Annotated in this window: 52 protein-coding genes and 3 tRNA genes (2 of these 55 running past the window's edge); 43 read left to right on the top strand and 12 right to left on the bottom strand. The window is 72.6% G+C overall.

All coding sequences use genetic code 11. The features are described from left to right. From K4S16_RS07110 to K4S16_RS07100, 3 genes are all read right to left on the bottom strand, one after another. On the bottom strand, nt 1-25 hold the beginning of the coding sequence (locus tag K4S16_RS07110; RefSeq protein ID WP_149257908.1) for a serine/threonine-protein kinase. It extends 1,817 nt beyond the left edge of the window; 25 of the gene's 1,842 nt are visible here — the first part of the coding sequence; its start codon is at nt 23-25; its stop codon lies beyond the left edge, outside the window. A 49-nt stretch (nt 26-74) separates the two neighbouring features. Further along, a complete protein-coding gene (locus tag K4S16_RS07105; RefSeq protein ID WP_149257907.1) occupies nt 75-1,301 on the bottom strand; it encodes an MFS transporter in 1,227 nt (408 codons plus the stop codon). Nucleotides 1,302-1,471: 170 nt separating this feature from the next. Further along, nucleotides 1,472-1,993 (bottom strand): TetR/AcrR family transcriptional regulator, encoded by a 522-nt coding sequence (locus K4S16_RS07100; protein ID WP_149257906.1) that lies wholly within the window; start codon nt 1,991-1,993, stop codon nt 1,472-1,474. A gap of 143 nt (nt 1,994-2,136) precedes the next feature. On the opposite strand from K4S16_RS07100, the gene K4S16_RS07095 reads away from it, so the two are divergent. Then, entirely contained in the window at nt 2,137-3,312 is a 1,176-nt protein-coding gene (locus K4S16_RS07095; protein WP_149258089.1) for a cysteine desulfurase family protein, read from the top strand. A gap of 99 nt (nt 3,313-3,411) precedes the next feature. Further along, nucleotides 3,412-4,179: a DUF1206 domain-containing protein gene (locus K4S16_RS07090; RefSeq protein ID WP_149257905.1), complete on the top strand. Its 768-nt coding sequence runs from the start codon at nt 3,412-3,414 to the stop codon at nt 4,177-4,179. A 191-nt stretch (nt 4,180-4,370) separates the two neighbouring features. Here the strand turns inward: K4S16_RS07090 and K4S16_RS07085 are convergent, their stop codons facing one another. Then, the gene (locus K4S16_RS07085) at nt 4,371-5,456 is read right to left on the bottom strand and encodes a DUF695 domain-containing protein (protein ID WP_149257904.1); all 1,086 of its coding nucleotides are present in this window, start codon (nt 5,454-5,456) and stop codon (nt 4,371-4,373) included. A 67-nt stretch (nt 5,457-5,523) separates the two neighbouring features. Between K4S16_RS07085 and mnmA the strand changes: the two genes are divergently transcribed. The 4 genes from mnmA to K4S16_RS07065 all read left to right on the top strand — a co-directional run bounded on the left by mnmA (nt 5,524) and on the right by K4S16_RS07065 (nt 12,343). Continuing rightward, the gene (gene mnmA / locus K4S16_RS07080; RefSeq protein WP_149257903.1) at nt 5,524-6,600 is read left to right on the top strand and encodes a tRNA 2-thiouridine(34) synthase MnmA; all 1,077 of its coding nucleotides are present in this window, start codon (nt 5,524-5,526) and stop codon (nt 6,598-6,600) included. 148 nt (nt 6,601-6,748) lie between these two features. Further along, the gene (locus K4S16_RS07075; protein ID WP_149257902.1) at nt 6,749-7,750 is read left to right on the top strand and encodes a methionine synthase; all 1,002 of its coding nucleotides are present in this window, start codon (nt 6,749-6,751) and stop codon (nt 7,748-7,750) included. Between the two features lie 51 nt (nt 7,751-7,801). After that, nucleotides 7,802-9,970 carry an NAD-dependent DNA ligase LigA gene (gene ligA / locus K4S16_RS07070; protein ID WP_149257901.1) on the top strand — a complete coding sequence of 723 codons (2,169 nt, stop codon included), beginning with the start codon at nt 7,802-7,804 and terminating at the stop codon, nt 9,968-9,970. 258 nt (nt 9,971-10,228) lie between these two features. After that, a complete protein-coding gene (locus K4S16_RS07065; protein WP_149257900.1) occupies nt 10,229-12,343 on the top strand; it encodes a bifunctional diguanylate cyclase/phosphodiesterase in 2,115 nt (704 codons plus the stop codon). Between the two features lie 151 nt (nt 12,344-12,494). On the opposite strand, the gene K4S16_RS07060 is transcribed toward K4S16_RS07065, so the two are convergent. Then, complete coding sequence (locus tag K4S16_RS07060; RefSeq protein WP_149257899.1) at nt 12,495-12,743, bottom strand: DUF6458 family protein; 249 nt, start codon at nt 12,741-12,743, stop codon at nt 12,495-12,497. A gap of 197 nt (nt 12,744-12,940) precedes the next feature. On the opposite strand from K4S16_RS07060, the gene gatC reads away from it, so the two are divergent. Genes gatC through gatB form a run of 3 tightly spaced genes read left to right on the top strand, consistent with a single transcriptional unit; the run spans nt 12,941 to nt 16,242 of the window. Further along, nucleotides 12,941-13,240: an Asp-tRNA(Asn)/Glu-tRNA(Gln) amidotransferase subunit GatC gene (gatC, locus tag K4S16_RS07055; RefSeq protein WP_149257898.1), complete on the top strand. Its 300-nt coding sequence runs from the start codon at nt 12,941-12,943 to the stop codon at nt 13,238-13,240. Nucleotides 13,241-13,243: 3 nt separating this feature from the next. Next, nucleotides 13,244-14,743 carry an Asp-tRNA(Asn)/Glu-tRNA(Gln) amidotransferase subunit GatA gene (gatA, locus tag K4S16_RS07050; RefSeq protein WP_149257897.1) on the top strand — a complete coding sequence of 500 codons (1,500 nt, stop codon included), beginning with the start codon at nt 13,244-13,246 and terminating at the stop codon, nt 14,741-14,743. A 14-nt stretch (nt 14,744-14,757) separates the two neighbouring features. Continuing rightward, on the top strand, nt 14,758-16,242 hold the full coding sequence (gene gatB / locus K4S16_RS07045; protein ID WP_149258088.1) for an Asp-tRNA(Asn)/Glu-tRNA(Gln) amidotransferase subunit GatB: 1,485 nt from the start codon (nt 14,758-14,760) through the stop codon (nt 16,240-16,242). 24 nt (nt 16,243-16,266) lie between these two features. On the opposite strand, the gene K4S16_RS07040 is transcribed toward gatB, so the two are convergent. Next, a complete protein-coding gene (locus K4S16_RS07040; RefSeq protein ID WP_149257896.1) occupies nt 16,267-17,373 on the bottom strand; it encodes a sorbosone dehydrogenase family protein in 1,107 nt (368 codons plus the stop codon). A gap of 464 nt (nt 17,374-17,837) precedes the next feature. On the opposite strand from K4S16_RS07040, the gene K4S16_RS07035 reads away from it, so the two are divergent. The 25 genes from K4S16_RS07035 to K4S16_RS06910 all read left to right on the top strand — a co-directional run bounded on the left by K4S16_RS07035 (nt 17,838) and on the right by K4S16_RS06910 (nt 46,181). Next, entirely contained in the window at nt 17,838-20,669 is a 2,832-nt protein-coding gene (locus K4S16_RS07035; RefSeq protein WP_149257895.1) for a bifunctional diguanylate cyclase/phosphodiesterase, read from the top strand. Nucleotides 20,670-20,804: 135 nt separating this feature from the next. After that, the gene (locus K4S16_RS07030; RefSeq protein WP_268843212.1) at nt 20,805-22,676 is read left to right on the top strand and encodes an acetolactate synthase large subunit; all 1,872 of its coding nucleotides are present in this window, start codon (nt 20,805-20,807) and stop codon (nt 22,674-22,676) included. A 5-nt stretch (nt 22,677-22,681) separates the two neighbouring features. Next, nucleotides 22,682-23,206: an acetolactate synthase small subunit gene (gene ilvN, locus K4S16_RS07025; protein ID WP_141577682.1), complete on the top strand. Its 525-nt coding sequence runs from the start codon at nt 22,682-22,684 to the stop codon at nt 23,204-23,206. Between the two features lie 69 nt (nt 23,207-23,275). Further along, entirely contained in the window at nt 23,276-24,259 is a 984-nt protein-coding gene (gene ilvC, locus K4S16_RS07020) for a ketol-acid reductoisomerase (protein ID WP_149257893.1), read from the top strand. 203 nt (nt 24,260-24,462) lie between these two features. Further along, nucleotides 24,463-25,077 (top strand): PadR family transcriptional regulator, encoded by a 615-nt coding sequence (locus K4S16_RS07015; protein WP_149257892.1) that lies wholly within the window; start codon nt 24,463-24,465, stop codon nt 25,075-25,077. Then, nucleotides 25,074-25,790 carry an ABC transporter ATP-binding protein gene (locus tag K4S16_RS07010; protein ID WP_149257891.1) on the top strand — a complete coding sequence of 239 codons (717 nt, stop codon included), beginning with the start codon at nt 25,074-25,076 and terminating at the stop codon, nt 25,788-25,790. The genes K4S16_RS07015 and K4S16_RS07010 overlap by 4 nt, the downstream gene beginning before the upstream one ends. Next, a complete protein-coding gene (locus K4S16_RS07005; RefSeq protein WP_149257890.1) occupies nt 25,787-27,757 on the top strand; it encodes an FtsX-like permease family protein in 1,971 nt (656 codons plus the stop codon). Before K4S16_RS07010 ends, K4S16_RS07005 begins: the two co-directional genes overlap by 4 nt. Nucleotides 27,758-27,813: 56 nt before the next feature. Further along, a complete protein-coding gene (locus K4S16_RS07000; protein ID WP_149257889.1) occupies nt 27,814-29,445 on the top strand; it encodes a DUF2079 domain-containing protein in 1,632 nt (543 codons plus the stop codon). 406 nt (nt 29,446-29,851) lie between these two features. Beyond that, nucleotides 29,852-30,490, top strand: a complete 639-nt coding sequence (locus tag K4S16_RS06995; protein WP_235036615.1) for a hypothetical protein — start codon at nt 29,852-29,854, stop codon at nt 30,488-30,490. Nucleotides 30,491-30,663: 173 nt separating this feature from the next. Next, entirely contained in the window at nt 30,664-32,253 is a 1,590-nt protein-coding gene (gene serA, locus K4S16_RS06990; protein WP_149257888.1) for a phosphoglycerate dehydrogenase, read from the top strand. Between the two features lie 1,114 nt (nt 32,254-33,367). Beyond that, the gene (locus K4S16_RS06985; RefSeq protein ID WP_149257887.1) at nt 33,368-34,312 is read left to right on the top strand and encodes an NAD(P)-dependent oxidoreductase; all 945 of its coding nucleotides are present in this window, start codon (nt 33,368-33,370) and stop codon (nt 34,310-34,312) included. 6 nt (nt 34,313-34,318) lie between these two features. Next, nucleotides 34,319-35,308, top strand: coding sequence for an RNA polymerase sigma-70 factor (locus K4S16_RS06980; protein ID WP_149257886.1), 990 nt, complete (start codon nt 34,319-34,321; stop codon nt 35,306-35,308). 10 nt (nt 35,309-35,318) lie between these two features. Next, on the top strand, nt 35,319-35,957 hold the full coding sequence (locus K4S16_RS06975; protein WP_149257885.1) for a (2Fe-2S)-binding protein: 639 nt from the start codon (nt 35,319-35,321) through the stop codon (nt 35,955-35,957). Nucleotides 35,958-36,015: 58 nt separating this feature from the next. Then, a complete protein-coding gene (locus tag K4S16_RS06970) occupies nt 36,016-37,065 on the top strand; it encodes a 3-isopropylmalate dehydrogenase (RefSeq protein ID WP_149257884.1) in 1,050 nt (349 codons plus the stop codon). A gap of 175 nt (nt 37,066-37,240) precedes the next feature. Beyond that, nucleotides 37,241-38,344, top strand: a complete 1,104-nt coding sequence (locus K4S16_RS06965; RefSeq protein WP_149257883.1) for a branched-chain amino acid aminotransferase — start codon at nt 37,241-37,243, stop codon at nt 38,342-38,344. Between the two features lie 353 nt (nt 38,345-38,697). Beyond that, on the top strand, nt 38,698-40,275 hold the full coding sequence (cimA, locus tag K4S16_RS06955) for a citramalate synthase (protein ID WP_149257881.1): 1,578 nt from the start codon (nt 38,698-38,700) through the stop codon (nt 40,273-40,275). A 36-nt stretch (nt 40,276-40,311) separates the two neighbouring features. Beyond that, the gene (locus K4S16_RS06950) at nt 40,312-40,590 is read left to right on the top strand and encodes a GNAT family N-acetyltransferase (RefSeq protein ID WP_149257880.1); all 279 of its coding nucleotides are present in this window, start codon (nt 40,312-40,314) and stop codon (nt 40,588-40,590) included. A gap of 330 nt (nt 40,591-40,920) precedes the next feature. Continuing rightward, the gene (locus K4S16_RS06945) at nt 40,921-41,289 is read left to right on the top strand and encodes a tol-pal system YbgF family protein (RefSeq protein WP_149257879.1); all 369 of its coding nucleotides are present in this window, start codon (nt 40,921-40,923) and stop codon (nt 41,287-41,289) included. Nucleotides 41,290-41,373: 84 nt separating this feature from the next. Next, a complete protein-coding gene (locus tag K4S16_RS06940; RefSeq protein WP_149257878.1) occupies nt 41,374-42,996 on the top strand; it encodes a cellulose binding domain-containing protein in 1,623 nt (540 codons plus the stop codon). A gap of 57 nt (nt 42,997-43,053) precedes the next feature. Further along, nucleotides 43,054-43,821 (top strand): fumarylacetoacetate hydrolase family protein, encoded by a 768-nt coding sequence (locus tag K4S16_RS06935; protein ID WP_149257877.1) that lies wholly within the window; start codon nt 43,054-43,056, stop codon nt 43,819-43,821. A 9-nt stretch (nt 43,822-43,830) separates the two neighbouring features. After that, nucleotides 43,831-44,466: a DUF2461 domain-containing protein gene (locus tag K4S16_RS06930; RefSeq protein WP_149257876.1), complete on the top strand. Its 636-nt coding sequence runs from the start codon at nt 43,831-43,833 to the stop codon at nt 44,464-44,466. A gap of 101 nt (nt 44,467-44,567) precedes the next feature. Continuing rightward, a tRNA-Gln gene (locus K4S16_RS06925) sits at nt 44,568-44,639 on the top strand. A 23-nt stretch (nt 44,640-44,662) separates the two neighbouring features. Continuing rightward, a tRNA-Glu gene (locus K4S16_RS06920) sits at nt 44,663-44,735 on the top strand. 524 nt (nt 44,736-45,259) lie between these two features. Next, a tRNA-Glu gene (locus tag K4S16_RS06915) sits at nt 45,260-45,335 on the top strand. A 147-nt stretch (nt 45,336-45,482) separates the two neighbouring features. Continuing rightward, entirely contained in the window at nt 45,483-46,181 is a 699-nt protein-coding gene (locus K4S16_RS06910) for a phosphatase PAP2 family protein (protein ID WP_149257875.1), read from the top strand. Here the strand turns inward: K4S16_RS06910 and K4S16_RS06905 are convergent. Then, on the bottom strand, nt 46,084-46,812 hold the full coding sequence (locus tag K4S16_RS06905) for a TioE family transcriptional regulator (RefSeq protein ID WP_200841737.1): 729 nt from the start codon (nt 46,810-46,812) through the stop codon (nt 46,084-46,086). The genes K4S16_RS06910 and K4S16_RS06905 overlap by 98 nt on opposite strands. Nucleotides 46,813-46,902: 90 nt before the next feature. Between K4S16_RS06905 and K4S16_RS06900 the strand changes: the two genes are divergently transcribed. From K4S16_RS06900 to K4S16_RS06890, 3 genes are all read left to right on the top strand, one after another. Next, on the top strand, nt 46,903-48,042 hold the full coding sequence (locus K4S16_RS06900) for an erythromycin esterase family protein (protein ID WP_149257873.1): 1,140 nt from the start codon (nt 46,903-46,905) through the stop codon (nt 48,040-48,042). Between the two features lie 152 nt (nt 48,043-48,194). Next, nucleotides 48,195-48,695 (top strand): MerR family transcriptional regulator, encoded by a 501-nt coding sequence (locus K4S16_RS06895; RefSeq protein WP_149257872.1) that lies wholly within the window; start codon nt 48,195-48,197, stop codon nt 48,693-48,695. 13 nt (nt 48,696-48,708) lie between these two features. Next, entirely contained in the window at nt 48,709-49,041 is a 333-nt protein-coding gene (locus K4S16_RS06890; protein WP_149257871.1) for a YnfA family protein, read from the top strand. 2 nt (nt 49,042-49,043) lie between these two features. On the opposite strand, the gene K4S16_RS06885 is transcribed toward K4S16_RS06890, so the two are convergent. From K4S16_RS06885 to K4S16_RS06875, 3 genes are read right to left on the bottom strand one after another with little or no spacing between them, the layout of a single operon-like run. Further along, nucleotides 49,044-49,844 carry a MerR family transcriptional regulator gene (locus K4S16_RS06885; protein WP_149257870.1) on the bottom strand — a complete coding sequence of 267 codons (801 nt, stop codon included), beginning with the start codon at nt 49,842-49,844 and terminating at the stop codon, nt 49,044-49,046. After that, nucleotides 49,841-50,329, bottom strand: coding sequence for a VOC family protein (locus K4S16_RS06880; protein WP_149257869.1), 489 nt, complete (start codon nt 50,327-50,329; stop codon nt 49,841-49,843). Before K4S16_RS06880 ends, K4S16_RS06885 begins: the two co-directional genes overlap by 4 nt. 33 nt (nt 50,330-50,362) lie before the next feature. Beyond that, complete coding sequence (locus K4S16_RS06875; RefSeq protein WP_149257868.1) at nt 50,363-50,857, bottom strand: cupin domain-containing protein; 495 nt, start codon at nt 50,855-50,857, stop codon at nt 50,363-50,365. 58 nt (nt 50,858-50,915) lie between these two features. Here K4S16_RS06875 and K4S16_RS06870 point away from each other — a divergent pair, with 58 nt between their 5' ends. Beyond that, entirely contained in the window at nt 50,916-51,620 is a 705-nt protein-coding gene (locus K4S16_RS06870; RefSeq protein ID WP_149257867.1) for a TetR/AcrR family transcriptional regulator, read from the top strand. A 115-nt stretch (nt 51,621-51,735) separates the two neighbouring features. On the opposite strand, the gene K4S16_RS06865 is transcribed toward K4S16_RS06870, so the two are convergent. Together K4S16_RS06865 and K4S16_RS06860 are read right to left on the bottom strand one after the other, a co-directional pair. Then, a complete protein-coding gene (locus K4S16_RS06865) occupies nt 51,736-52,203 on the bottom strand; it encodes a RidA family protein (RefSeq protein ID WP_200841702.1) in 468 nt (155 codons plus the stop codon). Further along, the gene (locus K4S16_RS06860; RefSeq protein WP_149257865.1) at nt 52,200-52,901 is read right to left on the bottom strand and encodes an NADPH-dependent F420 reductase; all 702 of its coding nucleotides are present in this window, start codon (nt 52,899-52,901) and stop codon (nt 52,200-52,202) included. The genes K4S16_RS06865 and K4S16_RS06860 overlap by 4 nt, the downstream gene beginning before the upstream one ends. A 195-nt stretch (nt 52,902-53,096) precedes the next feature. On the opposite strand from K4S16_RS06860, the gene K4S16_RS06855 reads away from it, so the two are divergent. From K4S16_RS06855 to K4S16_RS06835, 5 genes are all read left to right on the top strand, one after another. Continuing rightward, nucleotides 53,097-53,417 carry a helix-turn-helix transcriptional regulator gene (locus K4S16_RS06855; protein ID WP_149257864.1) on the top strand — a complete coding sequence of 107 codons (321 nt, stop codon included), beginning with the start codon at nt 53,097-53,099 and terminating at the stop codon, nt 53,415-53,417. A 749-nt stretch (nt 53,418-54,166) separates the two neighbouring features. After that, nucleotides 54,167-54,613 carry a helix-turn-helix transcriptional regulator gene (locus K4S16_RS06850; RefSeq protein WP_141577646.1) on the top strand — a complete coding sequence of 149 codons (447 nt, stop codon included), beginning with the start codon at nt 54,167-54,169 and terminating at the stop codon, nt 54,611-54,613. Between the two features lie 110 nt (nt 54,614-54,723). Then, complete coding sequence (locus tag K4S16_RS06845; protein WP_149257863.1) at nt 54,724-55,068, top strand: NADH-quinone oxidoreductase subunit A; 345 nt, start codon at nt 54,724-54,726, stop codon at nt 55,066-55,068. Continuing rightward, nucleotides 55,059-55,937 (top strand): hypothetical protein, encoded by an 879-nt coding sequence (locus K4S16_RS06840; RefSeq protein WP_149257862.1) that lies wholly within the window; start codon nt 55,059-55,061, stop codon nt 55,935-55,937. The genes K4S16_RS06845 and K4S16_RS06840 overlap by 10 nt, the downstream gene beginning before the upstream one ends. Beyond that, nucleotides 55,930-56,546 carry the 5' portion of a complex I subunit 1 family protein gene (locus K4S16_RS06835; protein WP_149257861.1) on the top strand. 247 nt of this gene lie beyond the right edge of the window, so the window shows 617 of its 864 coding nt (coding positions 1-617); it begins with the start codon at nt 55,930-55,932; its stop codon lies off the right edge, out of view. Before K4S16_RS06840 ends, K4S16_RS06835 begins: the two co-directional genes overlap by 8 nt.

Here is a 56,546-nt window from a genome sequence, read left to right as displayed (position 1 = left end):
AGCCCGGAACCCGCCAGTCGCCCATACCGCCCCCTGTCCGCCCGTTCTGGAAGGGGTTATATCGGATGGCGGCCTCAGGCGGCGACGGGTTCCGGTCGAGCGTCGCCCGGCACCGGGGCCTCCGCGGCCGGCTCGGGGGCCGGGGCGGGGACGGTCACGTCCGCGGTCGCGCGCAGCGGCGCGTACCGGGCGCCCGCCGCGATCAGCAGCGCCAGGACGACGACCACGCCGACGCCGACCCGCAGGGACGTCGCCTCCGACAGGAAGCCGACCACGACGGGGCCGAGCAGCAGGCCGCCGTAGCCCATCGCGCCGACCTGGGCCACGGCTGCGGCGGGACGGTCCGGCGCGGCCGAGCCCGCCAGCGAGATCGTCGTCGGGACGACCGTGCAGACCACGAGGCCGGTCACGAAGAACCCGGCGATCGCCACCGCCGGGACGGGCGCCAGTACGACGACGGTCATGCCCGCCGCGGTGCCGAGGCCCGCGCCGACCAGCAGCCGGCGGGTGCCGACCCGCATCCGGACGCGGTCGCCGACGAGCCGCCCGAGCAGCATCGCCAGCTCGAACACCGGATAGCCGGCCGCGGCGACGGCCTCGGTGGCGCCGAGCTCCTCGTGCAGGAGCAGCCCGCTCCAGTCGGCGATCGACCCCTCGGTCATGAACGCGATGAACGCGAGGACGCCGATCAGGTAGACGGCGGACGGCAGCCGGCGCGCCTTGCGCCCCGTCCCGGACGCGGCCGGCGCGGCGGGGTCGGGCAGGTAGGTGCGGCCGAGCGCGAGGGCGGCGGGCAGCGACAGCAGCGCGGCGGTCAGCACGGTCTCGGTGAACCCGAAGCCGGCCGCGGCCGTCGCGACGCCGAACAGGCCGCCGCTCATCGCGCCGACGCACCAGCCGGCGTGCATGCCGCTCATGACGGACCGGCGGTACGCCTGCTCGACGACGCTGCCCTGCGCGTTCATCGCGATGTCGGTGATCCCGAACGTCATGCCGAACAGCGCGACCGCGCCGAGGAGCACGCCGTAGGTGGGGGCGAGCGCGACGGCCGCGTAGGACACCGCGGTCAGCGGCAGGGCGACCCGCAGGACGGTGCGGCTGCCGGCCCGCGCCATCACGCCGCGCAGCGCCTGCATGGCCGCGATCGCGCCCAGTCCCCAGACGAGGACGACGATGCCGATCTCACCCTCGTTCGTCCCGAACTTGCCGGCCAGCGCGGGCATGCGCGCCACCCACACTCCGGTCAGCAGACCGGCCAGTGCGAAGGTCAGGAACGTCCCCGAACGGGCACGGAACAGCATTGTTCACCTCTTTCTCGGCTGGGCGGGGCGCACCCCGGTGGTGCGGCGGGCGTCGGGGGACGTGCCGCGGCGTGTGACATGCGTCATGGAACGCTCCAAACCGCTGCGGGTCGGGAGCGTCCAGGTCCGGAGGTTCCGGAGGTTCGGGTGGGGCGCGCGGCGCCCCGGCGTCAGCGCTCCAGCAGCCCCAGGAGCCGCTGTTTCAGCGCGTCGAGCTGCGCGCCGTCGTACAGCGCGGGGTCATGGCTGACCACCTCCCAGAGGCCCTCGGCCGCCAGCCTGACGACCGCGGCGGTGCCGGGGTCGGGATCGTCCGCGGGATCGCGGCCGTGCCAGCGGCGCATCGCCTCGTTCAGCGGCTCGGCCTGCTCCGGATCGGCGGCGACGGCCGTGATGGCCGACCACCGCCGGTAGGCGCGGGCCTCGCCGGTGAGGATCTCGAACGTGGCCTCGACGTACGCGCGGGTGTAGGACCCGGGCGTGCCGTCGTCGTAGGCGGCGATCAGGGCGTCGAACTCCTCGATCACCCGCGCCACCATCGCCCGGACGAGCGCCTCCTTGGTGGGGAAGTGGTAGAGCAGCCCTCCCTTGCTGACGCCGGCGCGGTCGGCGACCGCGCTGAGCGTCAGCGCCTGCGTCCCCTGCTCGAAGAGCACGGACTCGGCGGCGTCCAAGAGGGCTTCCCGTTTCATGACGTCCTTACTGTACCGGCTGGACGGTATACGGGCCAACAGCGGGGGCCCCGCCGCTATTCCGGCCCGTCGCGGGCGTGTTCCGAGCGTTCCCCAGGGCCCCGGAAGGGAACACGAAGGGCGCGGATACTGTTGTCCGCGTGGTGACCTACCTCGACCATGCGGCGACCACCCCGATGCTGCCCGAGGCCATCGAGGCGATGACGGCGGAGCTGCGCGAGCTCGGCAACCCCTCCTCGCTGCACGCCGTGGGCCGGCGGGCCAGGCGCGTCGTCGAGGAGTCCCGCGAGGTCATCGCCGAGGCGTTCGGCGCCCGGCCGAGCGAGGTCGTGTTCACCTCCGGAGGCACCGAGGCCGACAACCTCGCCGTCAAGGGCGTCTACTGGGCGCGCCGCGCCGCCGACCCGTCCCGCACCCGCGTGCTCGTCGGCGCCGTCGAGCACCACGCCGTCCTGGACTCGGTCCAGTGGCTCGCCGACCACGAGGACGCCCGCGTCGACGTCGTCCCGGTGGACGGTCTGGGCCGCGTCACCCCCGAAGCGCTGCGCGAGGTGCTCGGCTCCGGCGACGACGTGGCGCTCGCCACCGTGATGTGGGCCAACAACGAGGTCGGCACCGTCCAGCCCGTCGCCGACCTGGCCGCCGCCGCGGGCGAGCGCGGCGTGCCGCTGCACACCGACGCCGTCCAGGCCGCGGGGCAGCTGCCCGTCGGCTTCGCGGCGAGCGGCGCGCAGGCGCTGACCATCACCGGCCACAAGCTCGGCGGCCCGATCGGCGTCGGCGCCCTGCTGCTGGCCAAGCCGAAGCCGCCGGTGTTCCTCGACCCGGTGCCGCTGCTGCACGGCGGCGGCCAGGAGCGCGACGTCCGCTCCGGGACGCTCGACACCCCCGCCATCGCCGGGTTCGCCGCCGCCGTCCAGGTCGCGGTCGCCCGCCGCGAGGCCGAGGCGCGCCGCCTCGCCGGGCTGCGCGACGAGCTGATCGCCGCCGTGCGCGCCGCCGTCCCCGAGGCGGTCCTGAACGGCGACCCCGACGACCGCCTCCCCGGCAACGCCCACTTCTCCTTCCCCGGCTGCGAGGGCGACGCCCTGCTCATGCTGCTGGACGCGCGCGGCATCGCCTGCTCCACCGGTTCGGCGTGCTCGGCGGGCGTCTCGCGGCCCAGCCACGTCCTCGTCGCCATGGACGCGGGCGCCGAGCGCGCCCGCGGCTCGCTGCGCTTCTCCCTCGGCCACACCAGCACCGAGGCCGACGTGAAGGCCCTCGCCGACGCCATCGGCCCGGTCGTCGAGCGCGCCAGGCGCGCCGGGCTCAGCTGACGCTTGTTTGACCTCCCCTTGAACGGGGACAGCGTGGCCGTGACGACGGACGTGAGCCACGGACTCAGGCAGGCTGCGGGACACCCCTGGTTCCACCACATGTCGCGGGTGGGACTGGTCGCGCGCGGCCTCCTCTACCTCCTCATCGGCTGGATGGCCCTCCAGGTCGCCTTCGGCGGCGGCGGGAAGGAGGCCGACCGCAAGGGCGCGCTGGAGGCCATCGCCGACAAACCGGGCGGCCTGGTCCTCATAGGGCTGATGGCGGCCGGTTTCGCCGCGCTCGTCCTCTGGCAGGTGGCGGAGGCCCTCTTCGGCCGTCCCGTCCCGGACGGCGACAAGGCGACCAAGCGCCTGGGCTCGGCCGGACGCGCGGTCGTCTACGCGTCCGCGTTCGCGGCGACCCTCGCGTTCCTGTTCGGCCACCACGGCTCGTCGAGCGACCAGCAGTCCAAGACCTACACCGCGCGCCTCATGGAGGCGCCCGGCGGCCGCTGGCTGGTCCTCGCGGTCGCGGCGGGCTTCGTCGTCGTGGGCGTGGTCATGGTCGTCAACGCCTTCCGGCACAAGTTCATGAAGGAACTGAAGTCCTGGGAGATGGGCAGGACCGCCCGCCGCGTCGTCAAGCCCCTCGCGATGGTCGGCAACACCGCCCGCGGCCTCGTCATCGCCGCCGTCGGCGCCTTCCTCGCCTACGCGGCCATCACCTTCCAGCCCGACAAGGCCCAAGGCCTGGACGGCACCCTCCGCGAATTCGCCTCCACCCCCGCCGGCCCCTGGGGCCTGGCAGCCATAGCCCTAGGCGTCCTCACATTCGGCCTCTACAGCTTCTGCGAAGCCCGCTACCGCAAGGTAGACGCTAGCAACTAGCCCGGCTTGAACCCCGGCCCCCGGTCACGGGCAGGCGCGTGGAGCGAGCGCAGCGAGCGGAACGCGCATGCCCGTCGACGCAGGCGACCGCAGCGACGCCACACAGGCCGTCACGGGCACGGCGACCGCAACGGCGGCGTGAGGATCGCCTGCGTCGCAACGGGGGTTCCAGGGGGTCGCCCCCCTGGGAATTACGGCTGGTACGGAGCTAGGGCCTTCCAGCCGGGGTCGTTGGTGGAGGCTACCTTCGCCTTGCCTTCCGGCCAGCCGGCGGCGAGCTGGTCGAGTTCGGAGATGACGCCGGAGTCGGGGTCGGCGTACAGGTGGAAGACGCGCAGGCCGTCGCCGGTCTCCTGGACGGCGAGGACGGCGCGGTCGCCGAGCTTGGCGAGCTTCTTCTCGAACGCGCGCAGGGCGCCCGACGACGGCTCGACGGGGAGCCGGTCGGGGTTGCTGTTGGCGTACGGGACGGTGATCGCCACGTGCAGGTCGCAGAGCGGGTAGTCCTGCCGGTGCAGCGGGAACCGGGCGCCGAGGCGGGCGGGGTGGCCGCGCGGGGTGCGGCCCTCGCCGGTCAGCCAGGCGGGCTCGGAGAACGGCTCGGAGATCTGCTCGACCACCGCGGACAGCATGGACGGCGGCAGCGCGTCGATCGGCGCCTCGGTCGCGATCGAGACCTCGCCGATCCAGCGGGCCACGTCGTCCTCGCCGAGAGCCCAGTGCAGCACGTTCAGCGCGACCTGGAGCTGCTGCTCCTCGGAGACGAACAGGAAGTCGGGGTGGTAGGCCGTGATGTGCACGCGGGCGCGGTCGGCGTCGGCGCGCATGCCGAGCCGGACGTACTCCAGGTCGAACTCGTGGTCGCCGAGGATGAGGTCCTGGCCGAGCATCTCCGGATCGGCCTGGCGGGACGGGTGGAAGCTCCAGCCGGCGGCCGCGGAGCCGGTCGGCGCGGAGCGCACCCACCGCTCGGTCAGCCCGCGCAGCTCGGGGTCGCCGCCGCCGGTCACGGTGAGCGAGGGGTTCCGGTCGTCGGCGCCGCCGATCTCCCACAGGAGCCGGGGGTGGATCTTGTGGACGCGGCGGGACAGCTCCTCCACCGCCTCGGCCGACAGGCCCTCGCCGGGCACGCCCGGTTCGGCCTCCTCGGACCGCTCGGGTGCGGCGGCCAGCGAGGCCTCGATCGTCGGGCGGGCCTGCGCCCACCACTCCCAGAACTCGCTGATGGCGGGCGGTGCGGCGGCGGACGCCTCGCGCGGGCGGCGGAAGATTCCCATAGCGGCCCCAATCGTACGCGGAAATGACGTCGGGAGACCGGGCCACGCCGCGTACGCTCGAAGGACTATGGCTCTTCGCGTACTAGCCGCCATGTCGGGCGGCGTCGACTCCGCCGTGGCCGCCGCCCGCGCCGCCGAGGCCGGGCACGACGTGACCGGCGTCCACATGGCCCTCTCCAGCAACCCGCAGTCCTACCGGACGGGGGCGCGCGGATGCTGCACCCTGGAGGACTCCCGGGACGCCCGCCGCGCCGCCGACGTGATCGGCATCCCGTTCTACGTGTGGGACCTCGCCGAGCGCTTCCACAAGGACGTGGTGGAGGACTTCGTCAGCGAGTACGCGGCGGGACGCACCCCGAACCCGTGCCTGCGCTGCAACGAGAAGATCAAGTTCGCGGCGCTGCTGGACCGCGCGATGGCGCTCGGGTTCGACGCCGTCTGCACCGGCCACTACGCGCGGCTGGACGGCGGCGTCCTGCGCCGCGGCGTCGACGAGGCCAAGGACCAGTCCTACGTGCTGGCCGTCTGCACGCCCGAGCAGCTCGCGCACGCGCTGTTCCCGCTCGGCGACACCTCCAAGGCCGACATCCGCCGGGAGGCCGAGCGGCGCGGCCTCCAGGTCGCCGACAAGCCCGACAGCCACGACATCTGCTTCATCGCCGACGGCGACACGCGCGGCTTCCTGGCCGAGCGGCTGGGGACGGCGCCCGGCCCGATCGTCGACACCGACGGCAACGAGGTCGGCGAGCACGACGGCGCCTACGCCTACACGATCGGCCAGCGCAGGGGCCTGCGGATCGGCACCCCGGCGCCGGACGGGCGGCCCCGCTATGTCCTGGACATCTCGCCGGTCACGAACACGGTGACGGTGGGGCCGCGCGAGTCGCTGGACGTCCACGAGATCACCGGTGAGCGCCCGGTGTGGCTAGCCGACGCCCGGGAGGGCCGGTTCGACTGCCAGGTCCAGCTCCGCGCGCACGGCGAGGTCTACGACTGCACGGCCGAGCAGGCCGGCGACGAGCTGCGCGTCCGGCTGGCCGCCCCCGCACGGGGCGTGGCGACCGGCCAGGCCGCCGTCCTGTACGACGGCGACCGCGTCCTCGCGTCGGCGACGATCGCCGACACCGCCCGCGTCCCCGCCTGACCGGGCTCCGGCGACACGACCCCGGAGCGGACGCATGCGGTTCGCGCCGATGTTCTCGCGGCCTTGAGCCGTCCGCGGCGCACCTGGGATCGCGGCGCGGCGGTGGTCGCGGCGCTTGACCGATCGCAGCGCGGATAGGGTTTCCAGGGTGACGAGCTATCCGTGGCAGGCCGGGACGGCGACCGGCGTCGGGTCCTATCCGGGGGACGATCCCGCCGAGGCGCTGCGGGTCGTCCTCGGCGAGCTGCCCGAGCTGCCGCACCTGCCCGAGCTGCCCGCGCGCGGGCCAGGCGCCGACCTCGCGGGGCGGACCGCCGGGCTGCTGGTCGACATGCCCGTGCACCTGGAGCCGTCCGGCTGGCGGTTCTCCGACCGCCCGGGACGCGACACGCTGCGCTCCCGCGACCACCTCGCCCGCGACCTGGACGTCCTGGAGGAGGTCGCGGGCGGCCACGACGGCCCGTTCAAGATCCAGGTGTGCGGTCCGTGGACGCTGGCCGCGTCGATCGAGCTGCGGCACGGCGACCGGGCGCTGAAGGACCCGGGCGCCGTCCGCGACCTGGTCGCCTCGCTGGCCGAGGGCGTGGCCGCGCACGTCGCGGACGTCCGGCGGCGGCTGCCCGCCGCGCAGGTCGTCCTCCAGCTGGACGAGCCCGGCCTGCCCGCCGCGCTCGCCGGGACGGTCCCGACCGCCAGCGGGTTCTCGCGGCTCCGGGCGATCGAGGAGCCGGTGGCCGAGGAGGCCCTGCGCACGGTGATCGAAGCGGCGGACGCCTACCCCGTCGTGCACTGCTGCGCCCGGAACGTCCCGTACGGGCTGCTGCGCGGCGCCGGGGCGAAGGCGCTCTCGGTCGACCTGCGGCTGGTGCCGAAGCGCGACGACGACGCGGTGGGAGAGGCGATCGACGCGGGGATCGGGCTGCTCCTCGGCGCGGTGCCCGCGACCGACGCGGCGCTGCCGTCCCTGAAGGAGACCGCCGAGCCGGTGCGGGACCTGTGGCGGCGGCTCGGGTTCCCGGCCGAGCGGCTGGCGGAGCAGGTCGTGGTCACTCCGGCGTGCGGGATGGCCGGCGCGTCGCCGCGCTACGTCCGCACGGCCCTCAAGCGCTGCCGCGACACGGCCCGGATGCTGTACGAAGCCGCCCTCTAGGAGGGCGCGCCGAGGGCTCATATTGTCGGTCCCGTTGGCGAGAATGGGGGCATGACCATGAGCGACGGCGTTCCGACCGAGGCGCGGCAGCGCCACAAGGAGCTGAGCGAGCGGCTCGACGAGGCCAACTACCGGTACTACGTCCTCGACCAGCCGACGCTCTCCGACGCCGACTACGACGGGATGATGCGGGAGATCCGCGAGCTGGAGGAGCGGCATCCCGAGCTGGTCACGCCCGACTCGCCGACGCAGAAGGTCGGCGCGCCCATCGTCACCGACTTCGCGACCGTCCAGCACCTGGAGCGGATGCAGAGCCTCGACAACGCGATGAGCGCCGACGAGCTGCTCGCCTGGGACGAGCGCGTCGTCAAGGAGGTCGGCGAGGTCGCCGGCTACCTGTGCGAGCTGAAGATCGACGGCCTGGCGATCGCGCTGACCTACGAGAAGGGGCGGCTCACGCGCGGGGTCACCCGCGGCGACGGGCGCACCGGCGAGGACGTCACCAACAACGTCCGCACCATCGCCGACATCCCGTCCCGGCTCGCGGGCGACGGCTGGCCGGACGTGCTGGAGGTCCGCGGCGAGGTCTTCCTGCCGGTCGAGGGGTTCGAGCAGGTCAACGCGGCCCAGCTGGAGGCGGGCAAGGAGCCCTTCGCCAACCCGCGCAACGCGGCGGCGGGCTCGCTGCGGCAGAAGGACCCGCGGGTCACCGCGCACCGGCCGCTCGGCATGCTCGTCCACGGGTTCGGCGCGTGGCGGGGCGGGAAGCAGCCCGACAGCCAGTCCGGCGCCTACGAGCTGATGCGCGGGTGGGGCCTGCCGGTCAGCGACCGCTACAAGGTCGTCGGCGGGCTCGACGCCGTCCGCGAGTACATCGCGGAGTACGGCGACGACCGGCACGGCACCGCGTACGAGATCGACGGCGTCGTGGTCAAGGTCGACCAGTTCGCGCTGCAGCGGCGGCTCGGGTCGACGAGCCGCGCGCCGCGCTGGGCGATCGCGTGGAAGTACCCGCCGGAGGAGGTCAACACCAAGCTCCTCGACATCAAGGTCGGCGTGGGCCGGACGGGGCGCGTCACCCCGTACGGGGTGATGGAGCCGATCAAGGTGGCGGGGTCCACGGTCGAGCGGGCGACGCTGCACAACGCGAGCGAGGTCAAGCGCAAGGGCGTCCTGATCGGCGACACGGTCGTGCTGCGGAAGGCGGGCGACGTCATCCCCGAGATCGTCGCGCCGGTGACGGGGCTGCGCGACGGCTCCGAGCGCGAGTTCACGATGCCCGAGACCTGCCCCGAGTGCGGGACGGAGCTGGCGTACGAGAAGGAGGGCGACGTCGACATCCGCTGCCCGAACGCCAGGAGCTGCCCCGGCCAGCTGCGCGAGCGCCTGTTCTACCTGGCGAGCCGCAAGGTGCTCGACATCGAGGCGCTCGGCTACGTCGCGGCTACCGCGCTCACCCAGCCGCTGGAGCCGAGCGACCCCCCGGTGAAGAACGAGGGCGACCTGTTCCACCTCACGGTCGACCGGCTGCTCCCGATCAGGAGCCTCGTCCTCGACCAGCGGACCGGGACGGTGAAGACCGACCCGAAGACCGGCGAGCCGAAGGTGGTGTCGTTCTTCGCCAACAAGGAGGGCGAGCCGAAGAAGACGGTCGAGATCCTCTTCGAGGAGCTGGAGAAGGCCAAGCGGCAGCCGCTGTGGCGGGTGCTGGTGGCGCTGTCGATCCGGCACGTGGGGCCGTCCGCCGCCCAGGACCTCGCGCGCGAGATGCGCTCGATGGACGCGATCGCCGGCGCGACGGAGGAGGAGCTCGCGGCGGTCGACGGCGTCGGGCCGACCATCGCCGCGTCGATCAAGAGGTGGTTCGAGGAGGACTGGCACCGCGAGATCGTCGACAAGTGGCGGGCCGCCGGGGTCCGGATGCAGGACGAGGGCGCCGAGGGCCCGCGCCCGCTGGAGGGCGTCACGGTGGTCATCACCGGGTCGCTGGAGGGGTTCAGCCGCGACTCGGCGACCGAGGCGGTGCAGCGGCTCGGCGGGAAGGTGTCCGGGTCGGTGTCGAAGAAGACGGGCTTCGTGGTCGTCGGCGACAGTCCCGGGTCGAAATACGACAAGGCGGTCAAGTTGGGCGTACCGGTCCTGGAGGAGGAGGGATTCCGGGTCCTGCTGTCCGATGGGCCAGATGCGGCCAAAAACGTAACTATGCGCGCCGAGGCCTAACACGGCGTGGTTACGGGGGTTTCGACCAGGGTTGCGTTACTCAGGGGTACACTTCCACTACCCAGCGACGAGGGACGGGTGCGGAAAGGAAATAACGGAACGTACCCAACCGGTTTCGCGAAGTTGAGCAAAGGCCGTACCCTCCCTCACATCACGACCCACACCTGAAATCTCCGGACGTAACACCCGGGGGGCGTCCCCCGAGGTCGGGGACGCCCGGTGCCGGGGGACGGCCCCCCGAAGCCCCCCGAGGATGTGATGAAGGACCCGAACAACACGCGGAACACGGCGCCACGCCGTGGCTCCCCGTTGTGGATCTACTTCGTCGTCGTCATCCTGCTCGGCCTCGCCGCCGGCGTCACCGCGTTCTCCGGGCTGAGCCGCGCCGACCTGGACGCGCTCGCCGGCAACCCGGTCTTCTGGATCCTCGGCTGCTTCATCATCTTCGGCGAGCTGCGCCCGATCATCACGCCCGGCTCCACCGAGAACAACGGCGCCACCACCTCGACCACGTTCTCGTTCGCCGCGCTGCTGTACGCGGGGCTGCCCATCGCCGCCGCCCTCCAGGCCGTCGCCGTGGTCACCTGCGGGATCTTCCGCGCCCGCTCCCCGCACCGCATCGCCTTCAACGTCGCCCAGTACACCCTCAGCCTCGCCGCCGCCCAGTTCGTCCTCGCGCTGTCCGGCGACGTCGCCACCCCGTCTCAGCTGTGGGTTCCGCACGGCTCCGACCTGCCGGCCATCGCGCTCGCCGGCGCCGTCTACTTCGCCTGCAACGACACCCTCGTCGGCGCCGCCGTCGCGCTGCACTCCCGCGTGTCGCTCCTCAAGGCGCTCCGCTGGGACCTCGCCTACCAGGTGCTCGTCCACCTGGCGCTGCTCGGCCTCGCCCCGCTGATGGTCATCGCGATGGACCGGTCCGCCGTCTTCGTGCCGCTCATCGTCCTGCCGTTCATCGCCGTCTACCTGAACGCCTCCGTCTCGGTCCGGCGCGAGCACCAGGCGCTGCACGACGGGCTGACCGGACTGCCCAACCGCAAGCTGCTGATCGTCCGCACCGAGGAGGCGCTCGCCGAGGCGCGCGGCGCGGAACGGCGGCGGCCGCGCGCGGCGGGCCTCGGGTCCCGGCGGCGCAAGGCGGCCGAGCCGCCCGACCAGCGCGCCGGGCTGTTCCTCCTCGACCTCGACCGGTTCAAGGAGGTCAACGACACCCTCGGGCACCCCACCGGCGACCGGCTGCTGCAGATCGTCGCGCACCGGCTCACCCACAGCGTCCGCCCCGGCGACCTCGTCGCGCGGCTCGGCGGCGACGAGTTCGCGGTGCTGCTGCCCACCGTGCGGGACGAGGCCGCCGCCCGCGAGGTCGCCGCCCGGCTGCGCGCCGCGCTCTCCGAACCCGTCCGGCTGGACGGCATGTCGTTCGACCTGGAGGCCAGCGTCGGCATCGCGCTGTTCCCCGACCACGCGCCCGACTTCGAGCTGCTGCTGCAACGCGCCGACGTGGCCATGTACAACGCCAAGGAGGCCCGGACCGGCGTCGAGACCTACTCGCCCGGCAAGGACCGCAACTCCCCGGCTCGGCTCAGCATGCTCGGCGACCTGCGCCGCGCCCTCGACCGCTCCGAACTGGAGCTGTTCTACCAGCCGAAGATCTCGCTGCGGGACGGCCACCTCGTCGGCATGGAGGCGCTGCTGCGCTGGCGCCACCCCGACAAGGGCCTCCTGGAGCCGGAGGCGTTCCTGTCGGTCGCCGAGCAGACCTACCTGATGCGCTCGATCACCCACTACGTGGTGGAGGCCGCGCTCGCCCAGGCGGCCGCGTGGTGGCGGGCCGACATGCCCGTCCAGGTCGCGGTGAACGCCTCGGGGCGCGACCTGCTCGACACCGGCCTCACCGAGGTCATCGAGGAGGGCCTGCTCGCCCGCGGCCTGCCCGCGGCCGCGCTCCAGCTGGAGATCACCGAGCGCATCCTGATGAACGAGCCCGCCTACGCCTCCGACACCGTGGGCGCCCTCGCCGAGCTCGGCATCCCGCTCAGCCTGGACGACTTCGGCACCGGCTACTCCTCGCTCGTCCGGCTCAAGCGGCTGCCGGTCGAGGAGATCAAGATCGACTCCTCGTTCGTGCGGCGGTTGGCCGACTCGCCCGACGACGCCGTCATCGTCCGCTCGATCGTCGACCTCGTCCGCACCCTCGGCCTGCGCTCGGTGGCCGAGGGCGTCGAGGACCCCGCGATCGCCGAGCGGCTCCGCGAGATGGGCTGCGACGCCGCGCAGGGCTGGCACTTCTGCCGCCCCATGGACGCCGCCGCCGCGACCGACTGGCTGTACTCGGTCGCGGTCCCGTCGGTGAAGGCCCCCGGAGGCGCCTGACCCGGCATGCTGCGGAGGTGTCTCCGCGCGGCGGAGCGCCGCCTTCGCGCAGGCGCCCTGGGTCAGGGCGTCGTCCTGCTGGAAGACGGCGCTTCCTCCGCTGCCGGTCGCGGGGTCTCGCGGCGGTGCCCGCGTTCAGTGCCGCCCGCGGTCAGTAGCGGCGGCGGGCCTCGTAGTCGTCCTCGTAGTACTCCTCGCGCACGGCGGCCGGCGGGGGACGGCGGGTGACCGCGCGCCTGGCGGACATGATCCGCACGATGCCGATGACCAGGCCGATCAGGCCGCCGATCATCAGGATCACGCCGACCAGCCGGATGTCGATGCCGCTGATGTCGTAGTTGACTGCGTATGCCAGGATCGCGCCGATGATGATCAGGGCGATGCTGCCGCCGATGGTCACGGCGGTCTCCTCTCCTCGTCCCGGGGGTGGACGGAAGTAGCGTTCCCTCCCTGCGGGAATGAAACGGGCGACCTGCTCGGCCCCGCCCCGGCCCGCGCCGGCCTCTCGCGGGCGCGCCCCCATAAACAAGTCGGGCCGCGGGGCGCGGCCCCATAGGATGGCGGTGAACCCACTTCATCGCACGAACGGTTTCTCGAATGTCCGCCATCACCCGTGACGAGGTGTCGCATCTCGCCCGGCTGTCCCGGCTGGCGCTCGGCGACGATGAGCTCGACCATCTCGCCGCCCAGCTCGACCAGATCATCTCCGCGGTCGCGCGGGTGCAGGAGGTCGCCGCGGAGGACATCCCGCCCACCTCCCACGCGCTCCCGCTGACCAACGTCTACCGGACCGACGAGGTGCGGCCGTGCCTCCGGCCCGAGCAGGCCCTCGCCGGCGCCCCGGCCGCCGAGGAGCAGCGCTTCCGCGTCCCGCGGATCCTGGACGAGGAGGCCTGAACGGTGAGTGAGCTGGTGAGGAAGACGGCGGCGGAGCTCGGGGAGCTGATCGCCGCCGGGGAGACGTCGGCCGTCGAGGTGGCCGAGGCGCACCTCGACCGCATTGCGGCGGTGGACGGCGCGATCAACGCGTTCCTGCACGTCGACCGCGACACGACGCTGGCGCAGGCCCGCAGGGTGGACGAGCGGCGCGCCGCGGGGGAGGAGCTCGGCCCGCTGGCCGGCGTCCCCATCGCGCACAAGGACGTGTTCACCACCCAGGACATGCCCACCACCGCCGGGTCCAAGATCCTTGAGGGCTGGCGGCCGCCGTACGACGCGACCGTGACGGCGCGCCTGCGGCAGGCCGGGCTGGTGATCCTCGGCAAGACGAACATGGACGAGTTCGCGATGGGCTCGTCCACGGAGAACAGCGCCTACTTCACGTCCCGCAACCCGTGGGACCTGGAGCGGATCCCCGGCGGGTCGTCCGGCGGGTCGTCCGCGGCGGTCGCCGCGTACGAGGCGCCGCTGTCCACCGGCACCGACACCGGCGGCTCCATCCGGCAGCCCGCCGCGGTCACCGGCATCGTGGGCATGAAGCCGACCTACGGCGGCTCGTCCCGCTACGGCGTCATCGCGTTCGCGTCCTCGCTCGACACGCCCGGGCCGTTCGCCCGCAACGTCCTCGACGCGGCCCTGCTGCACGAGGCGTTCAGCGGCCACGACCCGATGGACTCCACCTCCGTGGACGAGGCCGTCCCGCCGGTCGTGGAGGCCGCGCGCCGCGGCGACGTCAACGGGCTGCGCGTCGGGGTCGTGAAGGAGTTCGCGGGCGACGGCTACCAGCCGGGCGTCTCCGCGCGCTTCGCCGAGGCGGTCGAGCTGCTGGAGTCCCTCGGCGCGAAGGTCGTCGAGGTCTCCTGCCCGCACTTCACGTACGCGCTGCCCGCCTACTACCTGATCGCGCCGTCGGAGTGCTCGTCCAACCTGGCCCGCTTCGACGCGATGCGGTACGGCCTGCGCGTCGGCGACGACGGCACCCGCAGCGCCGAGGAGGTCATGGCGCTGACCCGCGCCGAGGGCTTCGGGCCCGAGGTCAAGCGGCGCATCATGCTCGGCACCTACGCGCTGTCGTCGGGCTACTACGACGCCTACTACGGCAAGGCGCAGCAGGTCCGCACGCTGATCAAGCGCGACTTCGAGGCCGCGTTCGAGCAGGTGGACGTGCTGGTCTCGCCCACCACGCCGACCACCGCGTTCCCGATCGGCGAGCGCGCCGACGACCCGATCGCCATGTACCTGGCCGACCTGTGCACGATCCCGGCCAACCTCACCGGCAACGCCGCGATCTCGGTGCCGTGCGGCCTCGCGGACGGCCTGCCCGTCGGCCTGCAGATCATGGCCCCCGTGCTCGGCGACGACCGCGTCTACCGCGTCGGCGCCGCCGTCGAGCGGGCCCTCGAAGACCGCTGGGGCGGCCCGCTGCTGGCCAAGGCCCCGGAACTGGTGGAGGCGAAGTGACCACTCCGGCCCTGATGGACTACGACGAGGCGCTGGCGAAGTTCGAGCCGGTGCTCGGCATCGAGACGCACATCGAGCTCGGCACCGCGTCCAAGATGTTCTGCGGGTGCCCGACGGCGTTCGGCGCGGAGCCGAACACGCAGGTGTGCCCGGTGTGCCTGGGTCTGCCGGGATCGCTGCCCGTCACCAACCACGCCGCGATCGAGGGCATCATCAAGATCGGCCTCGCGCTGAACTGCGACATCGTGGAGTGGTGCAGATTCGCCCGGAAGAACTACTTCTATCCGGACATGCCGAAGAACTTCCAGATCTCGCAGTACGACGAGCCGCTCTGCGTGGAGGGCCACCTCGACGTCGAGGTCGAGGGCGAGACCTACCGGATCGGGATCGAGCGCGTCCACATGGAGGAGGACACCGGCAAGTCGCTGCACGTCGGCGGCTCGACCGGGCGGATCCACGGCGCCGAGTACTCCCTGGTCGACTACAACCGGGCCGGCATCCCGCTGGTGGAGATCGTCACCAAGCCGATCCCCGCGACCGGCGACCGGGCGCCGCTGGTGGCGCGGGCCTACGCGACGGAGCTGCGCGAGCTGGTCCGGTCGCTCGGCGTCTCGGACGTGCGCATGGAGCAGGGCTCGATGCGCTGCGACGTGAACGTCTCGCTCATGCCGCGCGGCGCGCAGGAGTGGGGCACGCGGACCGAGACCAAGAACGTCAACTCGCTGCGCTCGGTGGAGCGGGCCGTCCGGTCGGAGATCGAGCGGCAGGCGGCCGTGCTGGACGCCGGCGGCAAGATCGTCCAGGAGACCCGGCACTTCCACGAGGACACCGGCCGCACCACGAGCGGGCGCAGCAAGGAGGAGGCGCAGGACTACCGCTACTTCCCCGAGCCCGACCTGGTGCCCATGGCGCCGTCCCGGGAGTGGGTGGAGGAGCTGCGGACCTCGCTGCCGGAGCTTCCGGCCGCGCGCCGCCGCCGCATCCAGCGGGAGTGGAACCTCTCCGACCTGGAGCTGCGGGACGTCGTGAACGCCGGCGCCGTCGACCTCATCGAGGCGACGGTCGCGCAGGGCGCCGACGCCCCGGCGGCCCGCAAGTGGTGGATGAACGAGCTGTCGCGGCGCGCCACCGAGCAGGGCGTCGAGCTGGCCGACCTGCCGATCACGCCCGAGCAGGTCGCCCGCGTGCAGGCGATGATCACCGCGGGGGAGCTGAACGACAAGCTGGCCCGCAAGGTGTTCGAGGGCGTCCTCGCGGGCGAGGGCGGCCCGGACGAGGTCGTCGCCGCGCGGGGCCTGAAGGTCGTCAGCGACGAGGGCGAGCTGGCCTCGGTCATCGACCAGGTGATCGCCGACAACGCGGACGTGGCCGACAAGATCCGCGCCGGGAAGGTCGCCGCCGCCGGCGCCCTCGTCGGCGCCGTGATGAAGGCCACCCGCGGCCAGGCCGACGCCGGCCGGGCCCGCGAGCTCATCCTGGAGAAGCTCGGCGCCGCCTGATCCGTCCGGCGCGGCCGGGGCGGCTCAGCGGAGCGGGACGTCGAGGATGCGGTCGTCGCCCGGTCTGGGGTCGCCCCGGCCGTCGGTGTTGCTTGTCGTCACCCACAGGGAGCCGTCCGGTGCCCTGACGACCGCGCGCAGCCGTCCGTAGCGGCCCTGGAACCGGGCGATGGGCCGCTCCGCCTTGCCGTCGCTGAGCGGGATCTGCCACAGGCGCTCGCCGCGCAGCGCGGCGGCCCACAGGGAACCGCCGGCATAGGCGAGGCCGGACGGCGACGCCTCGTCGGTCGTCCAGGTCAGGAGCGGGTCGGTGAAGCCCTTGCGGTGGCCGACGCCCTCCACCACGGGCCAGCCGTAGTTGCGGCCCTTCTGGATCAGGTTGATCTCGTCGAAGCGGTTCTGGCCGAACTCGGTGGCGTACATGCGGCCCGCGCCGTCCCAGGCCAGGCCCTGGACGTTGCGGTGCCCGTACGTCCAGACGCGGGTGCCGAAGGGGTTGCCGGACGCGGGCGCGCCCTCGGGGGTGACGCGGAGGATCTTCCCGGCGAGGGAGTTCTCGTCCTGCGCCTTGCCGCCCTGGCCGGTCTCACCGGTGCTGATGTAGAGCATCTTGTCGGGCCCGAACGCCAGGCGCCCGCCGTTGTGGATGGAACCCTTGGGGATGCCGGTGACGATCGGCTTCAGATCGCTGAGACGGCCGTCATAGGTGGCGCGGACGACACGGTTGTCGGACGCCGCCGTGTAGTACAGGTAGACGAATCGGTCGGTGCCGAAAGACGGGGACACCGCGACGCCGAGGAGGCCGCCCTCACCTTGCGCGTCGACGCCGGGCACCGTGCCGACGGTCGTCCTGCGGCCGGACGGCGTGACGCGCAGGAGCCGGCCGGTGTCCCGTTCCGTCACCAGCGCGTCGCCCCCGGGCAGGAACGCCACGGCCCACGGCACCTTCAGGCCGTCGGCGACGGTCCGGGGCGGGCCCGGTGCGCCGCTCCGCGTCCCGGACGGGGCGGTGGACGCCGGCGGCGGCGTCCGGCCCTCCCCGCCACCGGACGGCGAGGACGAGCAGGCCGCCAGGAGCGCGGCGGCCGGGACCAGGACGGCCGGGACGAGGATGGTCGTGTGCTGTCGCATGAGCGCCTCCCGTAGGTGGTACGGATGCCGGGTGCCCGCCGTTCCCCGCCACCCGGATCCCCGTCACACGTCTCCCCGTCACGGAGTTCCGTCATGCCGATCTTCGTCACGCAGCGTCACCCGGGCAAGGAGGCGATCCGGCGCCGATCGGCTTTCGGATGTCCCAAACGGATCCGCGACGAGGTCGTTCGTCGCGGGAAGGTCGCCCAGCCTCAATCGCTCCGTGACCTACCGAACGTACAGTGAGCGACACGGTGATCCCGTAGTGCAGCAACGTCGCTGATCTCCGGTGGGCGAGGCCCCGGTGCGCTCGCGACCGGTCCGCGCCGATCCGGCGCGGGGCACGATCCGTGACCTTCGGGCCGTTATCCAGGCGGTGGGGGTCGTGGACCCGAATCTCCCCTGGCGCGGACGGTCTCCGCCGGGGCCGATCAGCCCATCGGGGCAGGAAGGGACACGGCGCGATGAGCGGCGACTACGCCAGGCGGGTGTCGCCGCGTGCGCTGCCCGTCGCCCTGGCGGCGATCGTCGGTGTGCTGTACGCCACCGGCTCGCTGCTCGGCTGGGGCGGCCGCGCCTTCATCGCGTGGACCGAGGCCGGCGCCGCGGGCGCCGCCGCGATCTCCCTGCTGCTGTCGTCCCGGCGCCCGGACGGCCCTTCGGCCGACCCCGCCGGCGCCCCCGGCGGCATCTGGCGCGCGTCCTGGCGGTGGTACGGCATCGCCGCCGCCTCCTGGTTCGCCGGCGCGGTCGGCGGCGCGCTGTCCTACGGCTCCGGCCGCAGCGCCCTGTCGCTGTCGGTCCCCGACCTGTTCTACCTGTTCGCGCTGGTCGCGCTCGTCACCGGCCTGGTCGCGCCGATCAGGCTGCCGCGCGACGCGGGGACGTGGCTGCGCTACGCAGCCGACACCTACGTCTGCGCCTGCGCGCTGTTCGTGCTCGGCTGGGTGGCGCTGTTCGGGAGCCTGTACCACCGGACGGGGGAGTCGCCGCCGGAGTTCCTGCTGGAGCTGCTGTACCCGCTGATCGACATCGTGTTCGTCTGCGGCGCGCTGCCGTTCGTCCTCGGCGCGGCGCGCGGGCACCGCCGCCTCGCCTGGATGGGGTACGGCGCGCTGTCGGCCATCGCGGTCGCCGACATCGTGACCACGTTCGTCCGGCTGGACGGGGGCGGGTCCGCCGACGACCCCTCCGACATCCTGCGCCTCGCCGGGCTGCTGCTCCTGCTGCTGGTGCCGTGGACGGGCCCGGCCGCCGAGCCGGCGCTGCCCGTCGACGACATCCCCGAGGACGTCGCGGCCCCCGCCGAGGAGTGCGGCCGCATGATCGGGCCGGGCCTCGCGCCCGCCGCGGTCGCCGCCGCGGCCGCGCTGTTCATCGCGGGCCACTCGATCGCCGGCAACGACGGCCTGGAGCCGGCGATCTCGATCGCCGCGGGCTCGGCCGCGCTGGTGCTGCTCGCGCGGCTGGCCGCGCTGATCCGGGAGAACGAGGCGCTGCGCCGGGCCGTGGACACCGGCGAGGAGCACTTCCGGGCCCTGTCGGAGAGCATCAACGACGCGGTGCTCATCTGCGATCTGGACGCCACCGTCCAGTACGCCAGCGCGGGCGCCCTGCGGACCTACCGCTACACGCCGGACGAGCTGCTCGGCCGCCCGCTGAACGAGATCATCCATCCGGAGGACCTCCCGCGCGTCCAGCAGGTGTTCACCGAGTTCCTGGAGGAGCCGTCCGGCGACGTAGGGCCGCAGGACGCCCTGCGGGTGCCGTGCCGGCTGCGCGCGGCGGACGGGACGTGGCTGCCGACCGAGTCGACGATCTCCCGGTACAGCGGTTCGGACGGGGCGCCGGCCCGGCTGCTGGTCACCACCCGGGACCTGAGCGAGCAGGCGGCCCTGCAGCGGCAGGTCGCCCACCTGACGTTCCACGACGGGCTGACGGGCCTGCCGAACCGGTCCTACTTCGAGGAGCGCACGCGGGAGGTCCTGTCGCGGCAGACGTCCGGCGGCAAGGCGGCGGTCGTGTTCGTGGACATCGACGGCTTCACCGCCGTGAACGACTCCGACGGGCACGCGGCGGGCGACCAGGTCCTCGCGCAGGCGGCCCGGCGGCTGCGCGCGAACGTCCAGGCCGACGACACGGTGGCGCGGTGGGGCGGCGACGAGTTCGCGGTCCTGGTCCAGCTCCCGCCCGACGACCGTGAGACGCACGCCACAGTCGAGCTCGCCGGTCGGCTCCTGCGCGTGCTTTCGGTCGACCCTTACAAGGTCGGCAGCAAGCACATCGTGCTGACGGCGAGTGTCGGCATCGCGTTCGCCGGGGACGAGGAGCAGTCGAGCGGCGGCGGATCGGACGCGGGACGCCGGCTCCGCCGCAGCGCCGCCGACCTGATCCGCAACGGCGACCTCGCGATGGCCCGCGCGAAGGAGCTCGGCGGCGGGCGCGTCGAGGTGTACGCGCCGCACATGCACGCCGATGTCGTCCGGCGGCTGGAGCTCGGCAGCGACCTGCAGGCGGCGCTCGCCGAGGAGCAGTTCTCGGTCGAGTTCCAGCCGGTCGTCGACCTGAGCACGTCCCGGGTGACCGGCGTGGAGGCGCTGCTGCGCTGGCGCAGGGGGAACGAGGCGGTGCCGCCGGAGGAGTTCATCGGCCTGGCCGAGGAGTCCGGCCTGATGATCCCGCTCGGCGACTGGATGCTGCGGGAGGCGTGCCGGGAGGTCGCCCGCTGGCGCGGCGACTCGTGGGACGTGAGCCTGTCGGTGAACTTCACCGCACGGCAGATCGCCGCGCCCCGGTTCGTGGAGTCGGTCGCGGCGGCGCTGGCGGAGACGGGGCTGCCGCCGCAGGCCCTCACGCTGGAGGTGCGCGAGGAGGTCCTCGTCGAGGACGCCGACCAGAACGTCGAGCGCCTGTCCCAGCTGCGCGACCTCGGCGTCCGGCTCGCGATCGACGACTTCGGCACCGGGTACGCGTCGCTGGCCTACCTCGGGCAGCTCCCCGTCGACATCATCAAGATCGACCCGTCGTTCGTGGCGGGGCTCGGCTCGGACGAGACGCTGACGCTGCTCACCCGGACGATCGTGCGGCTCGGCAGCGACCTCGGGCTGACCGTGGTGGCGGAGGGCATCGAGCGGCCCGAGCAGCTGGAGCTGCTGCGGGAGATGGGGTGCCCGCGCGGCCAGGGCTTCCTCGTGGCGCGCCCGATGGCGGCGCGGCGGATGGAGTCGCTGGTGCGGACGAACCTCACCGGCCAGAACCGTGCGGGCGGCGACGTCCCGCTCCCGCTTCCGGGCTGACGGCGGCGGTGACGCGCACCACTCCGGACGCCCGATCGTCTCGACATATGAGACAAAGCGTCCAAGGATTTGACCGCTGGCCGGACATCGGCGAAAGTGAACACGTGCAGAGCACCTCCATCATCCTCGTAGTACTTGGTCGGCGCGCAGGCTGACCAAGCTTTCCGTCCTGCGCGCCTCCCCTCGACCGCTTCACGGCGGCGGGGGTTTTTTGTTGCCCGGCGAGCCAACACTCACTCCCCAAGGAACCGCAGAATCATGACGACCGAACAGATGACGGGAGCCCAGGCGCTGGTCCGCGCCCTGGAGAACGTCGGCGTCGACACCGTGTTCGGCATCCCGGGCGGCGCGATCCTCCCGGCCTACGACCCGCTGTTCGACTCCAGGAAGCTGCGCCACATCCTCGTCCGGCACGAGCAGGGCGCAGGCCACGCCGCCCAGGGCTACGCGATGGTTACCGGCAAGGTGGGCGTCTGCATGGCCACGAGCGGGCCGGGCGCGACCAACCTCGTCACGGCGATCTCCGACGCCTACATGGACTCGGTGCCGATGGTGGCGATCACCGGGCAGGTCGCCTCCTCGCTCATCGGCACGGACGGCTTCCAGGAGGCCGACATCGTCGGCATCACGATGCCGATCACCAAGCACAACTTCCTGGTGACCAGGGCCGAGGACATCGCCCGCACCATCGCCGAGGCGTTCCACATCGCGGGCACCGGGCGGCCCGGGCCCGTCCTGGTCGACATCTCCAAGGACGCCCTGCAGGCCACGGTCGGGTTCGAGTGGCCGGTCCCGCTGCAGCTCCCCGGGTACCGGCCCGTCACCCGGCCGCACTCCAAGCAGGTCCGCGAGGCGGCACGGCTGATCGTCCAGGCGAAGCGCCCGGTGCTGTACGTCGGCGGCGGGGTGCTGAAGGCGGGCGCGTCCGCCGAGCTGAAGGTGCTCGCCGAGCTGACCGGCGCCCCGGTCGTCACCACGCTGATGGCCAAGGGCGCGCTGCCCGACAGCCACCCGCTGCACATGGGCATGCCGGGCATGCACGGCGCGGTCGGCGCGGTCGGCGCGCTGCAGCGCTCCGACCTGATGGTCGCGCTCGGCGCCCGCTTCGACGACCGCGTCACCGGGAAGCTGGACGGGTTCGCGCCGCACGCCAAGGTCGTCCACGCCGACATCGACCCGGCCGAGATCTCCAAGAACCGGCACGCCGACGTCCCGATCGTCGGGGACGCCCGCGAGGTGATCGCCGACCTGATCGTCGCCGTGCAGAACGAGCACGAGGCGGGCCGCAAGGGCGACTACACCGACTGGTGGCGCCAGCTCGACGCCTGGCGCGAGACGTACCCGCTGGGCTACGACGCGCCCACCGACGGCTCGCTGTCCCCGCAGTACGTCATCGAGCGGATCGGGCGGATCGCCGGGCCGGACGCGTACTACGTCGCCGGCGTCGGCCAGCACCAGATGTGGGCCGCGCAGTTCATCAAGTACGAGCGGCCCGGCGCGTTCCTGAACTCCGGGGGCGCCGGGACGATGGGGTACTCCGTCCCGGCCGCGATGGGCGCCAAGGTCGGCGCGCCCGACTCGACGGTCTGGGCGATCGACGGCGACGGCTGCTTCCAGATGACCAACCAGGAGCTCGCGACCTGCGCGATCGAGGGCATCCCGGTCAAGGTCGCCGTGATCAACAACGGCAACCTCGGGATGGTCCGGCAGTGGCAGACGCTCTTCTACAACGAGCGCTACTCCAACACGAATCTCCACTCGGCCAAGCGGATCCCCGACTTCGTGAAGCTCGCCGAGGCGTACGGTTGCGTCGGCCTGCGCTGCGAGAAGGCCGAGGACGTGGACGAGGTCATCGCCAAGGCCATGGAGATCAACGACGCCCCCGTCGTGATCGACTTCGTCGTGCACCAGGACGCCATGGTCTGGCCGATGGTCGCGGCCGGCACCGCCAACGACGACATCAAGATCGCCCGGGACATGGCGCCCGACTGGGAGAACGGAGACTGACCCCGATGAGCCTGCACACCCTCTCGGTGCTGGTGGAGAACAAGCCCGGCATCCTGGCTCGGGTCGCGGCGCTGTTCTCCCGGCGCGGCTTCAACATCGAGTCCCTCGCGGTGGGCACCACCGAGCATCCGGAGATCTCCCGGATGACGATCGTGGTGAACGTCGCCGACCTGCCGCTGGAGCAGGTCACCAAGCAGCTCAACAAGCTGGTCAACGTGCTGAAGATCGTCGAGCTGGACCCCTCGGCGTCCGTCCAGCGCGAGCTCATCCTGGTCAAGGTGCGCGCCGACGCCGAGACCCGCTCGCAGGTCCTCGAGACCGTGTCGCTGTTCCGCGCCAAGGTGGTGGACGTCGCGCCCGACGCCGTCACGATCGAGGCGACCGGCAACCGCGACAAGCTGGACGCGTTCATCAGGATCCTGGAGCCGTTCGGCATCAAGGAGCTGGTGCAGTCGGGCATGGTGGCCGTCGGCCGCGGCGCCCGGTCCATCACCGACCGCTCGCTGCGCGCCATCGAGCGCAGCGCCTGACCCGCGACCCGGGCCGTCCGCGCGGGCGGCACAACCACACCAACGAAAGGCAACAGCACTGTGGCTGAGATGTTCTACGACGACGCCGCCGACCTGAGCGTGATCCAGGGCCGGCACGTGGCGATCATCGGCTACGGCAGCCAGGGGCACGCGCACGCGCTCTCGCTGCGCGACTCCGGCGTCGACGTGCGGGTCGGGCTCCGCGAGGGGTCGGCCAGCCGGGAGAAGGCGGAGGCCGAGGGCCTGCGCGTGGTCACCCCGGCGGAGGCCGCCGAGGAGGCCGACCTGATCATGCTGCTGGCCCCGGACCACCACCACCGGGAGATCTTCGAGAAGGACATCAAGCCCGCCCTCGTCGAGGGCGACGCGCTGTTCTTCGGCCACGGCTTCAGCATCCGGTACGACCTCGTCCAGCCGCCGGAGGGCGTGGACGTGGCCATGGTCGCGCCGAAGGGCCCGGGGCACCTCGTGCGCCGCCAGTTCGTCGCCGGGCGCGGCGTGCCGGTGATCGTCGCCGTGGAGAAGGACCCGTCCGGCAACGCCTGGCCGCTGGCGCTGTCCTACGCCAAGGCCATCGGCGGCCTGCGCGCGGGCGGCATCAAGACGACCTTCACCGAGGAGACCGAGACCGACCTGTTCGGCGAGCAGTCGGTGCTGTGCGGCGGCGTCTCCGAGCTGATCAAGACCGGGTTCGAGGTGCTGACCGAGGCCGGCTACCAGCCGGAGGTCGCCTACTTCGAGGTCCTGCACGAGATGAAGCTGATCGTCGACCTGATGTACGAGGGCGGCATCTCGAAGATGTACTGGTCGGTGTCCGACAACGCCGAGTACGGCGGCTACAGCCGCGGCCCGCGCGTCATCACGCCGGAGACCAAGGCCGCGATGAAGAAGATCCTCGGCGAGATCCAGTCCGGCGAGTACGCCAAGGAGCTGGTGGACGAGTTCGAGGGCGGCCAGAAGCAGTTCACGCAGTACCGCGAGGAGCTGGCCCAGCACCCGATCGAGAAGACGGGCGCCGAGCTGCGCCCGATGATGAGCTGGCTCAACGACTGAGCCGTTCCGTGAAGGCGCGGGGAGCCGGTGGCCCCCGCGCCTTCGCATGTCCGGGGACGGCGCCGCCCTAGCCCTCCCCGAGGTGTGTCCCGCTCGGACGCAGGGGCGTTTCGGACGCGATGCGCCTCCTCTCATCTGCGACTTCCTCCTGGATGCATACTCGGTATTGCCTTGACCATACTCCGTATGCATACTTGGTAGGTATGTCGATCCGTCATGGCCTGCTGGCACTTCTGTCACAGGGGCCCCGCTACGGCTACCAGCTGCGCGCCGAGTTCGAGTCGTCCACCGGCGCCACCTGGCCGCTCAACATCGGCCAGGTCTACTCCACGCTGTCGCGCCTCGAACGCGACGAGCTCGTCACGCGCGTCGGCGCCGACGACGAGGGCCGGTTCGTCTACCGGATCACCCCGGCGGGCGAGGAGGACGTGCGGCGGTGGTTCGCCACCCCGATCGCCCGCACCGACCGGCCCCGCGACGAACTGGCGATCAAGCTGGCGATGGCCGTCACCACACCGGGCGTCGACGTGGCGCACGTCGTCCAGACCCAGCGCACCGCCACGCTGCGCGCCCTCCAGGACCTCACCCGCCTCAAGGCCGACGCCCCCGCCGTCCCGGCGGACCAGGGCGACCGCGCCTGGCGGCTGGTCCTGGAATCCATGATCTTCCAGGCGGAGGCCGAGGTGCGCTGGCTGGACCACTGCGAGGCCTTCGTCGCCCGCGCCGAGCCCGCCGCCCGGCCCGCCCCGCCGGCCGCCGCCGACCCGTCCGCCCCCGCCGAGGCGCCCGCTCCATCCGATCGGAAGGCGCGCCGATGAGCCTGCTGGAGATGCGCGAGGTCTCCCGCGACCACGGCGCCGGGCCGTCCCTCGTCCACGCGCTGCGCGGGGTGACGCTGGACGTCGCGGCGGGCGAGTTCGTCGCCGTGATGGGCCCGTCCGGCTCCGGCAAGTCGACCCTGCTGGCGCTCGCCGGCGGGCTCGACAGCCCGACCTCGGGACGGATCCTGATGGACGGCGCCGACCTCGGCGGCCTCGGCCGGGCCGGGCGGGCGGCGCTGCGCCGCCGCGGCGTCGGCTACGTCTTCCAGGACCTCAACCTCATCCCGAGCCTCACCGCGGCCGAGAACGTCATGCTGCCGCGCGAGCTGGACGGCGTCCGCGCCCGCACGGCCCGCCGCGAGGCGCGGGAGGCGCTCGATGAGGTCGGCGTCGCCGAGCTGGCCGACCGGTTCCCCGACGAGATGTCCGGCGGCCAGCAGCAGCGCGTCGCGATCGCCCGCGCGCTGGTCGGCGAGCGGCGCCTGGTCCTCACCGACGAGCCCACGGGAGCGCTCGACAGCCACACCGGCGAGGACGTCCTGCGCGTCCTGCGGGGCCGCTGCGACGCCGGCGCCTCCTGCCTCATGGTCACGCACGAGTCCCGGCACGCCGCCTGGGCCGACCGGGTCGTGTTCCTGCGCGACGGCCGGATCGTGGACGCCACGCCCCGTACGCCCGGCCCCGAGAGCCTCCTCCAGGAGAAACTGTGAACCGCTACGCCTTCGCGCTGCGCATGGCCCGCCAGGACGCGCTGCGCTCCAAGGGCCGCACGGCGCTCGTACTGTCCATGATCGGCCTGCCGATCGGCGCCGTCGTCGCGCTGGCCGTGCTGTACCGGACCGCCGACGCGAGGTTCGAGGGGGAGCCCGGCAGCGCGAGCGGCGCCGAGTCGGCCGTCCTGGCGATGATCTTCGCGATGGTCGTGCTGGAGGTCGTCCTGCTCGCCGGGCCGGCGCTCCTGATGGACGTCCGGCGGCGCCGCCGCGACCTCGCGCTCGTCGCCGCGTCGGGAGGCGCCGGCCGGCATCTGCGCGCCGTCGTCCTGACCAGCGGCCTGTTCCTCGGCGGGATCGCCGCGGTGGGCGGGGCCGGGCTCGGCCTCGCCGCGGCCGCCGTCGTGCGGGCCGCGTCCGACGGCGACGACTACGGCCCGCTCACCGTGCCGTGGACCGTGGTCTTGGCGACCATGCTGGTCGGCGCGGGCAGCGGGGTGCTCGCCGCGCTGGTGCCCGCGCGGCAGGCCGGCCGGATGGACGTGGTCGCCGCCCTCGCCGGACGCCGCGAACCGCCGGGACCGGCGCGGCGCGGCCTGCCGATCGCGGGGGGCGTCCTCGTCCTCGCGGGCGTGGCGGCGACCCTGGAGGGCATCCGGGTGCTGCGCGAGTTCGGAGCCGCGCTCGGCGCCGCGGCGATCATCATCGGCCTCGTGCTCGCCTGCCCGTGGATCGTCGGGGCCACCGGGCGGCTCGCGCCCCGGCTCCCGCTGCCGCTGCGCCTCGCCGTCCGGGACGGCGCCCGCAACCGGGCCCGCACCGCGCCGGCGGTCGCCGCGATCATGGCGGCCGTGGCGGCGGTCACCGCGCTGGCCATCGGAAGCGCCAGCGACTACCGGCAGCGGCAGGTGGAGTACCAGGCGCAGTTGCCGCACGGTTCGGCGCTGATCCGGCTGCCGCAGGGCAGGGGGCAGGAGGCCGCCGAGACCGCCGTCCGGCGCGCTGTCCCGGGCTTGCCCGTCGTCCCGATGCGCACCCTCCCGGGGTCGACCGGGTACTGCCTGGCAGAGGGCGACTGCCGCAGCCTGTCCTTCGCGGCCGAGCGGACGGGGAGGGGCTCCAACGAGATCCTGCAGATCGTGGTCGGCGGCTCTCGGGAGGCGCGGATGCTGCTCGGCCGCGACGACCCCGCCGTGGCGTCGGCGCTGGACGCCGGGAAGATCGCCCTGTTCGGGGTGCGCCCGCTCGCCGGGGAGTTCACCACCGCCAAGGTGACCTACTGGAAGGACGACCAGGAGCACACGACCGCGACGATCAAGGATCTGCCCGCCGTGGCCGCCCAGGGCGACCCCCGCGTGCGGGCCATCGTCCCCCCGAAGATCGCGGAGCGGCTCGTCGCGAAGACCGGCGTCCCCGCCCAGACCGAGGCGCTGGGCGTGGACCGCGCCGACCACCGGGTCACCAAGGCCGAGGAGGCGCGGCTGAAAAGGGCGATGGCGGCCAACACTCAGGACGGGAGCGCCGTCTACGTGGAGCGGGGCTTCACCGAGTCGTTCGGCAACGTCACGCTGCTGCTGGGCGCGGTCGCGGCCGTCCTGGCGCTCGGCGCCACGCTGATCGCCACCGGGCTCGCCGCCGCCGACGCCCGCCCCGACCTCGCGACCCTGCGCGCCGTCGGCGCCCGGCCCCGCACCGGCCGGCTGCTGACGATGGGCCGGGGCGCCTACATCGCCGTGCTCGGCTGCTGGCTCGGCATCGCCGGCGGCCTCGTCCCCGGCCTCGCGGTGACGCGCCCGCTCACCGACAGCCTGGACGAGGCCGGCGCGCCCCCGCACGGGACGATCACCGACGTCCCGTGGCTGCTCCTGCTGGCGATCGGGATCGGCGTCCCGCTCGTCGCGGCGTGCGCCGCCGCGGTGGTGACCGGGGGTCGCCCCACGCCGACCCGGCGCGAAGCGGCGTAGAGGACACCCGTAGGGCCGCTCGGCCACGCGCCGGCGCTGGTGGTAGCGTCCGGCGCGTGGTCGAGGCGGTTGCGGTGGAGGGACCGGCCGGGGGCTCCTCCGCAGGCCGCGGGGGAGCCGCCCGGCGTCGGCGTGCCGCCCTGGCGGCGCTGGTGGCGGCGAGCGCGCTGCTGTACGCGGTGTACTCGCTGATGCGGCTGCGCGCCTTCCGGGCGGGCAGCTACGACCTGGTGATCTTCGACCAGGCGATCCGCTCCTACAGCCGGTTCGGCCTGCCGGTCGCGATCGTCAAGGGCGTCCACAACGACTTCGGTCCCGACTTCTCGATCCTCGGCGACCACTTCTCGCCGATCCTCGCGCTGCTCGCGCCGCTCTACTGGATCCACGACGGCCCGGCGACGCTGCTCGTCGCGCAGGCCGTCCTGCTCGCGCTGGCGATCCTCCCGATCTGGCGGTACACCGAGCGGAGGCTCGGCGCCGGCGCCGCCTACTGCGCGGCGGGCGCCTACGCTCTGTCCTGGCCGATCGCCGAGGCGCTGGCCTTCGACTTCCACGAGGTCGCCTTCGTCCCGCTGCTGTCGGCGCTGATGATCGAGCGGTACGACGCGGGACGCCGCGGCCAGGCGGCCGCCGCCGCGTTCGCCCTCCTGCTGGTCAAGGAGGACATGGGCCTACTCCTCGCCGGCTTCGGCCTCTACCTCCTGACCCGCCCCACCCCCCACCCCCCACGCTCCCCGCGCGCCCATGGCTCCCCGCGCGGCCTCGACTCTCCGCGCGGTCTGCGCTTTCTGCGCGGCCTGCGCGTTCCGCGCGGCCTCGGCTTTCTGCGCGGGCTGCCGGCGCCGGGGGAGCGGCGGGCGGGGCTGGCGTACGTCGCGATCGGGCTGGGCGCCACCTGGTTCTGCTCCCGCGTGGTCATCGCGGCGTTCGGCGGGGACAACGACTACTACTGGGCGTACGGCGACCTCGGCCCCGACCTTCCCCACGCGGCGGTGCACGCCGTCACCCACCCGTGGGACGTCGTGCGCGTCCTCGGCGACCCGCCGCGGAAGCTCCTCACGATGGCGCTGGTGCTGCTGCCGCTGCTGCTGCTGCCGCTGGCGTCCCCGCTGACCCTGACGGCCGTCCCGCTGCTCGCGGAGCGGATGCTCGCCAGCCGGTTCGGCAACTGGTGGGAGCCCCACTACCACTACAACGCCTTCATCATCGCCGTGCTCGTCCTGGCGGCGGCGGACGGCGCGGCGCGGCTGCGCGGGCGGGCCCGGTTCGCGAGCGGGCGGCTCGGACGGCTGCCGTCCGCCGCGCCGATGGCCGGGATCCTCGCTGCCATGGTCGCGTGCGCGCCGTTCTTCGCCTACCGGCACCTCGCCGACCCCGCGCTGTGGCGGCAGAACGAGCGGGCCAGGGCGGCGTCCGCGGCGGCCGCGCGCATCCCGGACGGCGCGCTCGTCGAGGCCGCCAACGGCGTCGGCCCGGCGCTGACGTCCCGCGCCCGCGTGCTGCTGTGGGACGACCGGTCGCACGGCGCGCCCTGGGTGGTCGCGCAGGTGAGGCGGCTGGAGTTCCCCTTCGCCTCGCCCGCCGAGCAGCGGCGGCGGGTCGAGGAGCTGAAGGCGGAGGGGTACCGGGAGGTGTTCCGGCGGAACGGCTACATCGTGCTGTACCGGGACGTCCCCGACCCCTGGTGAGGCGGACCCCTGACAGGCCGCCCTCGGTAAGGCGGGCCCCTGGTAAGGCAAAACGCGGCTTTTGGACGGATTGTCCGCTGACCGATCATCGTCGCACGCGTCAGAATGCCGGTGAAGGCACCGATCCGCCAATCATCCCTATCCTTTCCGGGTACTTTGCCAGATACTTGAGGGGAGCCGTGGCGGCCGCGGCCGGCGCGGGAGAACCTGCGCGAACACCCCGTGACCTCGGCCGGTGCGGGCCTTTGGGGCGTGTGCATGAGCGGTGTGAGGCGGAACGGCGGCGAGGCGATGGCACCGGCGAGTGGTGCACCGGAATTCCCCGCCCGGCGGGCAATGCGAGGTGCGGGCGAATCCCCGGTCCGCGCGGCGGGCCGGCGCGCGGGCAGCGGCGAGGAGCCGTGACATGCCGGGGCGGGAGGACAACGACGTCCGGCGCTTCGAGACGTGCGGGCAAGCGTGGATCGGGGTCCTGCGGCACGTGTGGGCGGCAGGGGAGGCGGGGCTGGAGGACGGCGGCCCCATCATCGAGGGGCCGCCGCTGCTGTTCGAGATCTGCTCGCTGAGCTGGGAGGACCCGATCCTGCGCGAGTACGGCGACCGGGAGCGGCTCGTCCGGCGGGCGCAGGAGCGCACCCGCCGGGCCGTCCGCGGGCGGCTCTGGCCGCGGCTGCACGACCTGCAGGGCCACGACCAGATCCGGTGGGTGGTCGACCTGCTTCGCGCGCGGCCGTGGACGACCAGCGCGTGGATCTCGCTGACGATCCCGGGCGAGCCGGCCGACGGGCTGCCGGCGCTGACCGCGCTGTCGTTCCGCATCCGCGGCTACCGGCTGATCATGACGGCGATGTTCCGGTCGCAGAACGTCCACCGCGCCTACCTGGCGTACATCCCGCTGCGCGAGGTGCAGCTCCAGGTCGCCGACGAGCTGGGCCTGCCGCCCGGGCCGCTGCGGGTGTTCGTGGACGTCCCGCACGTGCACGTGGCCGACGCGGAGCGGGTCGCGTCCGTGCTCGTCTCGGTGCCGGAGCCGAACGCCGCCTGACGAACCCGGCGCGGCGGGACGAACCGGAGTTACCGGTGGGTCTTTCCCTGCCGCGAACCGGTGCCGCCCCCGGGTTATAGACTCGCCGGCGGGGGCGAGGGCACGACGAGGTGACTCGCGACTTCACCTGCACACAGCACACGAACATCCACTTTTCGAAGGACTGTTTTCTCTTGAGCAAGCCCGTCGTCCTCGTCGCAGAAGAACTCTCCCCGGCCGGCATCGCCGTGCTGGAGGCCGACTTCGACGTCCGGCACGTCGACGGCAGCGACAAAGAACAGCTGCTGCCCGCCGTCGCGGACGTGGACGCCCTGATCGTCCGCAGCGCCACCAAGGTCACCGCCGAGGTGTTCCGCCACGCCAAGAAGCTCCGGGTCGTCGCCCGGGCCGGCGTCGGCCTCGACAACGTCGACGTGGAGGCCGCCACCAAGGCCGGCGTCATGGTCGTCAACGCGCCGACGTCCAACATCGTCACCGCCGCCGAGCATGCGATCGCGCTGCTCCTCGCCACCGCCCGGAACGTGCCGCAGGGCCACTCCGCGCTCAAGCAGGGCGAGTGGAAGCGCTCCAAGTACACCGGCGTCGAGCTCCAGGGCAAGACCGTCGGCGTGCTCGGCCTCGGCCGCATCGGCGTCCTCGTCGCGCAGCGCCTCGCCGCCTTCGACATGAACGTGATCGCGTTCGACCCCTACGTCCAGGCCGCCCGCGCCGCCCAGCTCGGTGTGAAGCTCGTCACCATCGACGAGCTGCTCCGCGAGAGCGACTTCATCACCGTCCACCTGCCGAAGACGCCCGAGACCCTCGGCCTCATCGGCGACCGCGAGCTCCAGCAGGTCAAGCCGTCCGTCCGCATCGTCAACGCCGCCCGCGGCGGCATCGTCGACGAGGCCGCCCTCGACCTCGCGCTCAAGGACGGCCGGGTCGCCGGCGCCGGCATCGACGTGTTCAGCACCGAGCCGTGCACCGAGAGCCCGCTGTTCCACCACGACAGCGTCGTCGTCACCCCGCACCTCGGCGCCAGCACCCACGAGGCGCAGGAGAAGGCGGGCACCCAGGTCGCCCGCTCGGTGAAGCTCGCGCTGTCCGGCGAGTTCGTCCCGGACGCCGTGAACGTGCAGGGCGGCGCCGTCGCCGAGGACGTCAAGCCCGGCCTGCCGCTCGCCGAGAAGCTCGGCCGCATCTTCACCGCCCTCGCAGGCGGCGTCCCCGTCCGGCTGGACGTGGTGGTCCGCGGCGAGATCGCCGAGCACGACGTCAAGGTGCTGGAGCTGGCCGCCCTCAAGGGCGTCTTCGTGGACGTCATCGAGGAGGCCGTGACCTTCGTCAACGCGCCGCTGCTGGCCCGCGACCGCGGCGTCGAGGTCACCCTCACCACCAGCGAGGACAGCCCCGACTGGCGCAACGTCGTCCAGGTCCGCGGCACGATGTCCGACGGCTCCGTGGTGTCGGTGTCGGGGACCCTCACCGGCCCCAAGCACGCCGAGCGGATCATCGAGATCAACGGCTACAACATGGAGCTCGTCCCGACCGAGCACATGGCGTTCTTCTCCTACGTCGACCGCCCCGGCATCGTCGGCGCGGTCGGCAAGCTCCTCGGCGACGAGCAGGTCAACATCGCCGGCATGCAGGTCGGCCGCGACGCCAAGGGCGGCAAGGCGCTGATCGCCCTCACCGTCGACTCGGCGATCTCCCCGCAGCTCGTCGACGCCATCACACGCGAGGTGGGCGCCGACATGGGCCGCCGCGTCGACCTGGAAGGCTGATCCGGGGGTTCCCCGGGAGAATGCGCAGGCTGATCGCCGGTCCGGGATCGCCCCCAGACCGACGCAGACGCTGAGCTTCGGGCGGGTGTCCGGCCAGGTGCCGGACACCCGCCCGTCTCATATGCCGAGATTTTGGGCCACGGGTCGGGACAACCCGCCGGACCGCGGGTAACCTCGCAGTAGTCATGCGGCGTTACGTGGTAATCCTTCGCTGCCGCAGCGGGGCCTGATCATCGGCAGGCCGGCACCCGCTGCGGAGGCTCTGCCTGGCCATGAGTCCGATATCGCGCCGGACCGTGCGAACCACGGTCTCCCCGGCGGCCCCTCTGGCCACCAGCTCAGCGATCGGAGCAACCCATCATGAACGAAACCCAGAACAACGCCCCCGCCGAAGACGCCCAGGAAGAAGCCGCCCGCGCCCTGCAGACGGCCCTGGACCGTAGAGCTGATTGATTTTTTTCTCCTCCTTCGGGCCTGGCGGCCCTCCATCGTCGAAAAAAATCGGGGCGATCGCTGGCATCGCTCCGTCTCGCCTGGCGGCTCGCTGCTGTGTTCATGGCAGTGCCCTCCTCCTTCGGGCCTTGGCGGCCCTCCATCGTCGGGCACTGCGGGCGATCGCTGGCATCGCTCCGTCTCGCCTGGCGGCTCGCTGCGCGATCAGGTTCTCGCAGGCTCGAACCTGCCTTCGGACGCGATCGCGACCATTGAGGTCGTCGCGTGGTCGCGGCGCGGGCTGAGGTCGGCGGGGTGCTTATTGCAGTGCCCTCCTCCTTCGGGCCTTGGCGGCCCTCCATCGTCGGGCACTGCGGGCGATCGCTGGCATCGCTCCGTCTCGCCTGGCGGCTCGCTGCGCGATCAGGTTCTCGCAGGCTCGAACCTGCCTTCGGACGCGATCGCGACCATTGAGGTCGTCGCGTGGTCGCGGCGCGGGCTGAGGTCAGCGCACCCGGTCTTTCCTCCTCGGCCGTCTTGGTAATCGCTGGGCTTGGTTCGTCGCCTCCTGCGCCGTGAGGTGAGCCGGGGCTGTGTTCTCGGTCACTGCTGTTCATGGGGGGTGGGGGCGTTTCGTCTTCTGTTCGAGCGCGACTTGGGGAGCGCAACGAACGGAGGCGTTATGAAGATCTTCATCGCGGGGGCGTCGGGGGCGATCGGGGGGCACCTTGTCTCCCAGTTGGTGGCGCGTGGGCATGCGGTTGTCGGTACGACCCGGTCGCCTGCCAAGACGGCTGGGCTTCGGAAGCTGGGCGCGGAACCGGTGGTCGTCGACGCGCTCGACCCCGACTCGGTGGCCGACGCGGTGGCGCGGGCCGAGCCGGAGGTGATCGTCCATCAGCTCACCGCGTTGAGCGGGCCGGTGGACTTCCGGCGTGTGAAGCGGATGGCGGCCGCCACCGACCGGCTGCGCACCGAAGGCACCGACCACCTGTTGGCCGCTGCGCGCGCCGCCGGCGTCGGCAGGTTCGTGGCGCAGAGCCACTCCATGTGGATGGAGCGCACCGGCGGACCGCTCGCCGACGAGAACGACCGGATCGAGCCGAATCCGCCCGCGGACGTGGCGAGATCGGTGGCCGCGCTGCGCCACCTGGAGGAGGCGGTGACCGGCATCACCTGGGGCGACGGGATCGCGCTTCGCTACGGTGGCTTCTATGGCCCCGGGACCGGCATCAGCGCAGCGCCGGACGCCGTGATGGCCGAGCAGATCGGCAAGCGGAAGTTCCCGATCGTCGGCGGTGGCGGCGGGGTGTGGTCGCTGGTGCACATCACCGATGCGGCGTCCGCCACGGTCGCGGCCATCGAACGCGGCAAGCCCGGGATCTACCACGTCGCCGACGACGAGCCGGCGCCCGTGCGCGTCTGGTTGCCGGAGCTGGCCCGCGCGCTCGGCGCCCCGCCGCCGCGCCGCGTCCCCGCCTGGCTCGTACGGCCGCTGGCCGGAAAGGGACCCGTGGACATGATGACGCAGGCCCGCGGGGTCTCCAGCGAGAAGATCAAGCGTGAACTGGGCTGGACGCCGCAGTACCCCACCTGGCGTACGGGTTTCACCGACGGGTTGAGGTAGTCCGGCTTGTCCGCCAACGATCTGTACGACGAGCTGCGGCCGCGGGCGTTCGCCATCGCCTACCGGATGCTCGGCAGCGTCAGCGAAGCCGAGGACGTGGTGCAGGAGGCGCTCCTGCGGCTGCACCAGACCCTGGAGCGCGGCGAGCGGATCCTGTCGCCGCGGGCGTACATCGCCACGCTGGTCACCCGGTTGGCCATCGACCAGTTGCGCTCCGCACGGGCACGGCGGGAGCAGTACGTGGGCGAATGGCTGCCGGAACCGCTGGCCCTCGAACCGTCCCCGGCCGATCAGGCGGAGACCGGCGACTCGCTGTCGCTGGCCTTCCTGGTGCTGCTGGAGAGCCTGTCGCCGCGGCAGCGGGCCGCGTTCCTGCTGCGGGAGGTGTTCCAGTATCCGTATGGCGAGGTCGCCGAGATCATCGGTAGCGATGTGGACGGAACGCGGCACCTCGTGGCGCGGGCGCGGCGCCACGTCCAGGAACACCGGCCTCGCTACCACGCATCCCGGGGGCAGCGGCGGCAACTTGCTCAGCGTTTCTTCGCCGCCGTCGAGCAGGGCGACCTGCGGGCGCTCGAGGAACTGCTGGCGCGGGACGTGGCGCTGCACGGCGACGGTGGCGGCAAGGTGCCCGCACTGGGGCGGCCGGTCAACGGACGGCGGCGCGTGGCCCATGTCCTGACGGCGGTGAGGCCCGCGCTGGCCCATGCCGGTGGCGTGCGCTTCCGCATCGCGGAGGTCAACGGGCAGCCGGGAGCCCTGGTGTTCGACACCCGGGACCTGTTGGTCGCGGTGGTGGGACTGGAGATCGCCGACGGGCGGGTCCAGACGATCCACTCCATCGTCAACCCCGACAAGCTTCAGCATTTCGACCGGGTCGGAGATCTCGGTGCGCTGGTGCGTACGGGCCGCCGGGGCGCCGACGCGCCCGTCCGGCGGGAGGGCGGGGCGGCGGTGCGAGACTGGGGGAGTGGCGGGGCAGGTCGAGGGTGTTGAGGTCCGGGACGTGTTGCGGCGCGTTGCGGGGATCGGGCCGTACTTCGAGCTCGTCACGGAGCCCTCGGACGGGCCTGGTTGGCGGGTGTTCCCCGGGGACGCCGAGGTGCTGCGGGAGGCGGCCCGCGACTATGCCGGACGGCTCGGGACGGACGAGGTCCGTGTGGCCGCCTCGCTGCTCTTCCAGGGGCTCGCGGCGCGGGTGTGGTCGCCGGTCGTCGCGGCGGCGGCCCTCGGGGTCGTCCCCGATCTGTCGGGGCTGCGATGGCGGTGGGCACCGGGGGAGCCGATCGCGCTGGGGGTTCCCGATCCCCGGGGGTGGCGTGCGGAGGACGTGGCCGAGGCCGCTGAGATCGTTCTCCCCATGGTCGTGGACGGGCTGCTGCGCCCTCTGCGGGAGGCGATGCTGGGCTTCGTCAGGCTCGCGGACGGGCTGGTGTGGGGCAATGCCGCGTCCGCCCTCGCCGGGAGCCTGAACGTCGGGCCGGACGATCCCGGACGGGTCGCGATCGTGCGGGAGTTGCTCGCGCGCGAACCGCTGGCCGGGACGGGTGCCTTCGGGCCGCGCGGGTACGTTCGAAACAACTGCTGCCTGTACTACCGGGTCCCCGGTGGCGGCATGTGCGGCGATTGCGGGCTGGCGCGTTGAATGACCGAAATATGAGACGAAAGCCCAAGCACTGAGACGTTTGCAGTAGAGTGCGCGCATGGCTTCGCGCAGCATTCGTCTGGCCGTCATCCCGGGTGACGGGATCGGCCCCGAGGTGGTCGCCGAGGGGCTCAAGGTCCTCGACGCCGTGTCCGGCGACCTCACGTTCGAGCAGACGTCCTACGACCTGGGCGCCGCCCGCTGGCACCGCACGGGGGAGACGCTGCCCGACTCGGTCCTGGACGAGCTGCGCGAGCAGGAGGTCATCCTGCTCGGCGCCGTCGGCGACCCGAGCGTGCCGAGCGGGACGCTGGAGCGCGGGCTGCTGCTGCGGACCCGGTTCGAGCTGGACCACTACGTCAACCTGCGCCCGGTGAAGCTGTTCCCGGGCGTCAGCACGCCGCTGGCCGGCGTGACCCCCGACGACATCGACATGGTCGTCGTCCGGGAGGGCACCGAGGGCCCGTACACCGGCGTCGGGGGAGTCCTGCGCAAGGGCACCCCGCACGAGGTCGCCACGCAGGAGAGCGTCAACACGGCCTACGGCGTCGAGCGGGTCGTCCGGTACGCGTTCGAGGTCGCGGCGTCGCGGCCGCGGAAGAAGCTCACGCTCGTCCACAAGGACAACGTCCTCACCTTCGCCGGCGACCTCTACCAGCGGACGCTGAAGCGGGTCGCCGAGGAGTACCCGCAGGTCGCCACCGACTACTGCCACGTCGACGCCGCCACGATGTTCTTCGTCAGCCGGCCGCAGCGGTTCGACGTCGTGGTCACCGACAACCTGTTCGGCGACATCATCACCGACATCGGCGCCGCGATCGCGGGCGGCATCGGGCTCGCCGCGTCCGGCAACGTCAACCCCGACCGCACCGCGCCCTCGATGTTCGAGCCGGTGCACGGCAGCGCCCCCGACATCGCCGGGCAGGGCAAGGCCGACCCGACCGCCACGATCCTGTCGGTCGCCATGCTGCTCGACCACGTCGGCGAGGGCGACGCCGCCCGCCGCGTCGAGCAGGCCGTCTCGGACGACCTGGCCGAGCGCGCCGCGCTCGGCGCCCGGTCCACGTCCCAGATCGGCGACGCGATCGCCAAGCGAGTATCCGGCTAGGGGCACGCCGCCTCCGGCCAGACCGGGCGTGCCCTCGCGGCGCGCCCGGTTTTCGCATGTCCTGCCCGGGTGGCGCCGCATGGAGGAGCAGGTCTAGACGAAGTAGGACAATGGGGACTAGGAAGCCGATGCGGCGATGGGGCCGCCTGGGCGATCCGCGAGAGGACGAACCGCGATGAGCGACACCCTGGAATTCGAGATCACGCGCACCGAGCGGCCCGCGACCGCCGACGAACGCGCGCGGATCCTGGCCGATCCCGGTTTCGGCCGGTACTTCACCGACCACATGGTCACGATCCGGTACTCGGCCGAGCGCGGCTGGCACGACGCGAAGCTCGAACCCTACGGGCCCATCCCGATGGACCCGGCCTCGCAGGTGTTCCACTACGCCCAGGAGCTCTTCGAGGGCCTCAAGGCCTACAAGCAGCCGGACGGCTCGGTCGTCACCTTCCGGCCGTACATGAACGCGGCGCGGATGAACCGGTCCGCCAGGCGGATGGCGATGCCGGAGATCCCCGAGCAGCTGTTCGTGGACGCCGTCGAGCTGCTCGTCCGCACCGACAAGGACTGGGTGCCCGACACCGAGGGGCACAGCCTCTACCTGCGGCCCTTCATGTTCGCCACCACCCGCGCGCTCGGCGTCAACAGCCCGGCGAACGAGTTCCTCTTCATGGTCATCGCGTCCCCGTCCGGCCTCTACTATCCGCGCGGCATCAAGCCCGTCTCGGTCTGGCTGTCGCAGGACTACACGCGCGCGGCGCCCGGCGGCACCGGCGAGGCGAAGTTCGGCGGCAACTACGCCGCGTCCTTCGCCGGCCAGGCCGAGGCCGTCGCGCAGGGCTGCGACCAGGTCGTCTGGCTCGACGCGGTGGAGCACCGCTGGGTCGAGGAGGTCGGCTCGATGAACCTGATGTTCGTCTACGGCTCCGGCGCGCAGGCCCGGCTCCTCACCCCCGCGCTCACCGGCACGCTGCTGGCCGGGGTCACCCGCGACTCGATGCTCAAGCTGGCGCCCGACCTCGGCGTCCCCACCGAGGAAGGCAAGATCAGCATCGACGAGTGGGAGGAGGGCTGCCGGTCCGGCGAGATCACCGAGGTGTTCGGCTGCGGCACCGCCGCGATCATCAGCCCGGTCGGCCGGGTCAAGGGCCGGGACCGCGAGTGGACGATCGGCGACGGCGAGCCCGGCGAGGTCTCGATGCGGCTGCGCCAGGAGCTCGTCGGCATCCAGTACGGCACCCGTCCCGACCCGTACGGCTGGGTCCACAAGATCGTCTGATCGGCGCCGCCGGCGGCGCGCGCCCGTGGCGGGCCGCGCCGCCGGGCCGCGCCGCCGGGCCGCGCCGCCGGGCCGCGCCGCCGGGCCGCGCCGCCGGGCCGCGCCGCCGGGCCGCGCCGCCGGGCCGCGCCGCCGCGCCGTGTCCGCCGCCGACCTGCCGCTCGTCTCGGCATGTGAGACGGATGTCCCAGATCTTCGGACGGTGTGGCAGACTGGGCGCATCATGCGCCACAGCCTCGTGATTATCGGCTGGCGCGCCGGCAGCTAACGGGACACCGCCGGCGCGCAGACCTCTCACGTCCGTGAGGGGTCTTTTTTGTGCCCTGGCGCTGAGCCCTCTGGGGGTTCCTCACATGCAAGGCGACGCATTCCACGTCTACGACACCACCCTGCGCGACGGGTCGCAGCAGGAGGGGCTCAACCTCTCCGTGCCCGACAAGCTCGCGATCGCGCGGCATCTGGACGACCTGGGCATCGGCTTCATCGAGGGCGGCTGGCCGGGCGCCAACCCCAAGGACACCGAGTTCTTCAGGCGGGCCCGAACAGAGCTCGACCTGAAGCACGCGCGGCTCACCGCGTTCGGCGCGACCCGCCGGGCCGGGGTGAAGGCGGCCGACGACCCCCAGGTCGCCGCTCTGCGCGACTCCGGCGCGTCCGTCGTGACCCTGGTCGCCAAGAGTCACGACAGGCACGTCGAACTGGCCCTCCGCACGACGCTGGAAGAGAACCTCGCGATGATCCGCGACACGGTCTCCCACCTGCGTGCGGAGGGCCAGCGGGTCTTCCTGGACGCCGAGCACTTCTTCGACGGCTACAAGGCCAACCGCGCCTACGCGCTTGAGGCCGTGCGCACCGCCGCCGAGGCCGGCGCCGACGTCGTCGCGCTCTGCGACACCAACGGCGGCATGCTGCCGGACGAGCTGGCCGAGGTCGTGCACGAGGTCGTCGGCCACGGCGTCCGGGTCGGCATCCACTGCCACGACGACTCCGGCTGCGCGGTCGCCAACACGCTCGCCGCCGTCAAGGCGGGCGCGACGCACGTCCAGGGCTGCGCGAACGGCTACGGCGAGCGCAGCGGCAACGCCAACCTGTTCACCGTCGTCGGGAACCTCCAGCTCAAGCGCGGCATGGACCTCGTCTCCGGCGACCAGCTCGCCGAGATGACGCGGATCGCGCACGCCGTCTCCGAGGTCACCAACGTCGCGCCGAGCTCGCAGCAGCCGTACGTGGGCGTGTCCGCGTTCGCGCACAAGGCCGGGCTGCACGCGTCCGCCGTCAAGATCGACCCCGACCTGTACCAGCACATCGACCCGGCCGCCGTCGGCAACGACATGCGGATGCTGGTGTCCAGCATGGCCGGGCGCGCGTCCGTCGAGCTGAAGGGCCGAGAGCTCGGCTACGACCTGTCCGGGGAGAAGGCCAAGGCAGTAGTGGACAGGGTGAAGGAGCTGGAGTCCACCGGCTACACCTTCGAGGCCGCGGACGCCTCGTTCGAGCTCCTGCTGCGCGAGGAGCTGACCGGCGTCCGGCAGCGGCACTTCGAGGTCGAGTCGTGGCGGTCGATCGTCGAGCGCCGCCCGGACGGGTCCATGGTCAGCGAGGCCACCGTCAAGCTGCATGCCAAGGGCGAGCGGATCATCGCGACCGGCGAGGGCAACGGCCCCGTCAACGCCCTCGACAACGCGCTGCGGATCGCGCTCGGCCGCCTCTACCCGGAGCTGGCGCGGCTGGAACTCGTCGACTACAAGGTCCGCATCCTGGAGGGCGCGCACGGCACCGACGCGCGGACCCGGGTGCTGGTCGAGTCCAGCGACGGCGAGCGCGAGTGGGGGACCGTCGGCGTCGAGGACAACGTCATCGCCGCGTCCTGGCAGGCGCTGGAGGAGGCCGTGACCTACTGCCTGCTCCGGGCCGGCTACGAGGCGGGCTGACGGGAATCTCCTGGCGGCCGCAGGCATTATCGGAGCATGAGCACTGAGATCACCGACAACGCCGAGCAGAGCCGCTACGAGATCAGGCTGGACGGCGAACTCGCCGGGTTCGTCGAGTACGAGCGGGGAGAGGGCGCCCTCGTCTTCATCCACACCGAGGTCGACCCCGCGTTCGGAGGCAAGGGCGTGGGAAGCTCGCTGGCCCAGGGCGCTCTGGACGACGTCCGTGCCAAGGGCCTGTCGGTCGTCCCGGTGTGCCCGTTCATCAAGAAGTGGATCGGCAAGCACCCGGACTACAAGGATCTGGTGCGCTAGCCGTGTCGCCGCGGTGCTCACGGATGACCGGGGAGTCATCTCGCCCGTTCGAAAACGAGCAACTTTCCGTGAGCACCGGTGCGGTCGCGCAGAAAGTCCGCCGATCCGGCGAAACCGGTGGCGGATTTCAGTTGAAGGATCCACTATAGAAGTCGCGCGGCACGCGTGCGGTATTCGCGTGCCGTGTTCGAACCGACGCTGTGTCCTGTGAAGCCGTGTCCCTGTGACACCGTGGCGCTGGAAGACGCTGTGTTATTTGAACCGTGTTCCCGTGAGGACGCCGTGTTCCCGCGAACCGACGTCAGTGACCCGACCTGCCGGAGTGATCGTATGCCCGTCCGACCCTGGAGCCCCGAGGACCTTGGGCGTCCCACGGACGGGACCTGGGCGGACGTGGCGTTCGGCCTCGGCGAGACGTTCGAGCGCGAGGGCCACCTGGAGCAGGCCGCCGACTGGTACCGGCGCGCCGCCGAGTCCGGGAGCGCCGACGCCGCGCTGCGCCTCGGCGCCGTCCTCGGGCGGATGGCCGACGCCGGAGCCGACGACGCGGCCGACGAGCTGCTGGCCGAGGCGACCCGGTGGCTCAGCGGCGCCCAGGACGCCACCACCCCCGACGCCATCGAGCTGATCACCGCCACGCTCAACCGGCAGATGCGGCAGGCCGCCCGCCGCGGCCTCGAACCGGCGCCGGCCGGCTGACGCGTTCAGGCCCCCGGATGTGAACCTATCCGCCATGCTCGTCGTCGGACTCCATGAGGTCGACGACAGCGGAAGGTGGACGAGTTGAGCGGCGAGGAGCCCGGGTACGTGCCCCCGGACCACAAGACCACCGCCGAGTTCCGCGTCCCCGGGAAGGGCGCGGCGCCCGAGGACCCGGCCGGGCCGGGCACGGCGGCCGATGCGACCGCCGTGGACGAGCCGGTGGACACCCTCTTCGACGCGGGCGCCACGTCCCAGGACGCCACTCGGATGGACGGCGTGACGTTCCAGGACCTTCCCGCCGGCGCCGCCGACGACCCGGAGGACGATCCCGAAGACGACCCCGAGACGACGTACCAGGACGGCCCTGCCGACGACCTGGCCGACGACCCGGAGGACGGACCGGCGGCGTTCGGGGACGGCCCGCCCGTCATCACCTTCCAGAAGCCGCCGCCCCCGGACGCCGAGGACGAGGCGCCCGCGACCGTGGTCGAGGCGCCCGCGACCGTGGTCGAGGCGTCGGTCACCGCCACCGACATCCCCATGAAGCAGCCCGCCGAGCCCGCATCGTCCGTCCCGCCCCAGCCGGAGCCGGTGGCCTTCGAGCACGGCGCGATCCCGGCGCCGGTGTACGCCCAGGCGCCCGTTCCCCTTCAGGCGCCCGTGCCCCAGCAGGAGCGCACTCCCGAGCGGGCGCCCCTCTCCGAGCCGGAGCCCCCTCAGCAGGTGCCCGCCTCGGAGCAGGCGCCGCCCGCGGAGGTTGCGGCACAGGCCGCCGCGCCGGTGCCGCCGCCGGCGGTCCCCGAGGCGCCGTGGACGGAGCAGTTCGCCGCCGAGGCAGAGGCGGCGACCCCGGCGGAGGGCGGGCCGGCGTTCGCCTACGCGATGCCCGCGACACCGCCTCCCGCCCAGGGCGCACCGCCTCCTCCCCATCAGGGCACGCCGCCCCCTCACCAGGGCGCGATGCCTCCGGCCCAGGGCACGATGCCGCCGAACGAGTCCACCGTCCCGCCGGTGCCGCCCGCGGTCGCCTCGCCGTCCGGCGGGCTTCCCGGAGGGCCGCGTCCGTCCCGCTCGGGACGGCCGATGATCCTCATCGGGCTGGTCGCCGCGGTGGTGGTCCTGGTCCTGGCCGGCGTCGCGGTGCTGATGCTCGGCGGCGGCTCCGACACGAAGGGGAAGGACGGCAGGCAGGCGTCTCCGGCCGCGAGCACGCCCGGGACGGAGGGCGGTGGCGCGGGGCCCGCGTCCCCCGGCGCCCCCTCGCCCGGCGGCGCGCCCGCGACGCCCCCGCAGTCCGGAGGCCCGTCCGCCCAGCCGCCCGGAGGTCAGCAGCCGGGCGGGCAGCAGCCCGGCACGCCGCCTCCGGCGACCACCGCCCCGGTCGGGCCGCTGGTGCAGGGCAAGGGCGTCACGTACCAGCTCGTCCAGCAGGACGAGGGGTACTTCGAGGGCAAGTTGGTCATCACGAACCGCACCAAGAAGCCCATGAAGGCCTGGAAGCTGACGTTCAAGGCCCCGGGCGCGGACGTGAAGAACATCTGGGGCGCGCGGCTCGTGCACGGCGGCTCCACCGTCGAGATCAGGAACCTGGACGGCGCCCCCGCGATCCCGCCCGGCGAGACGTGGGACATCCAGTACGGCGCGGCCGGAACGGCGTCCACCCCGAAGTCCTGCCAGCTGAACGGCAGGGCATGCGGCTTCTGACCGGCGCGGCGGTCCGGACGGCCTGCTTGATCGGAGCGGCGTACTAGGCTCTTGACCATGCGTATCGCAAGGTTCTCCACCGACGAGGGCATGTCCTTCGGCGTGGTGGAGGAGAACACCGTCGCCGTCATCGCGGCCCACCCGTTCGGCGAGCTGACCTTCACCGGGCAGCGCCTCCCGCTCGCCGACGTCCGGCTGCTCGCGCCGATCCTGCCCAGCAAGATCATCGCGATCGGGAAGAACTACGCCGACCACGTCCGCGAGATGGGCGGGGACGAGCCGCCCGCCGAGCCGGTGCTGTTCTCCAAGCCGTCCACCGCCGTGATCGGCCCGGGGGAGGCGATCGCCTACCCGCAGAAGCTGTCCGAGCGCGTCGACCACGAGGGCGAGCTCGCCGTCGTCATCGGCCGGATGTGCCGCGAGGTCCCGGCGTCCCGCGCCGCCGAGGTCATCCTCGGCTACACCTGCGCCAACGACGTCACCGCCCGCGACCTCCAGGCCAAGGACGGGCAGTGGACGCGGGCCAAGGGCTTCGACACGTTCTGCCCGATCGGCCCGTGGATCGAGACCGAGGTCGACCCCGCCGACCTCGCGATCTCCACGACCGTCAACGGCGAGGTCCGGCAGGAGGCCCGCACGTCCCTGCTGCTGCACGACATCCCCACGCTGGTCGAGTACGTCAGCCAGGTCATGACGCTGCTGCCCGGCGACGTCATCCTGACCGGCACCCCCGCCGGCGTCGGCCCGCTGGAGATCGGGGACGAGGTCACCGTCACCGTCGAGAACATCGGCAGCCTCACCAACCGCGTCATCGCCCGCGACTGAGGAGCGCTGGTGTTCACCGGCTTCAGCGACGAGGCCTTCGCCTTCTACGAGGGCCTGCAGGCCGACAACAGCAAGACCTACTGGACGTCCCACAAGGACGCCTACGAGCGCCACGTGCGCGAACCCCTGACCGAGCTGTGCGCCGAACTCGAAGACGAGTTCGGCGCGGTCAAGCTCTTCCGCCCCTACCGCGACGTCCGGTTCAGCAAGGACAAGTCGCCCTACAAGACGCACCAGGGCGGCCACACCAGCGAGGGCTTCTACATCCAGGTCGACGCGGACGGCCTCATGGTCGCGGGCGGCATGTACGCCCCCACCCCCGACCAGCTCCGCCGCTACCGCGAAGCCGTCGCCTCCGACACGTACGGCGCCGAACTGCAGGCCGTCGTGGACGCCCTCCGCGCCGCGGGCATGGAGATCGCCGGCGACCGCCTCAAGACCCGCCCGCGCGGGACGGACCCCGACCACCCCCGGCTGGACCTCCTGCGCCACCGCTCCCTCTATGCCCGCGAGGGCTGGCCCGCCGACCCGTGGATGTCCGAGCCCGACGAGGTCCTGGCCCGGGTCCGCGCCTCCTGGCGGCGCCTCCGGCCCCTCGTCGCCTGGGGCCGCGAGCACATCGGGCCGCCCGACTTCACCCGCTGACCCACCGGCCGGCCAATCGTTTTGGCCCTACTCCCGCTGTCCTGTATTCTCATCGAGGCGCGAGCGACCAGCCGGAAACGGCTCGGGAGCCCGTACCTCACTGGGGTATGGTGTAATCGGCAGCACGAGTGATTCTGGTTCACTTAGTCTAGGTTCGAGTCCTGGTACCCCAGCTGCGTCCGCCCAGGCGGACCACGCCCCCGTCGTCTAGTGGCCTAGGACGCCGCCCTCTCAAGGCGGTAACGGCGGTTCGAATCCGCTCGGGGGTACGTGGCGGGTCTCCCTGCTCGGTGGGCCTTCGGCCCACCTTCGCCGGGGCCCGCAGTGTCTTCCCAGGGGGCGACCCCCTGGAACCCCCGAGGCGGGCTTCCCTGCTCGGTGGGCCTTCGGCCCACCTTCGCCGGGGCCCGCAGTGTCTTCCCAGGGGGCGACCCCCTGGAACCCCCGATGTTCGGGCTTCGCCCTCACTTTCGCTGGGGCGTACGCGTAGAGCGTTTTTCTTGTGCGACGTCCAAGAGGGTTTTCTGCGCCTTCCTGCGGTTTCTTCTGGCCGGGCGGCCGAATTCGTGTCTTCGACGATGTGAGTTGTTGCGTCTGTGGGGCGCTGAGAAGGCGTTCTCGGCGGAACTCGTCTCCGCCCACCTCGTCGGCCACGCAGGCGGAAGTCATGGGGGCGTCCGCAACGGTGTCGGGGTCCTCATGGGGATTCGGGGGAAACCGGTTCGAGGTGGGGGTCGGGGTCCGGTAAGCTGGGCGAGGCCCGCGCGGGAGATCGCGTAAGGGTCATGGTCCTGCCCCCGTCGTCTAGTGGCCTAGGACGCCGCCCTCTCAAGGCGGTAACGGCGGTTCGAATCCGCTCGGGGGTACCAGCACTTCTTTCGGACGCGGTTCTGGGCGTCTTCTTCCTCTTTCTGTGTGCTCGGTGACGAGCTCGTCTCGTGCTGCACGGGTGGGGAGCATGTGATCCTGACGTCCTGATGAGGTGGTTCCGGCTCGCGCCGGGGAATGCTCCCGCCGTGAGGTGGGGGTCCAGGAGCTGGTACGCGCTGCTGGTGGCGGTCATGGTGGCCGTCACGGTGGACGTCCTGCTGGACGGTCCGCTCCGCCGCCTCGACTGGATCGTCCACGAGTGGAGCGACGCGCACATCCGGGGCTTGCGGCTCACGGCGGTGGACGTCTTCGCATGGCTCGGTCAGCGCGGCTACCTGGCCCGGGTCATCGTCCCGCTCGCGATCATCGCCGCGATCCGGCGGCGTTCTCTGCGGTACCCGCTGGTGAGCGTGCTGATCGTGGGTGTCCTCTCGGGGCTGCAGCTGCTGCTGAAGGCGGCGATCCCCCGGACGTTCCCGATCAGCGGAACCGATGTGCTGTTCGTCCGCGGCGACGCCTACCCGTCCGGCCACACGCTCAACGGGTTCGTGCTCATCTGGGTCATCCTCGAACTGGCGGTCGTCGCCTTTCCCCGGTGCGCCGCGGCACTGCCGCCGCGCCGCCGCCGCGACGTCGCGGTGGTGACGGGAACGATCACGGCGGTGGCCCTCACCGTGGTCGACAAGCACTGGCTCACCGACTGCCTGTTCAGCCTCGCCCTCGGGCCCGTCCTGCTGCAGGCTCTGATCACCCTGGATCCCTTCGCCCCCTGGCGCGGTCGAGCACGTCCAGGTAATGGCTCACCTGAGCCGACGCGTCGAGCATCGCGCGACCCCGCGCGGTGAGCCTGCGGCGCCAGTCGTCCAGGGCCTCGGCCAGGGGTTCGGTGCCGCCCGCCGTCCGGACCTGCCGGACCACGGTCGCGATGTGCTCCAGCGGGTAGCCGCCGCGCCTGAGGAGGTGGGCGAGCTCCGCGTCGCGGACGTCGCTCGCCTGGAAGACCCGGTAACCGGTGGACGGATCGCGCGCCGGCGCGAGGATGCCGGCGCCTTCCCAGTTGCGCAGGGTCGCGGGGGTGACGCCGAGCCGGTGGGCGAGTTCGCCGATGGTCCGGGGACCGGGGACGGCCGAGCGGTCCGGGACGGGGCCGGGCTCCTCCAGCAGGTGGTTCACCGCGCTCCTCACCGCGGCGAGGGTCTCCCGGTCGCGGAGCACCTGGTCGTGGCCGCGGTCGACGACCAGCAGGGCGTCGTCGAGGTCGCCGTCGTTGACCGCGTTCATGATCCGGCCGCCGGCCGCGTGCCCGAACGCCGGGACGAGCGCGAGGAAGGCGCGCAGGGCGGCCGCGTGCACCTCGGTGTAGATCCGGTAGCCGCTGGGCGTGCGCTCCGCGGGCGGGAGGAACCCGTCGCGCTCGTAGTTGCGCACCGCCTGCGGCGAGATGCCGTGCTCCCGCGCGAGGTCGGACGGCCGCAGGGTGATCACCGCTTTGAGGGTTCTCCGGGAGTTCTCCCGGTCATGGGCAGGAAAGTATCAACCGTTTTTTCAACGATACGATTTCACCACATGAGTCAGGACATGCGCGACTTCGCGCCCCCGTCATGCGACCTGCTGGCGTTCGGCGAGCCGACGCACCTCGAACCGGCCTTCGGCCGCGTCCGCAACGAACTGCTCCCGCGGCTGGCCGACCACGGCTTCCGGTCGGTCGCCATGGAGACCGACCGGGTGGCCGCCCTCGCCGTCGACGACTTCGTCCGGGACGGGAAGGGAAGCCTCGACGCCGTGATGAGCGGCGGCTTCTCGCACGGCTTCGGAGACCTGGACGCCAACCGGCGGCTGGTCGCCTGGATGCGGGAGTACAACGAGGACCGTCCTCCGCACGAGCGCCTGGCCTTCCACGGCTTCGACGCTCCGATGGAGACCATCAGCGCCCCCAGCCCCCGCGCCTACCTCGAACACGCCCGCGACTACATGGGCCTCGACCTCGACATCGCGGCCCTCACCGGCGACGACCACCGGTGGAGCCGCTCGGAGGCGGTCATGGACCCGGCCATGTCGATCGGCGCGACGGCCGAGGCGGAGAAGCTGCGGACGATCGCAGACGACATGCTCACCGCCCTGTACGAGCGGGCCCCGAAACTGATCGCGGGGACGTCGCGCACCGAGTGGATCCGGGCCCGGATCCGCCTCACCGCCGGGCTCGGCCTGCTGCGCTACCACAAGCGGGCGGCGCAGCGGATCGCGCAGGACGCACGCATCTCGCGCCTGGGCGCCACCCGGGACGCGCTCATGGCCCAGAACCTCCTGGACATCAGGGACGAGGAGGCCCGCCGCGGCCCGACCCTCGTCTTCGCGCACAACGCCCACCTGCAGCGGAACCCGGGCCGCCTGCGCATGTGGGAGATGGACCTCACCTGGTTCGGCGCCGGCGCCATCATCGCGTCGCTGCTGGACGAGCGGTACGTCTTCGTCGCGGGCAGCCTGGGCCGCAGTGAAACGATCAAGCTGGCGGAGCCCGAGCCGGGCACCTTCGAGGGCGTCCTGCAGAGCCGCGTCACCACCTGGGACCTCACGCCGGCCGCCGCGGTCCCGTCCGCCCGCGTCCGCACCGACACCACCCCCGCCCAGGGCTACTTCCCGCTCGACCAGGCGATCCTCGACACGGCCGACGCGGTCCTGCACATCAGCGACGGCGCCACCGTCTGAGTCCGCGATCCGCCGGACGTCCCGATGGGCCCATCCCGTCGCGCCCTTCTCATCTGCGGCGGGATGCGCTCGGCGGCCTCCGGGGTTGCATCCGGTAGCGGGGTACAGCCTTACCGTCGGGTCGTGGCCTCCGCCGGGGACGAGGAGCAGGGATGACCGAGGTGCCGATCAGGAGCACGCCGTCGCCGGACGTCGCGAGCACCGGGTACGAGGGCCTGCGCTCCGGCCAGGTCGCGGCGGCGGCAGGGGTGAACCCGCAGACGCTGCGCTACTACGAGCGGCGGGGGCTGCTGGCCGAGCCCGCCCGGACGCTGGGCGGGCACCGGCTCTACCCGGTCGAGGCCGTCACGGTGCTGCGGGTGATCAAGACGGCGCAGCGGCTCGGGTTCACCCTGGACGAGGTCGCCGGGCTGCTGGAGGCCGCACGGCACCGGCACGGCCGGCGCGACGCCGGGCTGGCCGTGCGGGCCCGCGCGAAACTGGCGGAGGTGGAGCGGCGCATCGCCGACCTGGAGGTCATCCGGTCCACGCTCCGCGAGGCCCTCGACGCCGGCTGCGACGACCTGATCGCCTGCGCGGGGGAGCCGTGCTGCCCCCTGCCGTTCGCCGAACTCGCGGACCCCGGCAACGCGCCGGAGCGTTCGGACGCATGAGTACGGTTCCGATATGACGATCGCGCGGTCCCTGGTCCTGTTCGTCCTTGCCGCGGTGGCGGAGATCGGCGGCGCCTGGATGATCTGGCAGGGCGTGCGGGAGCACCGGGGCGGCTGGTGGATCGGCGCGGGGCTCGTCGCCCTCGGCCTGTACGGGTTCGTCGCGACCTTCCAGCCCGACGCGCACTTCGGCCGCGTCCTGGCCGCCTACGGGGGCGTGTTCGTCGCCGGCTCCCTGGCCTGGGGCATGGTCATGGACGGTTTCCGCCCCGACCGCTGGGACGCCGCCGGGGCCGCCGTCTGCGTCCTCGGCGTCCTGATCATCATGTACGCCCCGCGCGGCTGAGGTCACTCCCACGTCGCGGACTCCGGGTCCACACCGCGGGCCCGCGCGTTCGCGAAGATCACCTCGCGCAGCCAGGCGCCCAGACCGGGTGCGGACGCGTCGTAGTGCTCGGCGAAGCGGGGATCGGCGCCGAACGACCGGCCGATGCAGACCTGCATCGAGTGCGTGCAGTCGAAATACCGCGAGATCAGGGCGCGGTGCCGTTCCGCGAGGACGTTCGCCTCGGCGGACCCGGGTTCGGCGCCGGCCCCCATCGCCGCGGCGAGGTCGGCCTCCAGCACGGCCGTCTCCGCCGCGACCTCCTTCCAGTCGGCGGGTGTCATCCCGGCCGCCCGCTCGGCGTACTGCGCCCACTGCGCGCTGCCGCCCCAGCGCTCCCCGGCCTCCTCGACCAGGGCGGGCCGCCAGTCGTCACCGAAGATCGCGATCTGCTCCTCCGGCGGCAGCGGCATCCCGGTGTCCAGCGCCTCCATCAGGCGGTCGACCGACGACGCCATCGCCTGCAGGCGGGAGATGCGCTCCGCGAGCTGCGCCCGCTGGCGGCGCAGATGGTCGCGCGCGTCCGTGCCCGGGTCGTCGAGCAGCCGGCCGATCTCGGCGAGCGGCAGCCCCAGCTCCCGGTAGACGAGGACCCGGTGCATCCGGGCGACGTCCTCGCCCGAATACACCCGGTACCCGGCCGCCGTGCGCCCGCTCGGACGCACGAGGCCGACCGCGTCCCAGTGGTGCAGCGTCTTCACGGTCACCCCGACGAGCGCGGCGGCCCGCCCGACGGTGAGGTCCTCGGGGACGTCGATCCTCAAGCGCGCGGCACCTCGATTCCCCCCGCCCGCAGGTAGTCGGCCTGCGGGCCGTCCGGATCGATCGGCATGGCGGCCGTCATCACGACCCGCGCGTTCTCCGGCGTGCTGATCGTCAGCTCCCTGGAGTTCCACGGCATGTCCGCGGGGCCGCTGGTGCACCCCGGCACCAGCTCCTCGCACCGAGCGATGATCTCATCGAGCTGGCCCAGGACGCACGCGAAGCTGACGCTCATCGGGCCCTCTCCGCCCTCTTCCCCCGGGACGAGGAGGACGTCCTGGAACGCCCAGCGCCGCAGATGGACCACCTGATCCGGGATGGAGAACAGGTCGATGAACCCGAGCCCCCGGATCCAGAAGTCCTTCGAGGCCGCGAAGTCCCGCGTGGGCACGCGGACGAACATCGGCATGCCGTAGATCTCCCGGCAGATGTCGGCCGGTGCCGCGTCGTACGCAGGCAGGGGGACGGGGCTGACGTATTCGCTCATGCCCCGATCCTCAAGCCTCCCGCGACGTCAGGGTCAACCCGCACCGGCCGCCGGTGGAGGGCCGAGGATCTCGATGCGGTGGCGTGCGGCGGCATGGCCGAGCGCCGCGGGGTCGACCGGCTCGGGTTCGGGGAGCCGGCGCTCGCGGGCCGGGACGCCGACCTCCGCGGCGAACTCCTCGAAGCCGGACGGTGTGGTGATCTGCAGACAGCGCAGGGGCTCGCCGGAGCCGACGACGAACGTGTGGGGCAGTCCGACCGGCAGGAGGACGAAGTCCCCCGGGCCGGCGGTGAACTCCTCCCCGTCGCACATGAAGCGGGCGGTCCCGGAAAGGACGTGGAACATCTCGTCCTCCTCCAGGTGCCGGTGCAGCGGCGGAGCGAAGCCGGCCGGCTGGAGGAACTCCGCGACGGTGAGCCGGCCCCGGGTCTGCGCGCCCGCGGCCTTGACGGTGACGAGGTTGCCGAGGAACCACAGCGCCTGCCCTTCGGCGCTCCCGAGGACGTAGGGACGGACGACGGACGCCATGGCCGCCTCCAATTTGAAGAGACAACGTCTATTGAATAATACGCTAGTATGCCTCGTGATGGGCGTCAACGACGGCACGGCGGCCCGCGGGCGGCGCCGGTACGACTCGCCGCTGCGTGATCAGCGGGCCAGGCAGACCCGGCAGGCGATCGTCGCGGCGGCGGGGCGGCTCTTCGTCGACCGCGGTTACGCGGCCGCGTCCCTCGCCGACATCGCCAGGGAGGCCGCGGTGGCGCGACCGACCGCCTTCGCCGCGTTCGGTTCCAAGGCCGCGCTGCTGCGCGAGGTGGTGGACCAGGCGCTGGCGGGCGACGACGAGCCCGTGCCGGTCGCCGAGCGCCCCTGGTTCCGTCCGGTGATGGAAGGGCCGACGCCGGTCGCGGTCCTGACCGCCTACGCCGAGGTCTGCCGCATCATCGGCGCGCGCGCCGCGGAGATCTTCGAGGTGGTGCGCCGGGCCGCGGACGAAGGCCCCGAGCCGGCCGGCCTGTGGGAGACGATGCAGCGCAACCGGCGCGCCGGGGCCGCCATGGTGATCGACCGCATCGAGGCGGTCGGCCCCGGGCGACTCCGCCTCGATCGTGAGCGCGCCGTGGACGTCGTGTGGATGTTCAACGATCCGTCCCACTACCGCTCCCTGGTCCGGACGCGGGGCTGGAGCGAGCAGGAGTACACCGCCTGGACAGCCGACCAGATGCACCATGCCCTCGGCCTCGACGCCCCCGGCCCGCCGCCCGGCCCAAGCGGACCGTCCGCGAATTGACCCGGATGGCCGCTGTGGGGCGGGCGGGGCAGAGGCCGGTCCCCAGGTGGGAGACCGGCCTCTTCGTGCCCGGACAGCGGAGCCGCTTCGCCCGCGCGTCCATGGCTACGGGACGTCAGGACGGTGCGGTGCCCAGCGCCAGCACGACTTCGAGTTCCAGCGGCATCCCGGCGGGCAGCGCCGTCGAGCCGAAGACGAGCCGGCTGTGGCGGGTGGGGGCGAAGGCGGTGTCGAAGACCTCCGACGCCCCGTCCGCCACGGCCGCGTGGTGGCGGAACCCGGGGTCGCAGGCGATGTGCACCGCGAGCCGCACCACGCGCGTCACCGAGTCCAGGCCCGTTTCGGCGTCGGCCACGGCGAGGGCGTTGAGGGCCGCCACCCGGGCGGCCTCGCGGCCGGCCGCCGTGTCGAGCTCCTGTCCGAGGTGTCCCGACATGACGGGCTCTCCGTCGCGCAGCGGCAGCATCCCGCTGAGGAACAGCAGGCCGGAGGCCGCCACGGCGGGGACGTATCGTCCGAGCGGACTGGGCGGTTCGGGAAGGCGCAGTCCGGCCGCCCGCAGGCGCTCGGCCACGGCGCTCACTCGGCGCCGCCCCCGGCTCGGGCGATCAGCGCACCGACGGTGTCGTCCGCCTGGCCGGGCCGCCATGGCCGCCCGAGCAGCGTGTAGTTCATCCGGGGGAAGAAGCCGAGGCGGGTGCCCAGCTCACCGCTGAGCAGCGTCATCCGCTCGACGGTGCGGGCGTTGCTCAGCCGGCCCGCGTCGACGTAGCGGAACGGCGTCCCCTCGCCGAGCGCGATGACCTGCTTCTTGGCGTCCTCGTCGTCGGAGACGACGTAGACGTCGCTGGCGAGTCCGTCGAAGTCCGGCGCGTCGAAGACCTCCCACCACACGTTCTTGAAGGCGCCGACGACGCGGGTGCCGGGCAGCGTCGCGGCGATCTGCTCGGCGCCGCTGGTGTCCCAGGGGGTGATGAAGTCGCTGTAGTCGGCGTTGAACGGGTTGGTGATGTCGATGAGGATCTTGTCCGCGAGCGCCGCGCGCAGGGGTTCCAGCCGGGTCAGCAGGCCGTCGCGCAGGAAGATGGCGGGCAGGACGACGGGCGCCTCCAAGGCCTGGTCGTAGTCGCCGCCGGTGAGGCCCGGGAGGGCGAGGCCCCCGGCGATGCGCCGGGCGCGGGCGGTGTCGCGGGATCCGAGCACGACCTGGTGGCCCGCGCGGGCGTACATCGCCGCCAGCCTCGTCCCCATGCGCCCGGTGCCCAGAATTCCGATCTTCATCGGCGTGCTCCCTGCTGTCGATGGCCGCCGGTCCGGGGCCGGACCGCGGTGCGGTGCGTGCGCCACCCCGCAGGAGGGCGCCCGGAGGAAGTTACATCGTCATATAGCTAAATTCAAATATGACTCTGCGTGTGGCCGCCGAGGTGTCGTCCCGCGCGGGCCGGCGCCCCCTGGGGCTGCGGCTACCCTGGCCTCATGAGCGACGTGGTGCAGGGGATCGAGGTGGATGTGCTGCGTGCCCTCTCCAACCGCGCACGGCTGGAGATCCTCCAGTGGCTCAGGGACCCCGCCGCGAACTTCGGCCACCAGGCGGTCGGCGACTTCGACGTCGAAGGGGTGTGCGTGTCGACCATCCAGGAGCGGGCGGGCATGTCGCAACCGACCGTCTCGGCGCACCTGAAGATCCTGCATCAGGCCGGCCTCGTCACCCGGCAGAAGATGGGCGCCTGGCACTTCTACAAGCGGGACGAGGGCGCCATCCGCCGGTTCGCCGAGACCCTGGTCACCAGTCTCTAGCCCGCCCGGTGCGGCCCGGGTGCTCGTCTCGGCCGGTGCCGGGCATGCGAGAGGGGCGGCCCCCCCGACCGCCCCTCCGCGTCCTCGAAAACCCCCCTGGCTCGGCGGGGCATTCCCAGTCCCCGTGAGCGAGTGAACAACATGCTAGTGGAATAGGCGTTGCCGAAGAACTGGAATTGAGGATTCGGCCGTGCGCGGAGGGGAGTCGACCGGCTTCGCCCCGTCTGGCATCGCCGCCCCACTTGCCCAGTGTGCCGGAGAGGTCCCATCTGCACAGGCGACGGAGGCGGGAATCATTGACGATCAACGCTTCGCCGGTGGGGTATTTATGCGGGAATCCTCTCCTGACCTTGGGTGTTACCTGGCATTATGTGCCGTTGTAAGGCCGCGCCGGCGGGGTTGTCCGAGGCCATTGCCGGGCGGTGATTCGCGCTAGAGGGTGATGGCACTTTTGTCGTGAATGCCGGATTAAATAATGCGCTTCATATTGGATTTCTCGGCGTGATGAAAATGGATGTCCTTGGCGGTTCGCGGCGACGGGAAACGGAAGCGGACCACTCGGTGGGCCGAAGGTCCGTGCGAATTTCAGGGCCAATTTCCTGTCTCCGGCTTCCGCGGACGTCCCGCCGCGGCCGGGGGAGCCGGTGCCCGGCTCGGGGGCCCGACGTCCCGTCTGGACGCATGTCCTTGGCTGACGAACGAGGATGTGGTCAACTTAAATCGCTGGCGATGGGGGGAGTGGGAGCCGAATGCAGCGTCATGCGGATGAGGTGCCGCCGGGAGCGTCGCTCGCCGAGAAGGTCGAGTGGCTGATCCAGAATCTCTGGCCGGCGGACGCGGACCCGCCGCGCAACAACGTGGAGACGGCCGCCGCCATCGCGCGCGCCACCGGTGAGGACATCTCCTCCACCACCGTGTGGAAGCTGCGCACCGGGCGGCAGGAGAATCCGCAGCTGAAGACGCTGACGGCGCTCGCCACGTTCTTCGGCGTGCCGATCGGCTACTTCGGCTTCGCCGGCGAGTCCGGGCCCATCGGCGAGGACCTCACGCTCAAGGCCCTGCGCCGGGACGTCGAGCAGGGCATCATCCGGCCCGAGGTGCTGCGCGCCCTGGTCGACCTGTCCCCGGAGGCCCGCTGGGTCGTGGACGAGATGATCCTCGCCGCCGCCGAGGCCGACCGCGTCCGCCACGCCTGACCCGGGGCCACGGCCGTCCCGGCGGCGGAACGGCCGGGCCGGAAGATGTTTCACCGGGGGACCGATCAGGTAGAGGGCGACTAGCAGGTGACCCGTACCCCGGAGGGGCAATGCCGCCGTTCGCCGCCGTCCTCTCGGTTCTCGGGCTGGTGGCGGCCCTGGTCGCCGGGGTCTACGCGGTCTCGTCCGCGGCGGCGCCCCGCGCGTTCGAGAGCGGGCCGTTCCTGTCGGGGGCGCGCCCGGCCGAGCACGCGGTGTCGCGCTACCACGTGCGCTGGTACACGGTGTCGATGGTCTTCCTCGCCTTCGACATGGAGATGGTCTTCATGTACCCGTGGGCGCTCGTCGTCGCGTCGATCGGCGTCAAGGCGGTCGTGGAGATGTTCGCCTTCCTGGCGCTGCTGCTGGTCGGCGTCCTCTACGCGTGGCGGGAGGGGGTGTTCCGATGGGCCTGACACGGTCCCCCGGCCTGAGGCGGCTCGCGGCGCCGCGCCCGTTCGTCGTCTCGGCGGCGGACGGCACGCGCGACCGCCTCGCGGTCGAACGCGCGCTGCGAGGCCGCCGGTGGCGTCCCGCCCTGTCGTCCGCCGAGACCGGGATGCTGGTGGTGTGCGGGAACCCCGGGCCCGCGCTGACCGAGGCCATCGACGTGGTCTGGCGCGACATGCCCGAGCCGCGCGTCCGCGCCTCGGCCCTCGACCTGGACGGGGAACCCGGGGGCCCGCGCCCCGCCCTGGACCTGGAGGCCGACATGGCCGACCGCGCCGACGACCGGGACGGCCTGAAGCTGGACGTCCTGCACGTGCCGCTCGGCCCCGTCCTGTCGTACTGGCCTGCGGGGTTGCGCGTGGACCTGACGTTGCAGGGGGACGTCGTCCAGGCGGCCGCGGTCGCCGCGGTCGACACCGGCGGCGGAACGTTCTGGACGGAGGAGCGCCAGGCCGCGTCGCGTCTCGACAGCCTCTCCCGGCTCCTGCGCGTGGCGGGCTGGGAGGCGGCCGGGGAGCGCGCGGCCGTGCTGCGGGACGAGGCGTTGGCCCGTGCCTCCGACGACGCGCTGGTGCGGCGGTTCGCGTCGTTCGCCCGGATGGTCGGGCGATCGCGCGCGCTGGCCTGGATGACGCGGGGCTTCGTGAAGGACCGGCTGGACGGCTGGCTGCGCGACATCGGCGCGGCCCTGGAGGGACGCCCCGTCCGGCCGCGCCAGAGCTGGGACGAGACGGCCGCCGTCCTGCCGGTGCTCCTCCAGGGGGCGGAACTGGCCCGGGCCCGGTTGATCGTCGCGAGCCTGGATCCCGACCTCGGGGCGGTCGCCGATGGTTGAGGTGCTGGTCCTCGGTGTCCTCGCGGCGGCGGCGGCGTCGCTCGGCGGCGCGTTCGCCGGGCGCCCGGCCGAGCCGTTCCGCGAGGCCGCGCGGCTGCTGACGACGCAGCGGCGCGTCACGGCGAGGGCCGACGTCCTGCTCACCAGGATCGGGGTCGTGTCGCTGCCGGTCGCGGCGGCGCTGGCGGCGCTGGTGGTGCCGCTCGGCGACCGCGTCGCGGTCGGGACGCGGATCGGCGTGGTCTGGTTCAACGCGATGGAGGTCGTCGCCTGGGGGTCGGTGTGGCTCGCGGGCTGGGGCGTCAACTCGGCGTTCGGCCTGGTCGGCGGCTACCGGTTCCTCGCGCAGGGGCTCGCCTACGAGCTGCCGCACATGTTCGCGCTCATCACCGCCGGGCTCGCCGCGCACTCGCTCGACCTGCGCGCCATCGGGCAGGCGCAGGACGGCCTGTGGTTCGCGGTCTGGATGCCGGTCGCGTTCGCCGTCTACCTGGTCTCGGCGGCGGCGATGGCGTTCTGGGGTCCGTTCGACCATCCCGTGGGCGACGACGTCGCCGGCGGCGTGCTGGCCGAGCTGTCCGGGCCCGACCGGCTCGTCTTCCTGGCGGG

This window comes from Actinomadura sp. K4S16, assembly GCF_008327685.1.
GTDB lineage: Bacteria > Actinomycetota > Actinomycetes > Streptosporangiales > Streptosporangiaceae > Spirillospora.
Note: the sequence above shows the minus strand (reverse complement) of the source record. Positions and strands in the feature narration are given on the sequence as shown.

Coding starts and splice junctions, on each gene's coding strand:
- K4S16_RS07105 (WP_149257907.1), bottom strand. CDS start 1,301: ATGCTGTTCCGTGCCCGTTCGGGGACGTTCCTGACCTTCGCACTGGCC.
- K4S16_RS07100 (WP_149257906.1), bottom strand. CDS start 1,993: ATGAAACGGGAAGCCCTCTTGGACGCCGCCGAGTCCGTGCTCTTCGAG.
- K4S16_RS07090 (WP_149257905.1), top strand. CDS start 3,412: ATGTCGCGGGTGGGACTGGTCGCGCGCGGCCTCCTCTACCTCCTCATC.
- K4S16_RS07085 (WP_149257904.1), bottom strand. CDS start 5,456: ATGGGAATCTTCCGCCGCCCGCGCGAGGCGTCCGCCGCCGCACCGCCC.
- mnmA (WP_149257903.1), top strand. CDS start 5,524: ATGGCTCTTCGCGTACTAGCCGCCATGTCGGGCGGCGTCGACTCCGCC.
- ligA (WP_149257901.1), top strand. CDS start 7,802: ATGACCATGAGCGACGGCGTTCCGACCGAGGCGCGGCAGCGCCACAAG.
- K4S16_RS07065 (WP_149257900.1), top strand. CDS start 10,229: ATGAAGGACCCGAACAACACGCGGAACACGGCGCCACGCCGTGGCTCC.
- gatC (WP_149257898.1), top strand. CDS start 12,941: ATGTCCGCCATCACCCGTGACGAGGTGTCGCATCTCGCCCGGCTGTCC.
- gatB (WP_149258088.1), top strand. CDS start 14,758: ATGGACTACGACGAGGCGCTGGCGAAGTTCGAGCCGGTGCTCGGCATC.
- K4S16_RS07040 (WP_149257896.1), bottom strand. CDS start 17,373: ATGCGACAGCACACGACCATCCTCGTCCCGGCCGTCCTGGTCCCGGCC.
- K4S16_RS07035 (WP_149257895.1), top strand. CDS start 17,838: ATGAGCGGCGACTACGCCAGGCGGGTGTCGCCGCGTGCGCTGCCCGTC.
- ilvN (WP_141577682.1), top strand. CDS start 22,682: ATGAGCCTGCACACCCTCTCGGTGCTGGTGGAGAACAAGCCCGGCATC.
- ilvC (WP_149257893.1), top strand. CDS start 23,276: ATGTTCTACGACGACGCCGCCGACCTGAGCGTGATCCAGGGCCGGCAC.
- K4S16_RS07015 (WP_149257892.1), top strand. CDS start 24,463: ATGTCGATCCGTCATGGCCTGCTGGCACTTCTGTCACAGGGGCCCCGC.
- K4S16_RS07010 (WP_149257891.1), top strand. CDS start 25,074: ATGAGCCTGCTGGAGATGCGCGAGGTCTCCCGCGACCACGGCGCCGGG.
- K4S16_RS06995 (WP_235036615.1), top strand. CDS start 29,852: ATGCCGGGGCGGGAGGACAACGACGTCCGGCGCTTCGAGACGTGCGGG.
- K4S16_RS06985 (WP_149257887.1), top strand. CDS start 33,368: ATGAAGATCTTCATCGCGGGGGCGTCGGGGGCGATCGGGGGGCACCTT.
- K4S16_RS06970 (WP_149257884.1), top strand. CDS start 36,016: ATGGCTTCGCGCAGCATTCGTCTGGCCGTCATCCCGGGTGACGGGATC.
- K4S16_RS06965 (WP_149257883.1), top strand. CDS start 37,241: ATGAGCGACACCCTGGAATTCGAGATCACGCGCACCGAGCGGCCCGCG.
- cimA (WP_149257881.1), top strand. CDS start 38,698: ATGCAAGGCGACGCATTCCACGTCTACGACACCACCCTGCGCGACGGG.
- K4S16_RS06950 (WP_149257880.1), top strand. CDS start 40,312: ATGAGCACTGAGATCACCGACAACGCCGAGCAGAGCCGCTACGAGATC.
- K4S16_RS06945 (WP_149257879.1), top strand. CDS start 40,921: ATGCCCGTCCGACCCTGGAGCCCCGAGGACCTTGGGCGTCCCACGGAC.
- K4S16_RS06935 (WP_149257877.1), top strand. CDS start 43,054: ATGCGTATCGCAAGGTTCTCCACCGACGAGGGCATGTCCTTCGGCGTG.
- K4S16_RS06900 (WP_149257873.1), top strand. CDS start 46,903: ATGAGTCAGGACATGCGCGACTTCGCGCCCCCGTCATGCGACCTGCTG.
- K4S16_RS06895 (WP_149257872.1), top strand. CDS start 48,195: ATGACCGAGGTGCCGATCAGGAGCACGCCGTCGCCGGACGTCGCGAGC.
- K4S16_RS06890 (WP_149257871.1), top strand. CDS start 48,709: ATGACGATCGCGCGGTCCCTGGTCCTGTTCGTCCTTGCCGCGGTGGCG.
- K4S16_RS06880 (WP_149257869.1), bottom strand. CDS start 50,329: ATGAGCGAATACGTCAGCCCCGTCCCCCTGCCTGCGTACGACGCGGCA.
- K4S16_RS06875 (WP_149257868.1), bottom strand. CDS start 50,857: ATGGCGTCCGTCGTCCGTCCCTACGTCCTCGGGAGCGCCGAAGGGCAG.
- K4S16_RS06870 (WP_149257867.1), top strand. CDS start 50,916: ATGGGCGTCAACGACGGCACGGCGGCCCGCGGGCGGCGCCGGTACGAC.
- K4S16_RS06860 (WP_149257865.1), bottom strand. CDS start 52,901: ATGAAGATCGGAATTCTGGGCACCGGGCGCATGGGGACGAGGCTGGCG.
- K4S16_RS06855 (WP_149257864.1), top strand. CDS start 53,097: ATGAGCGACGTGGTGCAGGGGATCGAGGTGGATGTGCTGCGTGCCCTC.
- K4S16_RS06850 (WP_141577646.1), top strand. CDS start 54,167: ATGCAGCGTCATGCGGATGAGGTGCCGCCGGGAGCGTCGCTCGCCGAG.
- K4S16_RS06845 (WP_149257863.1), top strand. CDS start 54,724: ATGCCGCCGTTCGCCGCCGTCCTCTCGGTTCTCGGGCTGGTGGCGGCC.
- K4S16_RS06840 (WP_149257862.1), top strand. CDS start 55,059: ATGGGCCTGACACGGTCCCCCGGCCTGAGGCGGCTCGCGGCGCCGCGC.